This is a genomic window from Pseudomonas sp. Ag1 (assembly GCF_000278565.1).
Lineage (GTDB): Bacteria > Pseudomonadota > Gammaproteobacteria > Pseudomonadales > Pseudomonadaceae > Aquipseudomonas.
The window spans coordinates 1-46,569 of sequence record NZ_AKVH01000068.1; the positions used below are offsets into that span (position 1 = coordinate 1).

Sequence of the window (46,569 nt, forward strand, 5' to 3'; positions counted from 1 at the left end):
AAGCAGATCTGTTTTCGCTCTGGTCTTTGCTTTTGCTTTTAACACTCAAGCCGGCCGGGAGGCCGCTGTGCTCTTGATTTTGATCTGACTGCCCCATCCAGCCCGAAGCCGAACGCAGGCAGTGCGCAGCAGCCAACCTGCAACTACAGCCCCATCACCCGAGCCAGGGATTGGCCGCCAAATGCTCCCGCTCAAACGCCTTGATCTGCTCACTGCGCTGCAACGTCGTGCCAATAGCATCCAACCCCAACAACAACGCAGTCTTGCGCAACGTATCGATCTGGAACGCAATCACCTGCCCGTCCGCCAAAAGAATCTCCTGCGCCTCCAGGTCCACACTGATCTGCGCCTGCTCAGGCTGACTCACCATCTGCCCCAACCGCTGCAACACCGCCTCCTCCAGCGTGATCAACAACACCCCGTTACGCTGGCAGTTGTCATAGAAAATCCCCGCAAAGCTGCTGCCGATCAACGCGCGAATGCCCATCTGCTTCAGGCCCCACACCGCATGCTCCCGGCTGGAACCACAGCCGAAGTTCGGCCCCACTACCATAAAGCTCGCGCCCTGCCAGGCCGGCTGGTTCAGCACAAACTGCGGGTCAGGCTCACCCGAGGGCAAAAAGCGCAAATCAAAGAACAACCCGCGGTCCAGCCCGTTGCGGTCGATGCCCTTGAGAAACTGCTTGGGCATGATCACGTCGGTGTCGATATTGGCCGCCAGCATCGGCGCCGCCTTGCCGGTGATCCGAGTGAAGGGTTGCAAGCTCATGTGCGGTCTCCAAAGTGGCGAATATCCGTCAGCCGGCCAGTGATGGCCGCAGCGGCGACCATGGCCGGGCTCATCAGGTGCGTGCGGGCACCCGCGCCCTGGCGGCCTTCGAAATTGCGGTTGGTGCTGGAAGCGCAGCGGTCGCCCGGCTCCAGCACGTCGTCGTTCATCGCCAGGCACATCGAGCAGCCCGACTGGCGCCATTCAAACCCGGCGTCGATAAAGATCGCGGCAAGGCCTTCGGCTTCGGCCTGGTCACGCACTTCGGTGGAGCCCGGCACGATCATCGCCCGCACATGGTCGGCCACGTGCTTGCCGCGCACCACGCTGGCGGCGTCGCGCAGGTCTTCGATACGGGCGTTGGTGCAGGAGCCGATAAACGCGTGGCTGATCACAATGTCGCTCAACGGCATGCCGGCTTCCAGGCCCATGTAGTTCAAGGCGCGGCGCATGTCCTGGCGCAGGATCAGGTCGCTGATGTCTTGCGGGTCCGGCACGCGGGCGCCGATGGGGGCGGCCTGGTCGGGGCTGGTGCCCCAGGTGACCATCGGCTCAAGGGCGCTGGCATCCAGCTGCACTTCGAGGTCGAACACCGCGTCGGCATCCGAGTGCAGTTGGCGCCAGCCCACCAGGGCGCGTTCCCACAACTCGCCCGTCGGCGCGCGTGGCTTGCCCTTGAGGTAGGCGAAGACTTTTTCATCCGGCGCCATGAACGCTCCACGTGCGCCGGCTTCCACCGCCATGTTGCAAATGGTCATGCGCGCCTCGACGCTCAAGGCATCGATGGTCGACCCACAAAACTCAATGGCGTAGCCGGTGGCTCCCGAAGCGCCGATCTTGCCGATCAGCGCCATGATCACGTCCTTGGAGGTCAGCCCACGGGCCAGTTCGCCGTCCACGGTCACACGCAGGCTTTTCAGACGCTTGTAGACCAGGGTTTGCGAGGCCAGCAAATGCTCGATTTCCGAAGTGCCAATGCCAAAGCCGAACGCGCCCAAGGCACCGTAGGTGGTGGTGTGGCTGTCGCCGGCGGCGATCACCATGCCCGGCAGGATAAAACCCTGTTCCGGGGCGATCACATGTTCGATGCCCTGGCGCTTGTCGAGGATATCCAACAGCTCGATCCCGAAATCCCGGCAGTTTTCCGCCAGGTACGACACCTGGCGCGCGCCGCCCGCATCCGGCATGGTCGCGATGCGCTTGGGCGTGGTGGGGTTCACATGGTCGACCACCGCCAGCGCCGTACCGGGCCGCCACACACCACGGCCCGCCCCGCGCAAGCCGCTGAAAGCTTGCGGGCTGGTGTATTCATTGATCACCTGGCGGTCGATGTACAGCAGCACATGGCCCTGGTCATCCAGGCGGCACACCGTGTGGGAATCGATGTGTTTGTCGTAGAGGGTTCTGGCAGAAGTCATTATGGGGCTCGCTCAACGGTATGACCCCATCATAGGCAGCGCCCCCGCCCCATCAATCCCGCCTTGGTGATGGCTCGGAACATGTTTCGTGTTGCATGAATGCGTATCTGAAACATTTACTTTCATATCCGCCTTAGGGTTTTGTGTTTCTCATCCGTCTTAACTTAGATACAGCCGCTCGCGTCAGCAAAAGCTACGGGTGGCGTTTTCCGGGCCTTTACCGCCTCCCTCCGATCAAGACCCTCATTCACATGTCGAAGAAGTCACGCTCAAAACTCTGGTTTCTCGTGCACAGCTGGCTGGCATTGCCCATCTGGTTCTTTGTGCTGATCGTCTGCGTCACCGGCACCCTGGCGGTGGTCAGCCAGGAGATCGTCTGGCTGGCCAACCCGGACATCCGCGCCAGCAAGCCGTCGGACGATGCCGAACCGCTCACCTACGACCAGGTGATCGGCGCCATCAAGCGCGCCGAACCCCAGGTGATCGTCGAATCCCTGAGCCGCCCGGACGAATCGCACTTCGCCCTCAGCGCCGACCTCAGCTACCCCGACGGGCGCTCGCTGGAGGTCTACGTCAACCCATACACCGGGGTGATCCAGGGCATCAGCCCATCGTTCAACTTCCAGCAATTTACCCGTGCCCTGCATGGCTGGTGGCTGGTGCCTTTCACCAATGGCTACAGCTGGGGCTGGTACCTGGTCTCGCTGCTGGGCTTGCCGCTGCTGGCCTCGCTGGTCACCGGCCTCGTGGTCTACAAGCGTTTCTGGAAAGGTTTTTTCAGGCCGACCCTGCGCATTCGTCACGGTGCGCGGATTTTCTGGGGCGACTTCCACCGGTTGAGCGGCATCTGGTCGATCTGGTTTATCGCGGTGATTTCCATCACCGGCACCTGGTTCCTGATCCAGGCGATCCTGGGTGATAACCAGATCACCATTTCCAGCGAGCCGATCGTCCCGGCGATTGCCCGCGACAAAGTGCCGATGTCCGCCCCGGGCGTACCGGCGCCCATGATTCCCCTGGACGAGGCGATCAACATCGCCACCCAGCGCATTCCCGGGCTTGAGGCCAGCTTCGTGAGCCTGCCCAGCAACGCCTACAGCCACCTGCGCATCGGCGGGCGTGGCTGGTACCCGCTGATGTTCCAGACCGCGGAAATCAACCCGTACAACGGCGAAATCGCCGCCTCGCACCTGCTGTCCGACCGTTCGGCCCTGGAGTTCGTCACCGAATCCATGCGCCCGTTGCACACCGGGGACTTTGGCGGGATCTGGATCAAGCTGATCTGGGCCTTCTTCGGCCTGGTGCTGAGCATGATGGTCTTGAGCGGCTTGCTGATCTGGACCAAACGCACGGCCCTGGCCACCCTCAATGCGCTGAAACGCGAAGCCAAGGCAGCCCGTCAACCGGCGAAAACCCAGGCCTTGCAGGCTGAGACCACGGAGGCCACCCCATGAACAAGGCCATGACGGTTCAACCCCCCTCGCCCCTGCGGGCCTTCTGGCTCAAATGGCGCTTCCACATCAATATCCTGCTGTTGCTGGTGCCCCTGGGCTTCATGCCCAAGTACTTTGCCGACGCGGCACTGTTTCGCGGCGACAGCGGCCTGGGCGAACGGGAGATCGGCGAAGTACAGGTCGGCCCCTGGAGCCTGAAGCTCGCCGAGCTACGCAACGAGCCGCCGCGCCCGGACCCGGCAGGCCCGATGAAATCCTTCAACGCTGCCCTGTGTGCCACGTGCATCGACCAGGTCAAGGCGACCTACCTGCGTATCGGCAAGCCCCGCAGCCTGCGGGCGGCCGGGGTGATTTTCTTCGGCACCCCATACCGCATGGGCGCTGCGTTGCCGATCCCTGAGCGCACCCCGCTGGACGCCGAAGTGTGGATCACCATGGAAGGCTGGGACGGCGCCATGCACCAGGCCTCCATTCCCTTGAGCCAGGCATCGCCGGCCACCATCGACTGGCTGAAAAAACGAGGAGTTAAACCATGACTTTGCCGCAACTGGCCCGCACCGTTGGCGCGCTGATCCTCAGTGCCGGTTTCAGTACCGTCGCCCTCGCCCACAACCCGATGTGCGAATGCAAGGAAATCGCCGGCGAGCAGATCCAGTGCACCGGTGGTTTCTCCGATGGCAGCGGTGCCCCCGGCGTGACCCTGGACGTGATCGGCTACGACGAGACCATCCTAGTGCCCGGCAAGCTGGGAGAAGACTCGAAGCTGACCTTCAAGAAACCCTCCGCCGAGTTCTACGTGCTGTTTGATGCCGGCCCCGGCCACGTGGTGGAAATCGACCAAGCGGATATCCAGCCCCAATGAGCCGTACAACCCAAGTCGTGCGCCCGGCCGGCGCCGGGCACGAAACCCTGTATGTCCTGCTGTTGTGCCTGATCATCCTCGCCGTTGCCGGCACGGTGGTGGCCTTGCGCGGTGAAAACCAGGAGATCGCCGCCGTGCCCAGCCACCAACTGGACGCCCGCCGCGACCTCAGCGCCGCCGAGCAAGGCATCTACGCCGACCTGCGGGTGACCCTGGATGAAATCCACTTGCTGCAGGAGGAACACAGCGCTCTGCCGACGCCTGAACAGCTGGCCGAAGAGGGCTTCGCGCCCTTTGCCCAGGACGCCAGTTCGGTGAGCCGTGGCGACCACCGCTGGCAGTTGCTGGACGCGGCCTATCTGGGCCTGAGCCAGACGCCGGACCTCAGCGGTTCGCTGTTGATGCGCATCCGCGGCGCCGAGCCGGATATCTGGCTCAACCGCAGCGCCCACCTCACCGCCCCCACCGACCTCACTGACCAGGCGCTGATCAGCGCGGGCTGGCAGCAGGTAGTCGCGCAATTCGATGCCGGTGTCACCCGCCAGCATCGTCACTGAATTCACGTTGCAGCCGAGAGAAGACCATGTCTATTTCATCTCCATTATTACGTCTGGTGCTGGTCGGCCTGATCACCGTGCTGCTGGCCCCGTTCGCCAGTGCCGACCCGGCAAAACGCCTGCGCATCGGCATCACCCTGCACCCGTATTACAGCTACGTCGCCAATATCGTCGGCGACAAGGCTGAAGTTGTCCCGCTGATCCCGGCCGGTTTCAATCCCCATGCTTACGAACCCCGCGCCGAAGACATCAAACGCATCGGCACCCTTGATGTGATCGTGCTCAACGGCGTCGGCCATGACGATTTCGCCGACCGCATGATCGCCACCAGCGAGCGCCCGGACATCCCGGTGATCGAGGCCAACGCCAACGTGCCGCTGCTGGCCGCCACCGGCAACGCTGCGCGCGGTGCGGGCAAGGTGGTCAACCCGCACACCTTCCTGTCCATCAGCGCCTCGATTGCCCAGGTGAACAACATTGCCCGGGAACTGGGCAAGCTCGACCCGGACAACGCCAAGACCTACACCCAGAACGCCCGCGCCTACGGCAAGCGCCTGCGCCAGATGCGCGCCGACGCCCTGGCCAAGCTCACCAGCGCGCCCAACCCCGACCTGCGGGTGGCCACCGTGCACGCGGCATATGACTACCTGCTGCGGGAATTCGGCCTGGAAGTCACCGCCGTGGTGGAACCGGCCCACGGCATCGAGCCGAGCCCCAGCCAGTTGAAGAAGACCATCGACCAACTGCGGGAACTGGACGTGAAAGTGATCTTCTCGGAGATGGATTTCCCGTCCAGCTACGTCGACACCATCCAGCGTGAATCCGGGGTGAAGCTGTACCCGCTGTCGCATATTTCCTATGGCGACTACAGCGCGGAAAAATACGAAGTGGAAATGACCGGCAACCTCAACACCGTGGTGCGGGCGATTCAGGAGTCCGGGGCATGACGGCGGCTGAACACCTGAGTGTGGCCAGCATTGGCCCGACCCTCGACTTCGATAACGTCGCGCTGACCCTGGGCCGTACGGTGATCCTCGATGCAGTGAGTTTCCAGGTGCAGCCCGGCAGCATCCATGCGCTGGTGGGCCCCAACGGCGGCGGCAAAAGCTCGCTGATCAAGACCCTGCTGGGGCAAACGCCGCACCAGGGCCAGTTGAGCCTGCATTGGCCGGATGCACCCGGCACCATCGGCTACGTGCCCCAGGCGCTGGAGTTCGACCGGGGCTTGCCGATGACCGTCGACGACTTCATGGCCGCGATGTGCCAGCGGCGTCCGGCGTTTCTCGGGCTGTCCAAACATTACGCCGCCGCGATTGGCGACGCACTGGAACGGGTCGGCATGCAGGACAAGCGCAAGCGGCGCATGGGTGCCCTGTCTGGCGGTGAACGCCAGCGGGTGCTGCTGGCCCAGGGCTTGATCCCGACACCGCACTTGCTGGTGCTGGACGAACCGATGTCGGCGCTGGACGAAGCCGGGATCCAGGTGTTCGAGCGGCTGCTGAACGATTGGCGCCAGGCCGGGATCACCGTGCTGTGGATCGAACACGACCTGGAAGCCGTCGGCCGCCTGGCCGATCGCGTCACCGGCCTGAACCGCCGTGTGCTGTTCGACGCCACGCCGAAAGAGGCACTGACCCCGGACCGCCTGCTGACCCTGTTCTCCACCCACCCACGGAGCCCGGCCTTATGAGCTATGAAGCCTTTCGCCTGATGGTCCAGGGCTGGGCGTCTTCCGGGTATCTGCCGGAAGCGCTGGCCTATGGATTTGTAGTCAACGCCCTGCTCGCCGGCCTGCTGATCGGCCCGGTGCTGGGCGGTTTGGGCACCCTGGTGGTGGTCAAGCGCTTTGCGTTCTTTTCCGAAGCCGTGGGCCATGCCGCACTGACCGGCGTGGCCGTGGGCATTCTGCTGGGGGAACCCTACACCGGGCCTTACGGCAGCCTGTTCGGCTACTGCCTGTTGTTCGGGATCCTGCTCAACTACCTGCGCAACCGCACCGGCCTGGCGCCGGACACGCTGATCGGCGTATTCCTCTCGGTGTCCCTGGCCCTGGGCGCGAGCCTGCTGCTGATTCTGGCGGGCAAGATCAATGTGCACATTCTCGAAAACGTGCTGTTCGGCTCGGTGCTGACCGTCAACGGCAATGACCTGTTGGTGCTGGCGATTGTCGGCGCATTGGTGATGGCCCTGGCCCTGCCGCTGTACAACCGCATCATGCTCGCCAGCTTCAACCCGCAGTTGGCGGCGGTGCGCGGGGTGGCGGTGAAGACCCTGGACTACCTGTTCGTGATCCTGGTGACCCTGATCACCGTGGCGGCGGTCAAGGTCATCGGCGCGATCCTGGTGGGTGCGTTGCTGGTGATTCCGGCGGCCGCCGCACGCCTGTTGAGCCAGTCGCTCAAGGGCTTCTTCTGGATCTCGGTGGTGATCGCCACCGTCAGCACCCTGTGCGGGATCCTGCTGCCGATCATCTTCGACCTGCCGATTCCGTCCGGTGCCGCGATCATCCTGGTAGCCGGTATCGCCTTCGCCCTCGCCGCCATCGCCCGCGGCACGGTCCCCAGCCTGAAAGGGAATCTTGGATAATGCGCCCGATGTTTCGACCACTGCTTCTGGCCCTGGCCATTGCCACACCGGCATTCGCCGCCGACGGCGTCAAGCCACTACAGATCACCGCCAACCAAGGCGTTGGCCATGCTGCCTTGAACCAGGCCAAGGCGACAAAACCGGTGAAAGTCCTCGCCGCCTTGCCGATCACCTATGGCTTGGCGCAGGTGTTGCTCAAAGGCACTGATGTGCAGCTTGAGCGCGCGGCACCGGCCAACCTGCCCGGCTCGCGGCAAGTCGCCTATTTCACCGGGCGCGGTGCGCAGGCGCTGAACACCCTGGCGCTGGACGCCGATGCAGCCATCGGCCTGCGCTCGCTGTGGCCCGACGACCCGCTGTACCCGGTGGCCCGGCGCAGCAATATCCGCATCGTCGAAGTCGACGCCGCGCGCCCGGTGGACGGCGGCTTGCCGGGGATTGCCGTGCAGCCGGGCGCCACCGACGGCCTGAACAGCCAGCCGTGGCAAGCCAGCAACAACATGGGGCGCATGGCCGATGTGATGGCCGCCGACCTGAGCCGCCTGGCACCCAAGGCCAAGCCGCAGATCGAAGCCAACCTGGCCGCGCTCAAGCAACGCTTGCTCAAGCTCACCGCCGACAGCGAAGCGCGACTGGCCAAGGCCGATAACCTGACGGTGGCCAGCTTGAGCGATCACTTTGGTTATCTCGTCAGTGGCTTGAACCTGGAGCTGGTCAGCACCGATGCAAGAGCGGATACCGAGTGGACACCCGAGGCGTTGCAGCAACTGAGCGAAGGCTTGAAGGAGAATGAGGTGGCCGTGGTGCTGCATCACCGCAAGCCAAGCGATGCAGTGCAGGCGGCGGTCACGGCGGGCGGGGCGAAGTTGCTGGTGCTGGGCACCGATGGCGCCGACCCGGTGGCGGAACTGGAAGGCAATGTGGATCAGGTGATCAAGGCGCTGTAACGCGCCTCTCACCGGCGAAACACAGTAAATGTGGGAGCGGGCTTGCTCGCGAATGCGGTGTGACAGTCAACACATACGGTGACTGAAACAACGCCTTCGCGAGCAAGCCCGCTCCCGCATTTGAGTCGGTGTTATGCCCGAGGTCCGGGTCAGCCGGCAAGTGCCTGGCTATCCATCTTCTGGCGCAGGCTCAGCGGGCGCATGTCGGTCCACACTTCTTCGATGTAGGCCAGGCACTCTTTCTTCATCCCGCTCTTGCCCACGGTGCGCCAGCCTTCCGGCACGGCCTTGTAGTCGGGCCAGATGGAATATTGTTCTTCATGGTTGACCACTACCTGAAACAAGATGTCTTCGCGGTCGAATACTGAGGTCATTGCTGTTCTCCGTCGGGGTAAGGCTGGCTGCGCACCACGCACAGCTGATGTAAGAAGGAACGTGCCAGCCCGATAAAAAATTAGAGGCTGGTGACTGACGCCGCCAGGGCGCGACCAAAAATCTCGGCCACACGGTCGATTTCTGCGGCAGTAATCACCAGCGGCGGCAGGAAGCGCACGACGCTGCCGTGTCGCCCGCCCAGTTCGAGAATCAACCCGCGCTTGAGGCATTCACGCTGCACCAGCGGCGCCAGTTGGCGATGCACCGGCGGGTGGCCCTGGGCATCAGGCGCGCCGGCGGGGTCCACCAGTTCCACACCGAGCATCAGCCCACGGCCACGAATGTCTCCCAACTGCGGGAAGTCGCGCTGCAGGATGCGCAGGTGTTCGCCGAGGCGCTCGCCCATGGCGGCCGCGTGGGCGGGAATGTCGTGGTCCTTGAGGTAACGCATCACCGCCGAGCCGGCCGCCATGGCCATCTGATTGCCACGGAAGGTCCCGGCATGGGCGCCCGGCAACCAGGTGTCGAGCCAGTCGCGATACACCACCACCGCCAGCGGCAGGCTGCCGCCGATGGCCTTGGACAGCACGACGACGTCCGGGACAATGCCGGCATGTTCGAAGGCAAACATCTTGCCGGTGCGACCAAAGCCGCTCTGGATTTCGTCGACAATCAGCGCCACGCCAGCCTGCTCGGTAATGCGCCGCAGGCCGCGCAGCCAGTCGAGATCAGCCGGGATCACGCCGCCCTCGCCTTGCACCACCTCGACGATCACCGCCGCCGGCAGCAATACACCGGCCTCGGGATCGTTGAGCAGGTTTTCCAGATAATGCAGGTTGACCTTGACCCCTTCCGCGCCGCCCAGCCCGAACGGGCAACGGTAGTCGTACGGGAATGGCAGGAATTGCACGCCATTGCCGAGCAACGCGCCCAGTGGCTTCTTCGGCCCCAGGCTGCCCATCAGGCTCAGGGCGCCCTGGCTCATGCCGTGATAACCGCCCTGGAATGACAACACCGTGCTCCGCCCGGTGGCGGTGCGCACCAGTTTCAGCGCGGCTTCCACCGCATCGGTGCCGGTGGGACCGCAGAACTGGATCTTGGCTTCCCGCGCCAGCGCCGGCGGCAGCAGGCCGAACAGGTCCTGCACGAATTGGTCCTTGACCGGCGTGGTCAGGTCCAGGGTGTGCAACGGCAATTCATCGCTCAGCACCTGGCGAATGGCATCGATCACCACCGGGTGGTTGTGCCCCAGCGCCAGGGTGCCGGCACCGGCCAGGCAATCGATAAAGCTGCGGCCTTCGACGTCCTCGACATAGATCCCTCGGGCGCGCTTGAGCGCCAGGGGAATGCGCCGTGGGTAGCTGCGGGCATTGGATTCCTGCTGGCGCTGGCGGGCCAGCAGCGGGGTTTCATCGAACTGGTAAAGCGTTTCCGCAGGGACCGCCTGGGTCTCTTCGATACGGCTGGTAGCGACTGACATCTCTCGATCCCTCAATACGCTGATGATGGTGACCAAACTGCCCACCCGTTGGCGCCAGGCCCAAGGGCCGCGCACGGATTTCCTGTTCTGGAAACGCATCAGCGAAGGGAGGATTTACACCTGTGGTCGTTAAAAACAGCTTTAGCGGATTTACCCGGCCACCCCGGTGTATTTTTCATTCAACGCATACAGGATCGCGCAGGTCTGCGCATCCAGCCGCCCACTGTAGTCAGAGGGCCGAAAATGCATCTGGAACGCACGGACACGTTGCTGGAAACCCAGGCGATTTTTCGCCGGGGCATAACCGTAGCGCTGGAACGCCCGCTCCACCTCAACCTCTGGCGGCAGGCCGATGTCGAACCGACGTTGATAGGCCATCTTGGCCACCTCTTCATACCAGGCCCCCACGCCCGCCTCGAACAGGCAGCGCCATGGCAAGCGGGGGCCGGGGTCGCTCTTGCGCCAATAGGCAATGTCGGAATGCCCGAGGATGTCGGTAGGACCGATCGCCGGGTAACGCACCTGAATGTCACGAATCAAGGCGATCAACACGTCAATCTGCTCTGCGCCATACGCCGGGAAGGTCAACACACCGGCGTCATCCCGGGCCTGGTTGACGATTTCAATGCCGATGGAGCGGCTGTTGAGGTTATCGCGCCCGGCCCAGTGGCTGGTGCCGGCGTGCCAGGCGCGTTGCGCTTCGTCCACCAGGCGAAATACCCGCAACTCGTCATAGCCGGCGGCGCGGTAGCTGGCGTCATGGGGGTCGGCCAACAGGTAGTGGGCACTGAAACCGTCGCGGGTCAGTGCACGCAATGACGAGGCAAAGGGCGCGGCGGTGTAATGCACAATCACCTGGCGCACGGCCTGGCCATTGCGCTCATTGAAGTCGTTTGCGGGATACGTGGAATCGATAACCAACATAGGGGCTGTCCTTTTCAACACAGGCCGAGTCATTCAGCCGGTTCAAACACAAAAAAATGACCGCCATCCTGAAGCGTTGCGCTCGAGGATGGCGGTAGCTATGTGTGCTGTGAAAAGAAGGTTTCAGCGCCGCAACGGCATGCCCAGGTCGACGCGCATGCCATCGGCCTGGCTGTCGAATTTCAGGGAGCACGAGCAGCGCTGCACGATGGCCTGGACGATCGCCAACCCCAGGCCGCAACCCGGGCTGTTGCCGTTGCGCCAGAAGCGCTGGGTCAAGTGTTGCAAGTCTTCGCTGGAAATCGGCGCGCCATGGTCACGCACCCGGAACACCACATTGTCGCCAGCGCTGGACACACTCAGCTCCACCCGGGTATCGGCCGGGGTGTGGCGCAACGCGTTGTCCAGCAGGTTGCGAAGGGCCGCGACGGCCAGGCCCACCGGCATTTCCAAAGGTTTTTCGGACAAACCGTCTGCCAGGATCAGGTCAATACGCTGATTGTCGCCGCCGTTGGCATCCTGGATCGCCAGTTGCGCAACTTGCTCGGCACTCGATTGCAGGCCGTCATCAAACGACAGGCTGCCTTCGACCCGCGCCAGCAGCAGCAACTGCTCAAGGGTGCGGTGCAAGCGGTCGGCGCCCTCTTCAGCGTGGGCCAGGGACTGGTCACGGGCGGCGCCTTCGGTCATGCGCGCCACTTGCAGGTGGGTCTTGATCGCAGTCAACGGGCTGCGCAGTTCGTGGGCCGCGTCACCGGTCAAGCGGCGTTCGCGTTCGATGGTCTTGGCGATGCGTTGCAGCAACTGGTTCTGGGTGTCGAGCAGTGGCTTGAGTTCGCTGGGCAGCGGGCTGATCTGCAACGGTTCGAGGGAGTCGGCACTGCGGCGCATCAAGGCGTCACGCATGCGGTTGAGCGGCAACAGGCTCTGGCCGATCCCCAGCCACAACAGGCACAGGCAGCCCAACAATGCCACGCCCACCGGCACCGAGGCGGCCAGCAGGATCGACAGGTTCAACGCTTCACGCTCCACCTGCCGGTCGGCGGTGGTGATAAACAAATCGCCACGGGACAGGGTAAAGCTGCGCCAGCCCACGCCATCAATCATCTGGTCGCGAAAGCCGCTCTTGCGCGACTCCAGGCCCTGGTCCGGCGTGGTGTGGCTGCGGGCCAAAACCACGCCGCGCAAGGAACTGACCTGGCACGCCATACCGCCTGGCACGTTCAATTGTTCGGCGCTGAAGTGCGCGCCCTCCCCCGTGCTGGAAAGGCCGGGCATCTGCTCCATCAGGCCCGCCACCATGCGTGCCGACGCCACCAGGCGCTGGTCGAGGGAAAACATCATCTGGTTGCGCAGGTCGTTGAGCATCCACGCGGCGGCCAGGACCCAGATCAGCACGAAAGCTGCGCCGAGCTTGAAGGTCAGCCGCAGGCGCAGGCTCATCACGAAGCGTCCTCTCCACCGTCAGCCGGGCCCAGGCGATAGCCCAGGCCGCGCACGGTTTCGACGATGCCATTGCCGAGTTTGCGCCGCAGGTGGTGGATGTGCACGTTGAGGGCGTTGCTTTCCAGTTCATCGTTCAGGCCGTAGACGCTGTCCTTGAGCTGCTCGCTGGAGAGCACCCGGCCGCGGTTCTGCAACAGGGCCTGCAACAGCGCCTGCTCGCGGCGGGACAGGTCCACCGACTCACCGCCCAGCAACGTTTCGCGGCTGCTGGGGTTGTAGGTCAGGCGCCCGTGCTCGATCAGGTTGACGCTGCGGCCGGCTACCCGGCGCAACAGGGTGTGCAGGCGTGCGGCGAGTTCGCGCAGGTCGAAGGGTTTGAGCAGGTAGTCGTCGGCACCGGCCTGCAGGCCGTCGACGCGGTTGGTCACCGAATCCCGTGCGGTCAGGATCAGCACTGGAATCTCCAGGCCCTGGCTGCGCAGTTGCTGCAACAGCTTCAAGCCGTCTTCATCCGGCAGGCCGAGGTCGAGTACCATCACGTCGAATTCCGCCACCTTGAGCATCGCCCGGGCAGCCGCAGCCGTGCCGACGCGCTCGACCGTCAGGCCCTGGGCGCTGAGCCCGGCAACAATGCCGCTGGCGATCAGCTCGTCGTCTTCACAGACCAGTACGTGCATGGTGAACCCTTTGCAAAATGTGAGGGTGATTAAAAAGGCAGTGGATTAAGCGTGCATTATGCCGCCAACGCCAAGAATCCCGGATAATCGCTTCTTTCTAGGATAGCCCGGTTAATCATCGGTTAATCAACGCCACACATTGTGTGTCCCACTTGCTTCGAACTAAGGCTTGATCATGCGGCATCTGTTTATCTTCCTGCTGGTGTTGTTTGCTGGATTCACCCAGGCCGCGCCTGGCAACAATCCATTCGAGACCAAACCCGACTTCCTCCCGGTGGGCAAAGCCTTCACCTTTACCTCCGAGCGTCTGGCCTCCGGCGAAACCCAGTTGTATTGGCAGATTGCCGACGGTTACTACCTGTACCAGCAGCGCATGAAATTCGATGGCCTGGCCGAAAAGCCGACGTTGCCCCAGGGCGAAGCCCACAGCGACGAGTTCTTTGGCGAGCAGCAAGTCTATCGCCAGGGCCTGGAAGTGAAGATTCCCGCCGGCGCCACCGGCCAGGTCAAGCTCGGCTGGCAAGGCTGCGCCGATGCCGGCCTGTGCTACCCGCCGCAATCGATCACCGTGGACCTGGGCGGCAACCCTGCCGTCGCCGCCACCGGCCAGGCCCAGGACCAAAGCCTGGCCAGCGGCCTGCAACAACGCAGCCTGGGCTGGAGCCTGCTGGTGTTCTTCGGCCTGGGCCTGCTGCTGGCCTTCGCCCCGTGTTCCTTGCCGATGCTGCCGATCCTCGCCGGCCTTGTGGTCGGCAGCGGCGCCAGCCCACGGCGCGGCTTTGCCCTGGCCGCCAGCTACGTGGTGTGCATGGCGCTGGTGTATGCCGCGCTCGGTGTATTGGCTGCGCTGCTCGGCGGCAACCTCGCCGCCCTGCTGCAAACCCCGTGGATCCTCGGCAGCTTCGCTGCGTTGTTTGTGATTCTCGCCCTGCCGATGTTCGGCTTCTTTGAACTGCAACTGCCGGCCTTCCTGCGCGACCGCCTGGACAACGTCAGCCGTAACCAAAGCGGCGGCAGCCTGGTAGGTGCCGGCGTGCTCGGCGCCTTGTCCGGCTTGCTGGTGGGCCCGTGCATGACCGCGCCCCTGGCCGGCGCGCTGTTGTACATCGCCCAAAGCGGCAACGCCTTGCACGGCGGCTTGATCCTGTTTGCCATGGGCATCGGCATCGGCGTGCCGCTGTTGCTGCTGGTGACCGTGGGTAACCGCTTCCTGCCCAAGCCTGGCACCTGGATGAATATCCTCAAGGGCATCTTCGGCTTCCTGTTCCTCGCCACCGCCGTGCTGATGATTCGCCCGGTGGTCGGTGAAACCCTGTGGCTCGGCTTGTGGGGTGTGCTGGCGCTGGTCATGGCCTACTGCGGCTGGCGCCTGGCCCACGATTTCGGGCGTACCGCCATGCTGTTCGGTGCCGGTTCGCTGGTGCTGGGCCTCTGGGGCAGCGTATTGGTGATCGGCGCGGCCGGCGGCAGCGACGACCTGTGGCAACCGCTGAAGGTCTACAGCGGCTCGCGGGCAGCTGGCGCTCCCACCGCCCACGAAGCCTTCATGACCATCAACGACCCGGCCGTGCTGCAAAGCCAGCTCGACAGTGCCAAGGCCCAGGGCCAATGGGTACTGGTGGACTACTACGCCGACTGGTGCGTGTCGTGCAAGATCATGGAAAAACAGGTGTTCGGCAAACCCGAGGTACTGGACGCCCTCAAGGATGTGCGCCTGCTGCGCCTCGACGTCACCGCCGACAACGCCGCCAGCCGCGAGCTGCTGGGCCGCTACAAGGTCCCCGGCCCGCCGAGCTTCGTCTGGATCGGCCCCGACGGTGAAGAGCGCCGCGCCCAGCGCATCACCGGCGAAGTCGACGCCGCCGCCTTCCTGCAACGCTGGACCCAAGCCCGGGAAGCCCTCTGATGCTGACACTGACCATCGGCACCTTCGCCATCGCCCTGAATCACTTGCTGCTGATCACGGCGTTGATCCTCGCCACCCTGGTGGGCTGGCGGGTGGCCAAGCGCGGCGGCGAGAACCCCGAGTCGGTGCTGTTCACCCTGTTTCTGCTGGGCATGCTCGCCGCACGCATCAGCTTCGTGCTGATGTACTGGTCGTACTACCAGAATGACCCGCTGCAAATCGTCGACCTGCGCGACGGCGGTTTTCTCGCCTGGCCCGGCGTGATCGTGCTGATCATCGGCGCGCTGATCTACGGCTGGCGCCGCCCGCTGCTGCGCAAGCCACTGAGCGCCGGTGTGATCACCGGCCTGGCGTTCTGGGCCTTGACCAGCCTGTCCCTGACCCTCTACGAAAAAGGCACGCACCTGCCGGACATTGCCCTGCGCAACGCCAATGGCGAAACCGTGCAACTGGCCGACTACAAGGGCGGCCCGCTGGTGATCAACCTGTGGGCCACCTGGTGCCCGCCGTGCCGACGCGAAATGCCGGTACTGGAAAGTGCCCAGCGCCAGCGCCCGGACGTGACCTTCCTGTTCGTCAACCAGGCCGAAAGCATGCAAAGCGTCGCCACCTACCTGGCGACCCAGGGCCTGAACCTGGACAACGTGCTGTTCGACGCCAGCGGCCGCCTCGGCCAGGCCGTCGGCTCCATGGCCTTGCCGACGACCCTGTTCTACCAACCGGACGGCCGCCTGATCAACAGCCACCTGGGCGAGTTGTCCCAGGCCAGCCTGGCCCGCGCCATGGAACGCTTCGAGCCGACCCCCGCCAAACCGGCCTTGCCGGCCACCACAAGGAATTCGCCATGCTCCGCCTCCGCCACCTGCTGACACTCCTGCCCCTGACCCTGGCCGCCAGCCTGGTCCACGCCGAAGACTGGCCGGCGCCGATCAAGAACATCGAAGCCAAGGGGGCCAAGATCATCGGCAAGTTCGATGCGCCCAGCGGCCTCACAGGTTACGCGGCGCAATACCAGAACCGTGGCATGGCGCTGTACCTGACTGCCGATGGCAAAAGCGTGATTGCCGGCAACCTGTACGACGCCGATGGCAATGACCTGAGCACCGCGCCGCTGGAGAAACTGGTGTATGCGCCGATGGCCAAGGAAGTCTGGGCCAAGATGGAACACAGCAACTGGATCCAGGACGGCAACAAGGACGCGCCGCGCATCGTGTACCTGTTCAGCGACCCGAACTGCCCGTACTGCAATATGTTCTGGGAGCAGGCGCGGCCTTGGGTGAAGTCGGGCAAGGTACAGTTGCGGCACATCATGGTGGGGATTATCCGTGAAGACAGCCCGGGCAAGTCGGCCGCGCTGTTTGCCGCCAAGGACCCGCAACAGGCCTTGGAAGCCCATGAGTCGGCCGGTAAAGGCAGCAAGTTGCAGGCGCTGGAGAAGATCCCGGCGGATATCCAGGCCAAGCTTGATTCGAATATGAAGCTGATGGACGAACTGGAGTTGTCGGCCACGCCGGCAATTTTCTATCTGGATGACAAGGGTGGATTGCAGCAACAGCAAGGAGCGCCGTCGCCGGATAAGCTGGTGAAGATTCTCGGTCCGAAATAAGCAGACTGTTGGAAAAGGCCTCCCAAAAGCCGGAGGCCTGTATCCTTCAAGCGACCAATTCCAAGCAGATCAAACCTCCTCCACCACCAGTAACGTCACATCGAAGTCATTGCCGGGGTTCCCCATCTGACGATTATCAACGCTGAGCCTTGTCGTTGAAGTGGCAGTAAAGGTTCCTTGGAGCAACTGCCAAGACAACCCAGGAGAGGTGATCGAAGTAATATCGGCCCCGTTTGCCACCAACACCATAGAAGGCTTTGGAGGTGAGCCGCTATTGTCACGTATCCAAGCACTGAACCTGTAAATACGGCCTGACTGCAGTTGAGTGTAGAGTTTGAAAAGCTTTTCGCGCTGTGTAACGGGGTTACTGGTGTACGTATTCCCCCAATCAAACAAGTAATACCCCGACGCAGCTCCCGGCACTGCCCCGGTTTTAAGTACCAGGTCACCCTGAGATGCTGCTCCCGCCCCTCTTTGCCAGTTATTCCAGCCTTTCTGGTTCGGGTTAAAGTCAGTTACATCTTTCATAGGCTTGGTAAAAACCAAACTCAGTACTGGGAAGACGATCTCCTGACCCGGGCTGGGACTGCCATCCGGCGTGCAGCCGAATGTCACGACCAACGGTGTAAGGTTACGCAACTGCTCCAACTCGGAGCGCAGGAGAACCCGTCTCAGGCCGTTCTCAACATCCCCCTCGGTAATCAGTTCGGCCATTATCACCCTGATGACATAGGCGCTCCCATCTTCCCTTGTGCCGTCTACTTGTAGCCAACCTCTCTGCCCCGCCAGGATAAACCACCATTTTTCCACAGTAATATGGGCATCTCCCGCGAATGTCCGCAGGTCCAGAATACCGCTTTGGGTCGCAGGTGGCGTGGCCTCGGGCACTACCGGCACCGGCAGCCGCACCGGTACACTGATGCGCAAATTGAGCGTTTTGGAGGGTGCCCGCTTGCAGGCACTGGTGACGGTGTAGTTAATCTGGATCGTTTTACCGGCGCCTTGAATCACCGCTTCACGGGGGATTGGGAAATCCACATAACCCGGGTCGCCGTTGCCGGGCTCCGGCGCCAACGGCAAGCGGGTACCGTCCGACCGAATCCAGTCCAGGCTGATCATTTGCCCCGAGCTGATGTGTGCATACTCCACACGCACCGTCACACCGTCCCGACCGTTCCAAATCGTCAGGTCCTGGCCGACTGCCTCCAGCACCCTTGGTGCGTCGAGCACCAGCGCTTCCTGTTCAAGCTCCAAGTGCAACACCGGGAACCGTTCAGCGCTGGCCAGATCAACCTGGCCATTGAAGTTCACCGCAAAGTGCACGCTCAACCCACTGCAATCCGCCAGTTTTTGCAGCTCATGCCGCGACAGCACCGCACTGACGCCGTCGTGCAACCACTCCTCGGCCAGCGGCTCCCCCTCCAGCACATCAAAATGGTAAGGCGTGCCATCGTCCAATTCACCGGTGGCCCATAACCAGCAAGGCTGGCCCAAGGCACGATAAGGGAAAGGAATCACCAGGGCTTGTGCGTCACCGTGGAAGGTATTGAGGTCCAGTACATGGCCTGTGGCCTGGAGAACCTGCGGTGCAGGCAACTCGCTGACATTGAGAATTTGCACATGGCGTTCAGGCGATGGCCACGTCTGACCTTCCCGCTGGACCGTGTAATGGACCGTGACCTGTTCATTGAAATTGGCGCTGATAGCCGAGGGTGGCACGTGAAATTCCACAAACGCCTCATCGCCAGCATTTTTACATTCCAGCTGCGGGCTACCCGCCCCGGGCGTGCCCTCCCAATAGGCACACACCCAGTCGCATGGGCACATCTGCTCATAACTGACCCGGATGGTAGCCCCCTCCTGGGCATTGACCGGATTGAGTGCATAGTGTTCAGGCGAAATCAGCGTCGCTTCAACCAGCGTAGGTGCCACGAGATTCAAATGGGGTTCAGTGAGCACCGTCAATGTGGTACTCGGAAAAAGTCTGGATGCATCATCCTCCGGACCGTTAAAGGCCACGATAAATACCAGGGTCAGTTGACTGCCCTGTTTAAGCCCCCGCAGTTTGTCCAAGGGTAAAGCTCTGCGCCATCCCTCATGCACCTCGGCTTCTGTCACCTGCTCGTGATTGACCAGGCGAAGCGTAAAGGCGCTCCCGTCCGCCAGGGTGCCATGGAGGTCCAGCCAAACGAACTGAATCGGATCAATAAACACCCAAGGCGTCACATACACCTGCGGGTCTTGCCCACACAATACTGTAAGGTCCAACACCCCATCGACCGCCTGAGGCACGTCAGGATGGGGAAGATCGTTGAACGGCAATGTCACATAAATATCGCTCTCACTGCTGGAAAACTCCTCGCCATTATGGGTAACCACACAACGAAACAGCGCAAAGCGATTGATACGCAGCCCGACGTAATAGGGCGGGATATGAAAATCCACACACCCCTCTGTCACACCATGCAGGGGCTCAGGCGCATATTCTTCCCCTGGCAAGCTCTTCCAGAACACCCGAATGAGGTCATCCTCACTCATTCCTTCATAACAAACTCGAAGCGTTGCGCCGTCGATCGCATCAAGCGGATCCAGCCTTCGTCCCACAGCTTGAACCAATGTAACCTCAGGAACGATGGCGGTTGCAGATTTGGCAGGCATACCTAAACTCCTTTTCCATGAGAAGAGCGCCTCATGACGGACTGAAACCAGTCCGACTGGCGAGCCCTTATCAAATGCTGAAAAAGAAACCGAATCTACTGTCAGAATTCACAGTTCCAACCTCAAAAACCACGCCGCACGACGAGTGGCACGTCGTGGCACGAGTGATTTTCTATCTGGATGACAAGGGCGAACAGCAAGGAGCGCCGTCGCCGGATAAGCTGGTGAAGATTCTCGGTCCGAAATAATCAGCCCTAGCCTGAAAAGACAATGCCCGCATCGAAGCGGGCATTGTCTTTTCAGCGCGGATTAAATCCCCTCGACCAGGAAATCATCCATGTACCAATCGTTGCCGCTCGTAGCGCCTTCATGGCTATAGATTTCCAGCAGCACGGGAGCGATGGTTGGCGTAAAGGTGAAGCTCAGTGTGTGCCAGTTCAGGTCAACCAACTCTTCCACCGGTGTTTGTTGAATGGAGTCTTTGCGCAACGATAACTTGGGCGTCGCGAACGCAACGCTGTACCGTCGAATCCGTACGGAAAACCGATAAGTAAAACCGCTCTCCAAATCCAAGAAGCGCCGCTGCAGGATCGGGCCGAAACTGTTATTGGTGTATGTGAAATTCCTGACTGCGTAATCGGGCTTGCCGTCAGGTCCCGTCCCCATATATTCAATGCTGATATCCCTGGCATCGGGTGCGCCTGACCCTACGGTCCATAAACCCAAGGTCTGATCGTTGAAATCCGTCAGGTCTCTGTACTGCTTGCGCAACAGCAACATCAGCACAGGGAACACAATTGCTTCGCTCACATGGGAGCTGCCGTCCGCCGTAACCTTGAACACGATGTTCAATACGGACCTGTGGCGAAACTTTTCCAGTTCCTCACGAGGCAGAACGTGCGACAACCCATGGTTTGCCTGCTCTTGCGTGATCGGCTCATTGACCAGCAGCTTGAGGGTATGGGACGACCCGTCGAGCAAGGTTCCCGTACATTCCAGCCAGCCCTTTTGCCCCGCCAGGATGAACCACCAGGCTTGCAGCGTAATCTCGGCATCCCCGGTAAAGGTGCGCAAGTCCAGTGTCCCCTGGCCACCGGGCAATTGAGTGGCCTGCGGCACCTCTGGCGCAGGCAAGCGCTGCGGGACACTGATCTGTAGCTCCAGGTCAGCTGACGTGACGTGCTTGCATGCGCTCGCGACGCTGTAACTGACGGGCACTGTTTTGCCGCTTCCAGCGATTACAGCCTCGCGGGGAATGGTGAAGTCAACGTACTTCGGATCAGTGTTACCCGGCTTGGGTGGCAACGGCAGGCAACTACCGTCCGATTGTGTCCAACACACGCTGATCTCGTCATGAGCACTGATGTGGTCATATTCCACCCGTGCCGTCACGCCATCACGGCCATTCCATACCGTCAACTGCGAGCCCACGGCCTCCCGAATGGTCAAGGGTTTCAGGACCAGGTCTTCCTGATGAATATCCAGGTGCAGCACAGGAAACGGCTCGGCGCTGGCCCTGTCGGACCGGCCATCGAAGTTCACCGCAAAATGCACGTCAAAGCGGCTGCAATCGGCCAGCTTTTGCAGATCGCGGCGGGACAGCAGCGTACTGACGCCCTCCTGCAGCCATTGCTCGGAGAGCGGCTCGCCGTCCAGCACATCGAAGCGATAAGGCGCGCCATCTTCCCGCTCACCGGTTACCCACATCCAGCAGGGCTGCCCCAAGGCGCCGTAGGCATAGGCCGCCACCGTCAGTTGCGCGTCCCCCTGGAACGTATTGAGGTCCAGCGTACTGCCCGTGGCCTGTTCCACCTGCGGCTTGGGCAGGCCGGAGATATTCAGGATTTTTACCGGTCGCGGCAGCGCCGACCAGGTTTGCCCTTCCCGTCGGACGGTGTAGCGGACCGACACCTGCTTATTGAAATTGGCGCTGATGGCTGACGCCGGCACATTAAAATCAACAACGTCCCGATTGTCGGCCTGCTTGCACTCGAGTACCGGAGTACCTGCCCCGGCAGTCCCTTCCCAGAAGGCGCAAACCCAGTCGCAAGGGCACATATGCTCATAGCTGACCCGGATGGTCGCACCGTCCTGGGTATTGACCGGATTCAATACGAAATTTTCAGGTGTGATTTGCGTGGCTTCCACCACCGTGGGCGCTACGAGATCCAAATGAGGCTCGATGAGCAACGTCAACACCAAACCAGAAATCAGCCGATACACCGGCCTGGAATCCGCACGCGGCAAAAACTCAACGTAGAACGCAATATAAAGCTCACTGTCATGCTTGAGCGTGGCCAGCTCGGCACGGGACAACTTTCGGGTCCAGCCGTGGCGCACGTCCTCATCTGTTACCGGTGCATCTTCATAAGGGTAGAGACTGGCCTTGGACCCATCAGGGTAAATCCCCCCGATATAGACCTGAGCCACTTGAACCGGGTCGATGAACGGCCAGGCGTCGACATGCAGAACCGGGTCTTCACCGCACAAAAAGGACAGGTCCAGAACACCGCCTGAGGCTTGAAAGATCTGCAGTTGCGGCAAATTGGACGGCAACTTGATGAACACGTCGGCAACGGGGGAAGGATGTTCCTCGCCATCGCGGGTAACGACATAGGAAAACAGCGCGAAGTTATCAATGCGCAGCCCTACGTAATACGGGGGTACGTGGAACTCGACCGAGCCTGCTTCGACGCCATCCAGGGAGGCAATCGGCGCGTATTCCCCCGGTGTCGACTCCCAGCGCAACGCAATACTGTCGGTGCTGAGCATCCCTTCGTAGAACACCCGGACAGTAGCCCCCTCCAGCAACTGGAGCGGGTCAACCCGGGGCTCTCCCTCGGCTTCGACCAACTGTGGCTTGGGCAGGTCAAGGGTCAACGGTGATGACTTGGGCATGATAGAACTCCATTTCAACGAGTGATGGTGTTGCCCATCACACGCCGAAATGCCCCCCTTGCCTACTGTCAGAATTCACAGTTCGAACCTTAAAAACCGCGCCACCCGACGAGTGGCGCGTTGCGCTCCGAGTTAAAAACCCTCCAGCTCCGCCATCAAATCACTCAACCGATCCACCTTCTCGGCGCTGATCTCATTCGCCGCCAGCCCGTCGATATACCCCGCCAACGCCTCCACCGTGCTGCACTCGAACATCGCCCGCAACGGCACATCCCGCTGCAGCGTCTTCTGCACCCGCGAAGCTATCTGCGTGGCCAGCAACGAATGCCCGCCCAGTTCGAAGAAGTTGTCCTGCACGCCGACGCGCTCGACCTTGAGCACCTCGGCCCAGATCCCGGCCAGCGTCTGCTCCAGCTCATTGCGCGGCGCCAGATATTCCTGGCTGTGCAACTGGCCGATCTCCAGTGCCGGCAAGGCCTTGCGGTCCAGCTTGCCGTTGGCGTTCAGCGGCAACCGGTCGAGCCACAACCAATGCAACGGCACCATGTATTCCGGCAGCTCGGCCCGCAGGCGTTGCTTGATGCGATCGAGGCGCTCACCCGGGTTGAGCTGCGCATCCGCCGCCACCAGGTAGCCCACCAGATGCTTGCCGTTGACGCCCTCCTGCACGCCCACCGCCGCATCCCGCACTTCAGGCTGCTCATGCAGGCGCGCTTCGATTTCACCCAGCTCGATCCGGTAACCGCGAATCTTCACCTGATGGTCGATGCGCCCGACGTACTCCAACACACCGTCGCTGCGACGGCGGGCCAAATCCCCTGTTCGATACAACCGGTCCGCACCCAATGGATTCGGCACAAACGCTTGCGCCGTGCGCAGCGGATCGCTGACATAACCACGACCCACGCCGGTCCCGGCCACGCACAACTCGCCGACGGCGCCTTGGGGCACCAGTTCCAGCGCACCGTCCAGCAGGTACAACCGGTTATTGTCGGTCGGCGTACCAATCGGCAGATAAGTGCCACGGGTCGACGCCAGGTCGACGCGGAAGAACGCCACGTCGTCCGAACATTCCGCCGGGCCATACGCGTTGACCAGGCCAATCTGCGGATAACGCAGCAACCACTGGTGCGCCAGTTCCGGCGGCATCGCTTCACCCGTCGGCAGCATCCAGCGCAAGCCATCCAGGCTCATGCGGTCCTGGGCGAGCATGCCCTGGATCAGTGACGGCACGCTTTCCAGCACGGTAATGCCCTGGGCCTGGACGTGAGCGAGCAAGCCTTGCGGATCATGGGCAATGGTATTCGGCACAATGTCCACCCGCGCCCCGAACAGCGGCGCCGCGAGGAACTGCCACACCGAGATATCGAAACTTTGCGAGGCGGTCTGGGCGATCACATCGTGCTCAGTCAGTTGCAGATACGGCACCTTGCTCAACTGGTTATTGAGCATGCCGCGCTGTTCGACCATCACGCCCTTGGGCAGGCCAGTGGAGCCCGAGGTGTAGATCACGTAGGCCAGGTTATCCGGCGCACTGTAGATGCCCGGGTTCTGCTCTGAACCCACCAGCTCCTCCCACACCAGCAGCCTCGGTCGCGAGCCACAGGCAAACTCTTCCAGCAACAGATCCGCCTGTTCCCGACAAGCCTCGGTGCACACCAGCAACGGCGTACGACTGAGGTCGATGATCCGGCTCAAGCGCTGGGTCGGCAGCCCCGGATCCAGCGGCAAGTAACCCGCGCCGGCCTTGAAGCTGCCGATGATCATGCCCAGCAAATCCAGATTACGTTCAGCCAGCAACGCCACCGGTTGGTCCAGCCCGACACCCGCGGCAATCAGCGCATGACCCAGGCGGTTACTGCGCCGGTTCAGCTCAGAGTAGGTCCATTGCTGATCCAGGCAACTGGCGGCAATCCGCTGTGGATGCTCTGCCACCTGGGCTTCGAACAGCTCGATGTAACTGCGCTCCAGCGGATATTCATGCTCGCTCTGGTTGCAGCCGTCCACCAGGAACTCACGCTCCTGCTCGCCAATCAGCGGCAAGTCGGCCATGTCGCCATGGAAGCCCTGCACCAGCGCCAGCAGCAGCCGCTTGAATTCAGCGAGCATGCCTTGCACGGTGGTTTCATCGAAATAACGCTGGTCGTAGGACAGGTGCAAGCCCAGGTCATCGCCCGGGTAGCACACGGCCGTCAGCGGGAAGTTGGTGTGGGTGCGACCGGAATCCGAGGTGGCATTCAGGCTTTGCGCACGGTCCAGTACCGAGACTTCCACCGGGGCGTTCTCGAACACGAACAGGCTGTCGAACAGCGGCTGGCCTTTCGGCAGTTCGCTGTGCTCCTGGATGGTCACCAGCGGCAGGTACTCGTACTCGCGCAGTTGCATATTGCTGTCGAGCAGGCCGCTCAACCATTGGCGCACGCTGCACTGCTGATCGTCCTCCGGCAGCTTGACCCGCAAGGCGATACTGTTGATAAACAGCCCGACAGTGCGCTGCATCTCGGGCATTTCTACCGGGCGCCCGGCCACGGTGACGCCGAACAGCACGTCGCGATCGCCACTCAAGCGCCGCAGCACCAGGGCCCATGCCGCCTGGGCGAAGGTGTTCACCGTCAATTGATGAGCCTGGGCCAGCTCGCGCAATTGCGCGCCGTCGCGCACATCCAGGCGGGTGTAGCAGTCGCCTACCACCATGCCGCCGCTGTGGCCGGCATGCTCGCGCAGGAACGGCCGGTCGCTCGGAATCGGTGTGGTGCGTTCGAACCCTTGCAGGTTCTGCTGCCACCACTGGCGCGCCTCGGCGAGGTTCTGGCGTTGCAGCCAGGCGATGTAATCGCGGTAACGCGGTGGCGTCGCCAGTTGCGCTTCGCGACCTTCGCCGAGGGCCATGTAGATGTCGAAGAAATCGTTCATCAGCAGCGAGCGGCACCACGCATCGATCAGGATGTGGTGGTTGCTCATCATGAACCAGTAGCGGGCTTCGCCTACGCGGATCAGCCGCAGGTGGAAGGGCGCCTGGTTAAGCAGATCGAAACCGGCTTCACGCTCGCTTTTCAGCAACGCTTGCAGGCGCGGTTCCTGCTCGCTTTCCGGCTCCTGGCTCCAGTCGAGGTACTCGATCGGCGTGCTGCCGGGCTTGTGGATAACCTGCAACATGTCTTCGCCGACGTTCCAGCAGAACGAGGCGCGCAAGGCTTCATGACGGGCGATCACCGCCTGCCAGGCCTGGGCGAAACGCTCGGGGTCCAGGGCGCTGTTGATGCGGTAGCGGTCCTGCATGTAGTAGAGGCCGGTGCCCGGTTCCAGCAGGGTGTGCAGCAGCAAGCCTTCCTGCATCGGGGTCAGCGGGTACACGTCTTCGATGGCATTGGCCGGCACCGGCAGCGCATCGAGTTGCCCCTGGGTCAGGTGCGCCAGCGGGAAGTCCGACGGCGTAAGGCCGCCCGCGTCTGCCTTGAGGCAATGTTCGATCAGGCTTTGCAGTTCCGCCAGGTAAGCGTCCGCCAGTTCAGCGATGGTCTGGCTGTGGTGACGCTCGCGGCTGAAGGTCCAGCGCAGCACCAGCTCACCGCCGTACACCTGGCTGTCGACACTCAGCGCGTTGGGCAACGGCGCGTCCGGGTCGTGGGCGATCCCGGCGGACTCGTCCAGCGGGTGGAACAGTGCGTCGGCGCCAAAGCTCTGGTCGAACTGGCCGAGGTAGTTGAAGGTGATACTGGCGGTCGGCAACGCGGCCATGGTCTGGCGGCACAGGTCGTCGGCCAGGTAGCGCAGCACGCCATAACCCAACCCTTTGTGGGGCACGCCGCGCAGTTGCTCCTTGATCGCCTTGATCGAGGCGCCCTGCCCGGCGGCCTCTTCGATATGCAGCGGGGTCAGGCGCAGCGGGTAGGCGCTGGTGAACCAGCCGACGCTGCGGGTCAGGTCGATCTCGTCGAATAGCGGTTCGCGGCCGTGGCCTTCCAGCTGGATCAATGCGGATTCATGGCCACTCCAACGGCACAGCACACGGGCCAGGGCGGTCAGCAGCAAATCGTTGACCTGGGTGCGGTAGGCACTTGGCGCCTGCTGCAACAACTGGCGGGTGCGCTCGGCATCCAGGCGCACGCTGACGGTATCGGCGTCGCGATTGCGCAGCGAACCCTGTGGGCGATCCACCGGCAATTCAACGGCAGGGCCGGCCAACTGTTGCTGCCACACGTGCAGCTCCTCACGCAGGGATTCGCTGCCGGCATACGCCTGCAACCGCGCCGCCCAGTCGCGCAAGGCGCTGGTCTTGGCCGGCAGGTTGACCGGCTGGCCGTCGCTCAACTGGCGATACACGGTTTGCAAATCTTCGAGCAATACCCGCCAGGAAACGCCGTCCACCACCAGGTGATGGATCGCGATCAGCAGCCGGCGCTGGCCTTGCGGGCCGTCCACCAGTAACGCGCGCAACAACGGGCCATGGGCGAGGTTGAGGCTGCGCTGGGTGTCGGTGAACAGCGCGGCGCACTGCTCCATGTCCGCCACCTGGGCTTGCAACAGCAGGCCGCCTTCCGGCACAGCCAAGTGTTCGGCGTGCCATTGGGCGTCGCGCTGGGTGAAGCTCAGGCGCAGGGCGTCGTGATGTTCCAGCACCGCCAGCAACGCTTGCTCCAGGCGATGAGGTTCCAGGGCCTGAACCGGCTCCAGCAGCAATGCCTGGTTCCAGTGTTGGCGCTCCGGGATGTCGGTGTCGAAGAACCAGTGCTGGATCGGCGTCAGCCCGGACGCGCCGGTCAACACGCCTTGATCGGCGCTGACCTGCTCGCTGCGGGTCGCCACGGCGGCCAGGGTTTGCACGGTCTGGTGCTGGAACAAATCACGCGGGCTGAAATGAATCCCTGCCTGCCGGGCCCGGCTGACCACCTGGATCGACAGGATCGAGTCGCCGCCCAACTCGAAGAAGTTGTCGTCAAGGCCTACCTGTTGCACGTTCAGTACCGCGCACCAGATGGCCGCCAGGGTTTGCTCCAGCTCGTTGCGCGGCGCCACGTACTGTTGACGATTCGCCTCGGGGTCCGGCTGCGGCAAGGCGCGGCGGTCGAGTTTGCCGTTGGCGGTCAGCGGCATGCTGTCGAGAACGATCAGGTGCGCGGGCACCATGTAGTCCGGCAGCTGCGCTTTCAGATGCGCCTTGAGGGATTCACGCAGCGCGCCCTGCTCCTGGTCGCTGACCAGATAGGCCACCAACTGCTTGCCGCTCGGTGAGTCCAGCGCCAACACCACTGCTTCACGCACCGCCTCGTGTTCCAGCAGGCGGGTTTCAATTTCTCCCAGCTCGATGCGGAAACCGCGAATCTTCACTTGATGGTCGATACGACCGAGGTATTCCACCAGGCCATCGGCACGCTGGCGCACCAGGTCACCGGTGCGATACAGGCGACCGCCGTTCGTGGCAAACGGATCCGCGACAAACCGCTCCGCCGTCATCCCCGGACGCTGGTGATACCCCTGGGCCAGGCCGGCACCGCCGACGTACAACTCACCCGTCGCGCCTTGCGGCACCAGCGCCAGATCCGCATCCAGAATGTAGGCCACACGCGCGCCGATGATGCTGCCGATCGGCACGCTGCCGGCGCCCTCTTCCAGGGCTTCCGGGGCCAGGCTGGCCAACGGCATCACCACGGTTTCAGTCGGGCCATAGGCGTTGAAAAACAACGCCGGCTTGAATGCCGCGCGAATGCGCTGCAAGTGTTCGCCGGTCAGGGCCTCACCGCCGGTGATGCACATGCGCACCGCCAGGGTCTGGTCTTGCGTGGCCAGCCATTGCGCCAACTGGCTGCCATAGCTTGGGGTGAAGCCCAGGATATTGATGCGGTGCCGACGAATCAGCCCGCAGATTTCTTCCGCGTCCCACTGGCCCTGGGCCCGCAACACAACCTGGGCACCACTGAGCAACGGCACCAGCAGACGCTCGGTGGCAGCGTCAAAGTTGATGGAATAGAAGTGCAGCTCGCAGTCATCCGGGCGCATGCCGAAGCGCTCGATCACCGCCTGGCAATGCATGGCGATTTCGCCGTGGGACACCACCACGCCCTTGGGCTTGCCGGTGGAACCGGAGGTGTAGATCAAGTAGGCCTGATGTTGCGGCAGGCTGATGAAAGGCAACTCGCTTGCCGGGTAGTCCGCCAGGGTCGGCAGGTCATCTTCCAGGCACCAGCGGCCGACACTCTCAGGCAGTTCGCCCAATGCGTCGAACATCGCAGCATCGCTGAGCAACAGGCCGATGCCACTGTCTTCGATCATGTAGTGCAGGCGGTCCAGCGGGTATTCCGGGTCCAGCGGCACATAGGCGCCGCCGGCCTTGAGGATTGCCAGCAGGCCAACCACCATCTCCAGCGAACGCGGCAACGCCAGGCCGACCCGCACCTGCGGGCCCACGCCGCGCTCGCGGAGCATCCAGGCCAGGCGATTGGCGCGGCTGTCGAGTTCGCTGTAGCTCAGGGTCTGCCCGGCAAAGGTCAACGCCGGTGCATCGGCACGGGCCAGGGCCTGCTCGCTGAACAGGTGATGGATGCACTGGTCGAGGCGATGCTCGCCAGCCTCAATGCCAAGGCTGTCTTGCAGGGCGCGCTGTTCGCCAGCCTCCAGCAACGGCAACTCACTCAGGCGCTGTTGCGGATCGGCAAGCAAGGCTTCCAGCAGGTTTTGCCAATGCGCCGCCATGCGCGCAATACGCGGCTCGTCGAACAGGTCGGTGCTGTAGGTCAGGCAGCAACCCAGGCGATGATCGAGGTCAGTGACTTCCAGGTTGAGGTCGAACTTGGTGGCGCGGGCGTCGTTGGCCAGGTATTCGACGGTCATCCCGGCCAGGGTGCGGCTCTGCTGGAATTCCCAGCGCTGCACGTTGCACATCACCTGGAACAGCGGGTTGTACGCCGCGCTGCGGGTTGGTTGCAGGGCTTCCACCAGGTGGTCGAACGGCAGGTCCTGATGGGACTGGCCTTCGATCACGGTGTGGCGAACCTGGTCAAACAGTTCGCCGACACTCATCTGCCCGTTGAGCTGGCAACGCAGCACCTGGGTGTTGAGAAATGCGCCAATCAGCCCTTCGCTTTCCGGGCGAATCCGGTTGGCCACCGGTGCACCGATGCGCAGGTCGGTCTGGCCGCTGTAGCGGTAGAGCAATACCGCGAGGGTGGCGGTCATGGTCATGAACAGGGTCAGGCCACGCTCGGCGTTGAAGGCACGCACGCGGGCGGCGAGGTCATCGCTCAAATCGAAACGGTACAGCTCGCCCTGGTGACTTTGCACCGGCGGACGCGGCCGGTCGGCCGGCAGTTCCAGCAGCGGATGTTCGGTGCCCAGTTGCGCGGTCCAGTAATCCAGTTGGCGCTGGCGTTCGCCGGACTCCAGCCACTGGCGCTGCCACACGCTGTAGTCGAGGTACTGCACCGGCAGTGGCGCCAGTGGCGATTCGCGGTCGTCGATGAACGCTTCATACAGCGCGCTGAGTTCACGGGCAAAGATGTCCATGGCCCAGCCTTCGGTGACGATATGGTGCAGGGTCAGCACCAGGTAATGTTCCTGCTCGCCGGCCTTGACCAGGCAGGCGCGCAGCAATGGGCCGGTTTCCAGATTGAAAGGCGAGTGGGCTTCATGGTCGGCCAGTTGTTGCACTCGCCGTTGGCGCTCGGCCTCATTCAACGCAGAGAAGTCCTGCCAATCCATGCGCACGCCGGTTTGCGCCGCGACCTTCTGCTGCGCCACGCCATTGATGCTCGGGAAAGTCGTGCGCAGGGTTTCGTGACGCATGATCAAGGCCTGCAACGCCGCCTCGAAACGGCCCACGTCCAGCACCCCGCGAAAGCGCGCCATGCCACCGACGTTATACGCCGGGCTGTCGGGCTCCATCTGCCAGAGGAACCACATGCGCTGCTGGGAATAGGACAGTGGCACCGGCTGGCTGCGGTCGACCTTGCCGATGGCCAACTGTTGGTTACGTTGCCCGGAGGCCTGGATCAGCCGGACCTGCTCGGCGAAAGCCCCCAGCTCGCTGGCGTCGAACAGCGTGCGTAACGGCAGTTCGACGTCACAGGCCTGGCGGGTGCGGGAGATGATTTGCGTCGCCAGCAACGAATGGCCGCCAAGGGCGAAGAAGTCGTCCCGCAGGCCGATGCGTGGCAGCGCCAGGACTTCACGCCAGATCGCGGCGATTTGCTGTTCCAGCGCTGTTTCAGGTTCGACGTGCTCACGTACCTGCCACACCGGTTCCGGCAAGGCGCGGCGATCCAGTTTGCCGCTTGGGCTCAGGGGCATCGCGTCCAGGCGCATCAATTGCGCCGGGACCATGTACTCCGGCAGCTCGGCGGCCAGGGCGGTTTTTACGTCTTGTTCATCCAACGGTTCGCTGGCGGTGTAGTAACCGATCAACTGCGCACCGGCTGCGGTTTCCCGCACCAGCACCACCGCTTGGGCGATGCCGTCGAGAGCCAGCAGGCGGGCTTCGATTTCTTCAGGCTCGACACGGAAGCCACGCAGTTTGACCTGCTGATCCAGGCGCCCGAGGTATTCCAGTACCCCATCGGTGCTCCAGCGCACGCGGTCACCGGTGCGATACAGGCGTGCGCCCGCCTCACCCAACGGGTCGGCGACAAAGCGTTCGGCGGTCAGCCCCGCACGCCCGAGGTAACCCCGGGCCAGGCCGATGCCGCCGATGCACAACTCACCCGGCACACCCGCCGGCAGCGGCTTGAACTGATCATCCAGCACCCGGCAAATCACATTGCCCAGCGGCCGGCCAATCGGCGAACGCTCGCCGTCCTCGGCCTGGCAATGCCAGTGCGTCACGTTGATCGCGGTTTCGGTGGGGCCATACCGATTGTGCAACTGCACCGCCGGCAACTGCGCCAGCACCCGGTTGCGCAACTCGGCGGGCAGCGCTTCACCGCCGGAGAACAGGCGACGCAGGCTGGTGCATTCGGCAGCCAACGGTTCGTCGACAAACAGCTGCAACAGCGGCGGCACAAAGTGCAGCGTGGTCACGCCGTGCTCCTGCACCAACTGCGCGATGCGATGGGGATCGCGATGCTCGCCGGGGCCGGCCAGCACCAGGCGGCAACCGGTGATCAGCGGCCAGAAACACTCCCACACCGACACGTCGAAACTGATGGGCGCCTTTTGCATCAGCACATCGGTTTCATCCAATTGGTAGGTGGCTTGCATCCACTGCAAGCGCTCGGCCAGCGCGGCATGGGTGTTGCCCACGCCCTTGGGCTGGCCGGTGGAGCCGGAGGTGTAGATCACATAGGCGAGGTTGTCGCCATTGAGGTGCAAACCCGGCGCGTGGGTCGGCCAACTGTCGAGCTTGAGGCTGTCCATGGCGATGACGCACACGCCTTGCGCCGTGGGCAGTTGTTCCAGCAGTGAAGTCTGGGTCAGCAGCAGTTGCACGCCGCTGTCCTTGAGCATGTAGGCCAGGCGTTCGGCGGGATAATCCGGGTCCAGCGGCACATAGGCGCCGCCGGCCTTGATGATTGCCAGCAGGCCGATCAGCAGTTGCGGCGAACGCTCGGCGGCGATGGCCACGCACACGTCCGGGCCGACGCCCTTGTCCCGCAGGTAATGGGCCAGGCGGTTGGCCTGGGTGTGCAATTGCGCGAAGGTCAGGCTGCCGTCCTGCCACACCACTGCGCTGCGTTCCGAGACGTGTTGGTTGAGTTGTTCCGGCAGCCAGCGCTGCGCCGGTGTGCACGGCGCAGCGCTCCACTGCTGTTGTTGGCGCTGCTCGTCGGCGTGCAACAGCTTCAGGTCGCCGATGGCCTGTTGCGGCTGTTCGCAGATGGCTTGCAGCAGGTTGATGAAGTGCCCGGCCAGGCGCTCGATGGTGGCGGCGTCGAACAGCTCATCGGCGTAGTCGAAGGACAGGCTCAGGCGCCCGTTGCGGTCTTCTTCAGTGTGCAGTTGCAGGTCGAACTTGGCTTCGCGGCTGTGCCATGCCAGCTCGTCGGCAAGCAGGCCCGGCAAGCGGCGCAGGGCGCCGAGGTCACGTTGCTGGTGGTTGAACATCACCTGGAACAGGCCTTGTTCCCGAGCTTGGGGGAAGGCTTCCAGCAGTTGTTCGAAAGGCAGGTCCTGATGGGCCTGGGCGCCCAGCGCTGCGGTGCGGGTTGCCGTCAGCAACTCGGCGAAGGGCAGGCGCGCATCCAGTTCGGCGCGCAGTACGAGGGTGTTGATAAAGAACCCGATCAGGCCTTGGGTTTCCTGGCGCGGACGGTTGGCGTTGGGCACGCCGATGCGGATATCGCGCTGGCCGCTGTAGCGATAGAGCAGGCTCTGGAACGCCGCGAGCAACAGCATGAACGGCGTGGATTCGTGGCTTTGGGCAGTCTTGCGAATGGCTTCGCCGAGGCTCACGCTCACACGCACACTGTGACGCGAGGCACTGCGCAGGTGCTGCGCCGAACGCGGGTGATCGGTGGCCAGGCTCAGGGTTGGGTGCTCGTCGCCCAGTTGTTGTTTCCAGTAAGCCAGTTGCCGCTGGCCCTCGCCTTCGGCCAGCCACTGGCGCTGCCAACTTCCGTAGTCGGCGTATTGCAGGGCCAGCGCTGGCAGCTCCAGGGGTTGGCCCTGGGACGCAGCGGCGTACAGTCGCGAGAATTCGTCGATCAACACGTTCAGCGACCAGCCGTCCGCGATGATGTGGTGCAGGGTCACCAGCAGTTGGTGGTCTTCGTCATCCAGGCGTACCAGCGTTACCCACAGCAGCGGGCCTTTCTCCAGGTCGAACTGGGTGCGGGCTTCGTCTTCACGAATCTGCTTGGCGCGGGCTTCCCGCTCGGCGGCAGGCAAATCGCTGAGGTCGATGACTTGCAGGTCGAAATCAGCCTTGGCGTCGACCCGCTGTAAGGCTTGGCCATCGCGCTCGAAGAAGCGCGTGCGCAGGGCTTCGTGGCGCTGGATCAATTGCTGGAAGCTTGAGCGCACCGCGTCTTCATCCAGCTCGCCGCGCAACCGCAAGGCGCCGGGAATGGTGTAGGCGCTGCTGTGCGGGTCGAGTTGCCAGGTGATCCACAAGCGGTTTTGCGCGAGGGATTGCGGCAGGTCTTCCTGTCGCGACAACCCATGGATTGCGCCTTGGGCCACGCCGCCGTCCTGCTGCAATTGCCCGACGCTGGTGGCGAAGGCGGCCAGGGTGGGCGCTTCGAACAACAGGCGCAGGTTCAGTTCCAAGCCGAGGGTTTCCCGCAGCCGGGCGACGACCTGGGTGGCGCTGATGGAGTTGCCCCCCAGCAGGAAGAAGTGATCGTCGGCGGCGACCTGCGTCACCTGCAATTGCTCGCACCAGATCGCGGCAATCTGGTTTTGCAGTTCGGATTGCAGGACAGCATCGCCGACCGGCGCCTGCACGCCGGGGAACTGCGCATAACTGTCGAGGCTGCCGTCCGCCAGGCGTGTGCGGCAGGCCGAGCGCTGCACCTTGCCGCTGGACGTTTTCGGCAAGCCACCGGGGTTGAGCAGCACCACCACGCTCGGCGCTTCCTGGCAGGCTTCGGCCACCGCCTGGCGAATCGCCTTGATCAGTGCTTCCGGCGGCAGGATTTTCTGCACGCTGCGGCTGATTTCGGCGGCGATGCCAATGCCTTCCAGGCCCTGGTCATTCACCGCGAACGCGGCGACCCGGCCCTTGCGCACCACTTCCACTTCGCGCTCGATGGCTTGCTCGATGTCCTGGGGATACAGGTTGTGGCCCCGCACGATCAGCAGGTCTTTCAGCCGGCCGGTGATGAACACTTCACCTTCGCGAATAAACCCGAGGTCGCCGGTCCGCAGCCAGGTACGGCCTTCGTGCTGGACGAAAGTCTTGGCGGTGGCTTCAGGGTTGCGCCAGTAGCCGTGGGCGATGCTCGGGCCGGTGGCCCAGATTTCACCGACGGCATTGTCGGGGAGCGTCGCCAGGGTGGCGGGGTCGGCAATCAGCACCGCGTGCTCGGGCTGGCTGGTGCCGCAACTCATGATCGCCGCGCCCTGCCCGGGCTCGGCGCGATTGGCGGCCAGGGCCTGCTCGTCCAGGCGCAGGGCCGGGATGCCGTGGCCACGGGTGCCGCCGGCAACGAACAAGGTGGCCTCCGCCAAGCCGTAGGAGGCGAAGAAATTGTTCGGGGTAAAACCGCAGGCGGCGAACTTCTCGGCGAAGCGTTCGAGGGTGTCGAGGCGGATCGGCTCGGAGCCGGAATACGCGACGCGCCATTTGCTCAGGTCCAGGCGATCCAATGCCGATTCGCTGACTCGCTCGCTGCACAAGCGATAGGCGAAGTCCGGCCCGCCGCTGATGGTGCCGCCGTATTCGCTGATCGCTTCGAGCCAGCGCAATGGCCGGCCAAGGAAGTACGCCGGCGACATCAATACGCACGGCACACCGCTGAAGATCGGCTGCAGCAGCCCGCCGATCAGGCCCATGTCGTGGTAAAGCGGCAACCAACTGACGATCACATCGTCGGGGTTCAGGTCGATGCCGAAGCCGTGACGGATCAGCAATTCGTTGGCCACCAGGTTGCCGTGGGTCACTTGCACGCCCTTGGGCAACGCAGTGGAGCCGGAGGTGTATTGCAGGAAGGCGATGTCATCGTCCTGCAAGTTGGGCGCGACCCAATTGCCCGCGATTTCGGCATGGAGGCTGTCAACGCACAGCAACTGCGGCGCGCCTTCGAGTTGCGCCAGCGAATCACCGAGGCTGGACGTGGTCAGCAGCAACCGCGGCTCGGCATCTGCAATGATCGACAGCAGCCGCTCCTGATGATGACGGCGGGCGGACTCCGGCGGGTAGGCCGGCACCGCGATGACCCCGGCGTACAGACAACCAAAGAACGCCGCGACGTAATCCGGCCCGCTGGGGAACAGCAGCACCGCACGATCGCCCAGCCCGGCGTCGGCCTGCAAGGCGGCGGCAATGGTGCGGGCGCGCAGGTCGAGGTCGCGGTAACTGAGGACAACGCTCTGTTCGGCCGTCTCGGCAAGGAAGCGCAACGCCAGTCGATCCGGGGTTTGCGCGGCGCGGCGTTGAAGGGACTGAACCAGGGTGCGGGGAAGTTCGAAGGCGTCCATCATGGGGTTCCTGCCTGAAATCGGCTTACTGGGAAATCGGGGAATGTGTGGCCGGGGGGGCTTGTTCAGCCGGTTGCCCGAGCCATCTGCCGCGCGACGTCATTGCGCCAGCGGGCCAGGTGTTCGTCGGCGTAACGCCGCACACAGCGCAGTACGGAACTCTCGTGCTGCACCAGGAAGAAGTGGTGACCGTCGAACATGTCGAGGGAGAAACCGCTGGCGGTGTCTTGCTGCCAGTCCAGCAGTTGATCGGCGCGCACCGTGTCCTGCTTGCCGCCGAATACATGGATGGGCAGGCTCAGCGGCTCACGCTCGCCGTATTCGAAACTGCCGCACAGCAGGAAGTCGGCCCGCAGGATCGGCAGCATCAACTGCATCAGTTCGGCGTTGGCCAGCACGTCTTCGCCCGTGCCCTTGAGTTCTCGCAGGCGGGCGATCAGTTGTTCGTCGTTTTTCTCGATGGCGTATTCGCTGACATCGCGACAGGCCGGGCCGGCGGTACCCGAGGCAAACAGCGCCAATGGCGGCGGCGCGCCCCGTTCGCGCAGGGCATGGGCCAGTTCGAAGGCCAGCAGGCCGCCGAGGCTGTGGCCGAACAAGGCGTAGGGGCCGTCCAGCTCGGCGCGGATCTCATCAGCCAGTTGCCCGGCCAGGTTTTTGATATCGCGCTGCAACGGCTCGTCCATGCGCATGCCGCGCCCCGGCAACTCCAGCGGCCGCACCTGCAACCACTCCGGCAGCGCCCGCCGCCAGCGGCTGTAGACCATGGCGCTGGCGCCGGAGTAAGGCAGGCAAAACAGGCGTAATCGAGCCGGCGTGTTCATTTCAGACCACTCCCGCTCACACGATAAAAACCCATTTTGTCCTCCTCCAGGCGCTGATCCTTGGCCGGTTTGTTAACTGGCCTTTCACCCATGAGAACGGATGGCACCGGGAAATAATTAGTCAGCGAGACGCCGTTCACACCTCTCGATAAAGCATAAGATTAGTTCGTCTTCTCATTTGACAATCATTATCATTAAGCATAATTTGTTGCCCGATGTGTAGGAGGCCTCAGCAAGGACGCCCCCCCCCAACCTTCTCTTGCAACAAGGTGATTTCCATGACGGAACAAGTATCCACAGGCAGGTGCGACTCACCCCTACTCCAGGCCTTCGTCGACAATCGACTGATCCTGGTCAAGATCGCAGCGCGTATTACCGGCTGCCGATCCCGCGCCGAAGACGTGGTGCAAGACGCCTACTTCCGGTTGCAATCGGCCCCCACCATCACGTCATCGTTCAAGGCGCAGCTCAGTTACCTGTTCCAGATCGTGCGCAACCTGGCTATTGATCACTACCGCAAGCAGGCGCTGGAGCTGAAATATTCCGGCACGGAAGAGGAAGGCTTGAATGTGGTTATTCACGGCGCTTCACCTGAGACCTCGCACATCAACTTTTCGACGCTGGAGAACATTGCCGACGCCTTGACCGAGTTGCCTCAGCGCACGCGTTATGCGTTTGAGATGTACCGGCTGCACGGGGTGCCGCAGAAGGATATTGCCAAGGAGCTGGGGGTTTCACCGACGTTGGTGAACTTTATGATTCGCGATGCGCTGGTGCATTGCCGGAAGGTTTCCGGGACCCATAGCGACACGTTTGCGCGGCGGGCCTGACGCGCCACACATCCCATGTGGGAGCGGGCTTGCTCGCGAAAGCGGTGGATCAGTCACACATGCATTGACTGACACTGCGCTTTCGCGAGCAAGCCCGCTCCCACATTTGATCTTCGTGCACTCAGATTTTTTGCTCAGTCAAACCAACCCACACCGCTCAAAAAACCGCTCCCGCCCCAGAATCATCAACGCCGCCCGCTTATGAGGAAAATCAAACTCCTTCTCACAGTGGAAACACTGATTCTGCATATGCCCAATCATCTTCCCGTTATCCGCCCGAGGCTCAGCCACCACACGCTGCGTACGCGGATCATCGAGAAACAAGTAATGCACCAGCGCCGACAACCAACTCGCTACCTTGTGCGGACCACGGTGGTGCTCTTCGCCCACCAGCATATGAATCCCGCGATCGTAATCCGCCGCATCATAAAACGGCGCAATCCGATCCTCCTTCGCCCAATACGCCTCGAAATAAGCAAACGGCTCATCATCGAAACAGCCAATCAACGTCAACGCATGGGGATCCGCTTCCAGCTTGTCCAGATACTCCCGATGCTGTTCCAGGCTGCCAGTTTCCTGCCAGAAATTCGCCACCCGCGCACTGTTCTGCCAACGATTGAAGCGCGCCAGATCAACATCAATCTCCACCGTACGCAGTGAAATCCACGCCCCCAGCCGCGCATCAAACCGCCGATACACCTCGCCCCGCGGCTTCGGCGCACGGGCAGGATGACGCTTGCCGCCGCTGATGATCATCTGCTGCGGATAAGCCCCCGTGAGAGATTGCCCCAGCCACGGTTGCGGCAACTGCCAGAACAGCGTGCGCTCGCAATGAAACTGCCCGGCAACCCCGGTCGCCACCAGCAACCCACTGCGCAAGGCATCTTCCGGCGCATGCTCAAGACACCAGACCAGTCGCTGACGCCCGGGCTCCCTGGCAAACAGCCAATAACACGCCGCCCACAAGGCACGGGCAGCCGGCACACTGGCGGGCTCCTGCAAATGCACCTGCACCTCATCACCCCGCTCAAGGCGCAGGCGAATCAGCGGCTGGCCCTCAAGGGTGAGGCTCAGGCGGCTATCAGTTTCATCAGCATTCAGGGCGGGTCCCGCCGGCAAGGGCAGCACTGACAGGTCATTCAGATTGGACATGGGATGGGCTCACGAATCGTCGACAGTTCAACAAGTGACGTGAGCCGAGGGCAAAAATTTAGACGATCACGGTACCGGCATTACATCGATGCGGTAAGGCTCGAAGATCTTCAGCAACTGGCCGTTGTCCCTCAGCTGCTTGAGCAGCCCGGCGAACGCCGGCCCCGTGATCGGCGCCTTGGGCCGCAGCAACGCATAGTGGTGGTACACCTGGTCGATCCGCTCGGACACCAGGAACTGCCCCGCCGTATCGGCATTGCGCACCAGGAAATCACTGAGGTAGGAACGTGTCACCAGGGCGATGTCGGCCCGGCCCCGGGCGACCATCAGCAGGTTGCTGTCGTGGGAATAGGTCAAGGTGGCGTTGAAGTGCTCCGCCATGTACTTGGGGTCGGGGTTGAAGTTGGCGAACGCGTAGTGATAGCCGCTGAACACCGCCAGGCGCTTGCCGGTCAGGTCGGCGAAATACGATTGGTCGCGACCGGGCTCCTGCTGGGCCACGAAGATTTCCGCATCCTCCAGGCCCATGTCGACATCGGTGTGGGCAATATCCTGCCAGCCCCACTTGGGGTTTTCGAAGATCGCCATGTCCACCCGACCTTGCTGGAAGTCGCGAAAACGCCGGGGAATCGAGGTGGGTACCAGCACAAACTGGTAGTCGGTTTGCAGGGCGTTCAAGGCTTCCACCAGTTGCGGCAGCAACCCGGTGTCGGCGCCCTGCTCCGGGCGCACGGTGTATGGCGGGAAATGCGCAGCACCGACCCTCACCAGTTGGGCGGCCGAGGCAGGCATCAGCCACAGTGCGCCAAGTGCCCATATTGAGAGTCCTGCAGCCAATCGCCAAGGCGAAAACATCAAGGCACACACCGTCGAAAACTTTGATCCCGCTAAGCTAGGCGTTTTTGTCTATCGAGACAACTTTCTGCCACACAATTAATAGCTTGCGCGAAAGGGCTAGTCAGCTTTCAACACCATCAGCAAGGCTTCGTCGGCCAGTTGCTCGAGGGTCATGCTGCCCTGGGCGCGAAACCAGGTGGTGGTCCAGGACAAGGCGCCCGTCAGGAAACGCCGCGTGATAAACACATCGCCCTTGATGTAACCGGCGTTTTTCGCCTCCCCCAGCACCTGCAACCAGATCTCTTCGTAGATGTCGCGCAAGGCCAGCACCTGGGCCTGGCCCTCGGCCGACAGGGAACGCCATTCATACACCAGCACCGCCATGGCCTCGCCACTGCCGCCCATGATCGACTGCAATTCGCAACGAATCAGCGCCAGCACCCGCTCGCGCACGTTGCTCGCCTCGGCCAGGGAAGCGCGCATCAGGGCGGTGTTGTAGTGGATGGTTTCCTCCATCACCGCCCGCAGGATTTCGTCCTTGCTCTTGAAGTGATGAAAGATGCTGCCGGACTGGATCCCGACCGCGCCGGCCAGGTCACGCACGGTGGTGCGCTCAAAACCCTTGTTGCGAAACAGGTGGGCCGCGGTTTGCAGCAGCTTGCCACGGGCACTGTCGGGGTCGGTCAATTGGCCGGCTTCGACCATGGTGCGCATCACCCGCAGGGCTTTTTGCTCATCCATGCTGCTCTCCTTAACTTCTGGTTACGTCTTGGGCGGCAATTTAGGCCGTGGCAGCCAACCAAGCAAGCGCTTGGGGCAAAGTTATGACCAGAGTTTACAAACCAAGCGCTTGCTTGGTAGTGTTGGTATCAGCAAACCAGAGGAAGGACGCCCCATGAACAAGACGGTACGCATCGGCTGCGCCAGCGCCTTCTGGGGCGACACCTGCACCGCCGCCGCGCAGTTGGTGCACGGCGGCACGCTGGATTACCTGGTGTTCGACTACCTGGCGGAAGTCACCCTGTCGATCCTCGCCGGAGCGCGAATGAAAGATCCCCAGGCCGGCTATGCCACGGATTTCGTCGAGGTGCTGACGCCGCTGCTGGCGGATATCCAGCGCCAGGGCATCCGCGTGATCAGCAACGCCGGCGGGATCAACCCCCAGGCCTGCGCCGCCGCGTTGCAGGCGGCCTGCGACCAGGCCCGAATCCCGTTGAAGATCGCCGTACTGCTGGGGGATGACCTGCAACCGCAGTTCAAGCAACTGCACGGCGTCACCGACATGTTCAGCGGCGCGCCCTTGCCGCCGATGTGCGTATCCACCAACGCCTACCTCGGCGCGCCCGGTATCGTGCAGGCGTTGAAGCTGGGCGCCGATATCGTCATCACCGGCCGTGTGGTCGACAGCGCAGTGGTCAGCGCAGCGCTGGTGCATGAATTCGACTGGTCCTGGCAGGACTACGACCGCCTGGCCCAGGCGGCATTGGCCGGGCATATCATCGAATGCGGCGCGCAGTGCACCGGCGGCAACTTCACCGATTGGCGGGAGGTACCGGACTACGAACACATCGGTTTCCCGATTGTGGAGGTCAGTGCCGACGGCCAGTTCACCGTCAGCAAGGTCGAGGGCACCGGCGGACTGATCAGCGAACTGAGCGTCGCCGAGCAACTGCTGTATGAAATCGGCGACCCGCGCGCCTACCTGTTGCCCGACGTGATCTGCGACTTCAGCCAGGTCAAGCTCCGGCAACAAGGCAAAAACCGCGTGCACCTGCACGGCGCCAAAGGCCTGCCGCCCACCGACCAATACAAGGTCAGCGCCACCTACCCGGATGGTTTTCGCTGCACCGCCAGTTGCCTGATCGCCGGGATCGACGCGGTGGCCAAGGCCGAACGGGTCAGCCAGGCGATCATCAACAAGACCTCAGAGCTGTTCAGTCAGCGCGGCTGGGCGCCCTACACCGACATCAACATCGAACTGCTGGGCAGCGAAGCCACCTACGGCCCCCATGCCCAACGCCAGGACTGCCGCGAAGTGGTGGTGAAACTGGCGGTGCGTCACCCCAGCAAACAGGCGCTGGTGCTGTTCGCCCGGGAGATTGCCCAGGCGGCCACCGGCATGGCGCCGGGGCTCACCGGAATCGTCGGCGGGCGACCTACGGTGTACCCGCTGATTCGGTTGTTTTCATTCCTGATCGATAAAAGCGCCTGCCAATTGCACGTCGACTTCCTTGGCGAACGGCATGCCTGCGAATTGCCCGTCGCCAAACCGCTGAACACCTCGATCGCATTGATCGACCCGCCCAAACCCCAAGGCCGCGCCGACGCCAACGTGCCGCTGGTCAAGCTGGCCGTGGCCCGCTCCGGCGACAAGGGCAACCACAGCAACATCGGGGTGATCGCCCGCGAGCCCGACTACCTGCCGTGGATCGCCGAGGCACTGACGCCCGAAGTGATCGTCGACTGGATGAGCCACGTGCTCGACCCGATCCACGGCCGCGTCGAGCGCTGGTATTTGCCCGGTAGCCACAGCCTGAACTTCCTGCTGGAAAACGCCCTGGGTGGCGGCGGGATTGCCAGCCTGCGCATCGATCCCCAAGGCAAGGCCTTCGCCCAACAGTTGCTGGAAATCCCGATTGCCGTGCCGCAGCACATTGCCGATCAATTCACTTAAAGGACCCGCGCCGTGGCCTTCGACTCGATCTTCAAAGCCGACCTGTTCCAGGGGCAGACCATCATCGTTACCGGCGGCGGCAGTGGCATTGGCCGTTGCACCGCCCACGAGCTGGCAGCCCTCGGCGCCCATGTGATTCTGGTGGGGCGCAAGCCGGAAAAACTGCAAACGGTGGCGGCGGAGATCAGTGAGGACGGCGGTCGCGCCAGCTGGCAGGCCTGCGATATTCGTGATGAAGAAGCGGTCAAGGCACTGGTCGGCCAGGTCCTGCAGGAGCACGGCCCGATTCATGGCCTGGTGAACAACGCCGGCGGCCAGTACCCCTCGCCGCTCGCGTCGATCAACCAGAAGGGCTTTGAAACCGTGTTGCGCACCAACCTGGTGGGCGGTTTCCTGATGGCCCGGGAAGTGTTCAACCAGAGCATGAGCAAGCACGGCGGGTCCATCGTCAACATGCTCGCCGACATGTGGGGCGGCATGCCCGGCATGGGCCACTCCGGTGCGGCACGTTCGGGCATGGACAACCTCACCAAGACCGCCGCCGTTGAATGGGGTTACGCCGGGGTGCGGGTCAACGCCGTGGCGCCGGGCTGGATTGCCTCCAGCGGCATGGACACCTACGAAGGCGCATTCAAGGCGGTGATCCCGACCTTGCGCGAGCATGTTCCGCTCAAGCGCATCGGCACCGAATCGGAAGTCAGCGCGGCGATTGTGTTCTTGCTCAGCCCCGCCGCCGCGTTCGTCAGCGGCAGCACCTTGCGTATCGACGGCGCCGCCAGCCTGGGCAGCCGCGCCTGGCCGCTGCACAAGGCGCAACCGCCGAGCGTGTCCTTTAATGGTTTCCACCGGGCTTACTTGCCGGACGTGCTCAAGGAGGAGAAATAAGCCATGCCGGTGATCGACTCGCAACTCGACGCCCACAGCCCGCAATTCGCGCAGAACCGCGAAGCGATGCTCACGGGCGTCAATCAATTGCGCCAGCTGGAGCAAAACCTGCTGGGCAAGGCCGCCGAAGCCAAGGCCAGGTTCGACAAGCGCGGGCAACTGCTGCCACGGGAACGCCTGAATTTATTGCTCGACCCCGGCGCGCCGTTCCTCGAACTGGCGAGCCTAGCCGGCTACAAACTGCACGATGACAAGGACGGCAGCGCCGCTGGCGGCGGGTTGATCGCCGGCATCGGCTACGTCAGCGGCGTGCGCATGCTGGTGGTGGCCAACAACAGCGCGATCAAGGGCGGGACCATTTCCCCCTCTGGCCTGAAAAAATCCCTGCGCCTGCAACAGATCGCCATGGAAAACAAACTGCCGGTGGTGACGCTGGCAGAAAGCGGCGGCGCCAACCTCAACTACGCCGCCGAGATTTTCGTCGAAGGCGCCCGCAGCTTCGCCAACCAGGCGCGGATGTCGGCCATGGGCTTGCCGCAGATCACCGTGGTGCATGGCTCGGCCACGGCGGGCGGCGCTTATCAGCCGGGTCTTTCGGATTACGTGGTGGTGGTGCGTGGCAAGGCCAAGCTGTTCCTGGCCGGCCCGCCGCTGCTCAAGGCCGCCACCGGCGAAGTCGCCACCGATGAAGAACTGGGCGGCGCCGAGATGCATGCGCAAACCGCCGGCACCGCTGAATACCTGGCGGAAAACGACGCTGACGGCGTGCGCATCGTGCGTGAGATTGTCAGCCTGTTGCCGTGGGATGACCGCTTGCCGCCTGTGCCAAAGCGCGCTTACAGCGAGCCGCTGTACCCGATTGACGAGCTGTTGGGGCTGATCCCCGACGATCCGAAAAAGCCCTACGACGTGCGCGAAATCCTCGCGCGGTTGGCGGACGCTTCCAACTTCCTCGAATTCAAGGGCGAGTTCGACCCGCACACCGTCTGCGGCCACCTGCATATCCAGGGCCGCGCCTGTGGCTTTATCGGCAACAACGGGCCGATCACCCCGAAGGGTGCGAGCAAGGCCGCGCAATTTATCCAGCTGTGCGACCAGAGCCAGACACCGCTGCTGTTCTTCCACAACACCACCGGCTTCATGGTGGGCACCGAGTCGGAACAGCAAGGCGTGATCAAGCACGGCGCGAAGATGATCCAGGCGGTGGCCAATGCCCGGGTGCCGAAACTGACCATCGTCGTCGGCGGCTCCTATGGTGCCGGCAACTATGCGATGTGCGGCCGTGGGCTCGACCCGCGTTTTATCTTCGCCTGGCCCAACAGTCGCACCGCCGTGATGGGCGGCGCCCAGGCGGGCAAGGTGCTGCGGATCGTCACCGAAGCCAAGCAACTGAAAGACGGCCTGGTGCCCGACCCCAAGGTGCTCGACATGCTCGAACAGGTCACCGCACAGAAACTCGACAGCCAGTCCACCGCCCTTTATGGCAGCGCGAACCTGTGGGACGACGGGCTGATTGATCCACGTGATACACGAACCTTGCTCGGGTTTCTGCTGGACATCTGCCACGAGGCCGAGGTGCGGCAACTACAGCCCAACAGCTTTGGTGCAGCGCGGTTTTGATGATCGTTCCCACGCCCCGCGTGGGAATGCAGCCCGGGACGCCCCGCGTCCCCATAGGGAGAACAATAAAAATGATCTTCACCCAGGAACACGAAGCACTGCGTCGCACCGTCCGTGGCTTTGTCGAGCGCGAGATCAACCCGCATGTGGATGAGTGGGAAAAGGCCGGACGCTTTCCGATCCACGAGATCTTCCGCAAGGCCGGCGACCTCGGTTTGCTGGGTATTTCCAAGCCGGAAAAATTCGGTGGCATGGGCCTCGACTACAGCTACTCGATCGTCGCCGCCGAAGAGTTCGGCAGCATTCGCTGCGGCGGCATCCCGATGTCCATCGGCGTGCAGACCGACATGTGCACCCCGGCCCTCGCCCGCTTCGGCTCCGATGAATTGCGCGAAGAATTCCTGCGCCCGGCCATCAGCGGTGAACAGGTGGGCTGCATCGGCGTTTCGGAAACCGGCGCCGGCTCCGACGTGGCCGGGCTGAAAACCCATGCCCGCAAGGACGGCACTGACTACGTGATCAACGGCAGCAAGATGTGGATCACCAACTCACCGAGCGCCGACTTCATCTGCCTGCTGGCCAACACCTCCGACGACAAGCCGCACATCAACAAGTCGCTGATCATGGTGCCGATGAACACCCCCGGCATCAGCGTCAGCCCGCCCCTGGAAAAGCTCGGCATGCACAGCTCGGAAACCGCCCAGGTGTTTTTCGACGACGTGCGCATCCCCCAGCGCAACCGCATCGGCCATGAAGGTGCGGGATTCATGATGCAGATGCTGCAGTTCCAGGAAGAGCGGCTGTTCGGCGCGGCCAATATGGTCAAGGGCCTGGAGTACTGCATCGACAGCACCATCGATTACTGCAAGGAACGCAAGACCTTCGGCAAGGCGCTGATCGACAACCAGGTGATCCACTTCCGCCTGGCCGAACTGTCCACCGAAATCGAATGCCTGCGGGCGCTGGTGTACCAGGCCACCGAGCAGTACATCAAGGGCCAGGACGTGACGCGCCTGGCCTCCATGGCCAAGCTCAAGGCCGGCCGCCTGGGCCGGGAAGTCAGCGACAGTTGCCTGCAATATTGGGGCGGCATGGGGTTCATGTGGGACAACCCGGTGGCCCGGGCTTATCGCGATGTGCGGCTGGTGTCGATTGGTGGTGGGGCGGACGAGATCATGCTGGGGATCATCTGCAAATTGATGGGCACCCTGCCGGGGAAGAAGTCGTGAACACGTTGTTGCTGGAACCGCATAACGGGGTGCTGCATGTGACCCTCAATCGGCCGGACAGCCGCAATGCCATGAGCCTGGAAATGGTCAACGAACTGCGTGCGGTACTGGCCGATGTGGCTGGGGACAAGAGCGTGCGGGCGTTGGTTATCAGCGGCGCGGGTGGGCATTTTTCGGCCGGTGGCGATGTGAAGGACATGGCTCGCGCGGGAGCCGCGGGAGGCTTGCAGGCGTTGAACCGGGCGTTCGGCACGCTGTTGCAGGAAGTGGAGGCGCTGCCGCAGGTGGTGATTGTGGTGCTTGAGGGTGCCGTGTTGGGCGGCGGGTTTGGGTTGGTGTGTGTCAGTGATGTGGCGATTGCGGATCATCAGGCGCAGTTTGGGTTGCCGGAGACCGGCCTTGGGTTGTTGCCGGCGCAGATTGCCCCGTTCGTGGTGAAGCGTATCGGGCTGACCCAGGCGCGGCGGCTGGCTTTGACGGCGGCGCGGTTTGATGGGGTTGAGGCGCTGCGGTTGGGGTTGGTGCATTTTGTGGAGCACGATCCGCAGGCGTTGGCGGAGCGGCTGGATGAGGTGTTGGGGCAGGTTTTGCGGTGTGCTCCGGGGGCTAATGCGCGGACCAAGGCGTTGCTGCTGGCCAGTGGTGAGCAGGTTTTGGGGCCGTTGTTGGACCAGGCTGCCGAGTGGTTTGCCGAGGCGGTTTGTGGTGAGGAAGGGGTTGAGGGGACTCAGGCGTTTGTGCAGAAGCGCAGGCCGGGGTGGGCGCGATGAATCGGGGGCATATCCGTTATTTTTGTAATGGCGACTATGGGTTCCGCTCTTACAGCGGGTCACTTTTGAAAAGCGCAAAAGTAACCAAAACGCTCTTGCCCCACCACTCGGCACCTC

31 protein-coding genes and 1 pseudogene are annotated in these 46,569 nt (G+C 62.8%); 18 read left to right on the plus strand and 14 right to left on the minus strand.

The annotated features are described in order from the left end of the window. Positions 1-154 precede the first annotated feature (154 nt). Both leuD and leuC read right to left on the minus strand, forming a co-directional pair. The gene (gene leuD / locus A462_RS27950) at positions 155-769 is read right to left on the minus strand and encodes a 3-isopropylmalate dehydratase small subunit (protein WP_003208984.1); all 615 of its coding nucleotides are present in this window, start codon (positions 767-769) and stop codon (positions 155-157) included. Then, positions 766-2,187, minus strand: coding sequence for a 3-isopropylmalate dehydratase large subunit (gene leuC, locus A462_RS27945; RefSeq protein WP_008431657.1), 1,422 nt, complete (start codon positions 2,185-2,187; stop codon positions 766-768). Before leuC ends, leuD begins: the two co-directional genes overlap by 4 nt. Positions 2,188-2,438: 251 nt before the next feature. Here leuC and A462_RS27940 point away from each other — a divergent pair, with 251 nt between their 5' ends. From A462_RS27940 to A462_RS27905, 8 genes are read left to right on the plus strand one after another with little or no spacing between them, the layout of a single operon-like run. Further along, positions 2,439-3,641 (plus strand): PepSY-associated TM helix domain-containing protein, encoded by a 1,203-nt coding sequence (locus A462_RS27940; RefSeq protein ID WP_008431658.1) that lies wholly within the window; start codon positions 2,439-2,441, stop codon positions 3,639-3,641. Next, positions 3,638-4,177: a hypothetical protein gene (locus tag A462_RS27935; RefSeq protein WP_008431660.1), complete on the plus strand. Its 540-nt coding sequence runs from the start codon at positions 3,638-3,640 to the stop codon at positions 4,175-4,177. The genes A462_RS27940 and A462_RS27935 overlap by 4 nt, the downstream gene beginning before the upstream one ends. Further along, positions 4,174-4,503 (plus strand): hypothetical protein, encoded by a 330-nt coding sequence (locus A462_RS27930; protein WP_003208992.1) that lies wholly within the window; start codon positions 4,174-4,176, stop codon positions 4,501-4,503. Before A462_RS27935 ends, A462_RS27930 begins: the two co-directional genes overlap by 4 nt. Then, positions 4,500-5,060, plus strand: coding sequence for a DUF6162 family protein (locus tag A462_RS27925; RefSeq protein WP_008431663.1), 561 nt, complete (start codon positions 4,500-4,502; stop codon positions 5,058-5,060). The genes A462_RS27930 and A462_RS27925 overlap by 4 nt, the downstream gene beginning before the upstream one ends. A 26-nt stretch (positions 5,061-5,086) precedes the next feature. Then, on the plus strand, positions 5,087-6,007 hold the full coding sequence (locus A462_RS27920) for a metal ABC transporter substrate-binding protein (RefSeq protein ID WP_023659272.1): 921 nt from the start codon (positions 5,087-5,089) through the stop codon (positions 6,005-6,007). After that, positions 6,004-6,750: a metal ABC transporter ATP-binding protein gene (locus A462_RS27915; RefSeq protein WP_008431666.1), complete on the plus strand. Its 747-nt coding sequence runs from the start codon at positions 6,004-6,006 to the stop codon at positions 6,748-6,750. Before A462_RS27920 ends, A462_RS27915 begins: the two co-directional genes overlap by 4 nt. Continuing rightward, complete coding sequence (locus A462_RS27910) at positions 6,747-7,646, plus strand: metal ABC transporter permease (RefSeq protein WP_003208998.1); 900 nt, start codon at positions 6,747-6,749, stop codon at positions 7,644-7,646. The genes A462_RS27915 and A462_RS27910 overlap by 4 nt, the downstream gene beginning before the upstream one ends. Further along, positions 7,646-8,593 carry a metal ABC transporter solute-binding protein, Zn/Mn family gene (locus tag A462_RS27905; protein WP_008431669.1) on the plus strand — a complete coding sequence of 316 codons (948 nt, stop codon included), beginning with the start codon at positions 7,646-7,648 and terminating at the stop codon, positions 8,591-8,593. The genes A462_RS27910 and A462_RS27905 overlap by 1 nt, the downstream gene beginning before the upstream one ends. A 149-nt stretch (positions 8,594-8,742) precedes the next feature. Here the strand turns inward: A462_RS27905 and A462_RS27900 are convergent, their stop codons facing one another. From A462_RS27900 to A462_RS27880, 5 genes are all read right to left on the minus strand, one after another. Continuing rightward, positions 8,743-8,967, minus strand: a complete 225-nt coding sequence (locus A462_RS27900; protein ID WP_003209001.1) for an MbtH family protein — start codon at positions 8,965-8,967, stop codon at positions 8,743-8,745. Positions 8,968-9,047: 80 nt separating this feature from the next. Continuing rightward, positions 9,048-10,448 carry an aspartate aminotransferase family protein gene (locus tag A462_RS27895; protein WP_003209003.1) on the minus strand — a complete coding sequence of 467 codons (1,401 nt, stop codon included), beginning with the start codon at positions 10,446-10,448 and terminating at the stop codon, positions 9,048-9,050. A 150-nt stretch (positions 10,449-10,598) separates the two neighbouring features. Further along, positions 10,599-11,372 (minus strand): N-acetylmuramoyl-L-alanine amidase, encoded by a 774-nt coding sequence (locus A462_RS27890; RefSeq protein WP_003209007.1) that lies wholly within the window; start codon positions 11,370-11,372, stop codon positions 10,599-10,601. 123 nt (positions 11,373-11,495) lie between these two features. Next, entirely contained in the window at positions 11,496-12,815 is a 1,320-nt protein-coding gene (locus A462_RS27885) for an ATP-binding protein (protein ID WP_008431673.1), read from the minus strand. Then, the gene (locus A462_RS27880) at positions 12,815-13,495 is read right to left on the minus strand and encodes a response regulator (RefSeq protein WP_003209011.1); all 681 of its coding nucleotides are present in this window, start codon (positions 13,493-13,495) and stop codon (positions 12,815-12,817) included. Before A462_RS27880 ends, A462_RS27885 begins: the two co-directional genes overlap by 1 nt. A 175-nt stretch (positions 13,496-13,670) precedes the next feature. Here A462_RS27880 and dsbD point away from each other — a divergent pair, with 175 nt between their 5' ends. From dsbD to dsbG, 3 genes are read left to right on the plus strand one after another with little or no spacing between them, the layout of a single operon-like run. Then, entirely contained in the window at positions 13,671-15,401 is a 1,731-nt protein-coding gene (dsbD, locus tag A462_RS27875) for a protein-disulfide reductase DsbD (protein WP_008431674.1), read from the plus strand. Further along, positions 15,401-16,270 carry a TlpA disulfide reductase family protein gene (locus A462_RS27870; RefSeq protein ID WP_008431675.1) on the plus strand — a complete coding sequence of 290 codons (870 nt, stop codon included), beginning with the start codon at positions 15,401-15,403 and terminating at the stop codon, positions 16,268-16,270. Before dsbD ends, A462_RS27870 begins: the two co-directional genes overlap by 1 nt. Continuing rightward, positions 16,246-17,007: a thiol:disulfide interchange protein DsbG gene (dsbG, locus tag A462_RS27865; protein WP_003209017.1), complete on the plus strand. Its 762-nt coding sequence runs from the start codon at positions 16,246-16,248 to the stop codon at positions 17,005-17,007. The genes A462_RS27870 and dsbG overlap by 25 nt, the downstream gene beginning before the upstream one ends. Before the next feature lie 69 nt (positions 17,008-17,076). Here the strand turns inward: dsbG and A462_RS27860 are convergent, their stop codons facing one another. Next, positions 17,077-19,665: a hypothetical protein gene (locus A462_RS27860; RefSeq protein WP_008431676.1), complete on the minus strand. Its 2,589-nt coding sequence runs from the start codon at positions 19,663-19,665 to the stop codon at positions 17,077-17,079. Between the two features lie 167 nt (positions 19,666-19,832). On the opposite strand from A462_RS27860, the pseudogene A462_RS34165 reads away from it, so the two are divergent. Beyond that, positions 19,833-19,913: pseudogene (locus A462_RS34165) on the plus strand (thiol:disulfide interchange protein DsbG); the annotation flags it as partial. Positions 19,914-19,974: 61 nt separating this feature from the next. Here A462_RS34165 and A462_RS27855 read toward each other — a convergent pair. The 3 genes from A462_RS27855 to A462_RS27845 all read right to left on the minus strand — a co-directional run bounded on the left by A462_RS27855 (position 19,975) and on the right by A462_RS27845 (position 36,455). After that, positions 19,975-22,563 carry a hypothetical protein gene (locus A462_RS27855; RefSeq protein WP_008431677.1) on the minus strand — a complete coding sequence of 863 codons (2,589 nt, stop codon included), beginning with the start codon at positions 22,561-22,563 and terminating at the stop codon, positions 19,975-19,977. Between the two features lie 132 nt (positions 22,564-22,695). Further along, on the minus strand, positions 22,696-35,634 hold the full coding sequence (locus tag A462_RS27850; protein WP_008431678.1) for a non-ribosomal peptide synthetase: 12,939 nt from the start codon (positions 35,632-35,634) through the stop codon (positions 22,696-22,698). Between the two features lie 62 nt (positions 35,635-35,696). Continuing rightward, positions 35,697-36,455, minus strand: coding sequence for a thioesterase II family protein (locus tag A462_RS27845; protein WP_008431679.1), 759 nt, complete (start codon positions 36,453-36,455; stop codon positions 35,697-35,699). A 278-nt stretch (positions 36,456-36,733) separates the two neighbouring features. Here A462_RS27845 and A462_RS27840 point away from each other — a divergent pair, with 278 nt between their 5' ends. Further along, positions 36,734-37,285 carry an RNA polymerase factor sigma-70 gene (locus A462_RS27840; RefSeq protein WP_003209024.1) on the plus strand — a complete coding sequence of 184 codons (552 nt, stop codon included), beginning with the start codon at positions 36,734-36,736 and terminating at the stop codon, positions 37,283-37,285. 138 nt (positions 37,286-37,423) lie between these two features. Here A462_RS27840 and A462_RS27835 read toward each other — a convergent pair whose 3' ends face one another. The 3 genes from A462_RS27835 to A462_RS27825 all read right to left on the minus strand — a co-directional run bounded on the left by A462_RS27835 (position 37,424) and on the right by A462_RS27825 (position 40,015). Next, positions 37,424-38,437 carry a GNAT family N-acetyltransferase gene (locus A462_RS27835; RefSeq protein ID WP_008431680.1) on the minus strand — a complete coding sequence of 338 codons (1,014 nt, stop codon included), beginning with the start codon at positions 38,435-38,437 and terminating at the stop codon, positions 37,424-37,426. Positions 38,438-38,503: 66 nt separating this feature from the next. Beyond that, positions 38,504-39,292: a substrate-binding periplasmic protein gene (locus A462_RS27830; protein WP_083853176.1), complete on the minus strand. Its 789-nt coding sequence runs from the start codon at positions 39,290-39,292 to the stop codon at positions 38,504-38,506. Between the two features lie 99 nt (positions 39,293-39,391). Then, positions 39,392-40,015 (minus strand): TetR/AcrR family transcriptional regulator, encoded by a 624-nt coding sequence (locus A462_RS27825; RefSeq protein WP_008431685.1) that lies wholly within the window; start codon positions 40,013-40,015, stop codon positions 39,392-39,394. 154 nt (positions 40,016-40,169) lie between these two features. Between A462_RS27825 and A462_RS27820 the strand changes: the two genes are divergently transcribed. The 5 genes from A462_RS27820 to A462_RS27800 all read left to right on the plus strand — a co-directional run bounded on the left by A462_RS27820 (position 40,170) and on the right by A462_RS27800 (position 46,452). Continuing rightward, a complete protein-coding gene (locus tag A462_RS27820) occupies positions 40,170-41,948 on the plus strand; it encodes an acyclic terpene utilization AtuA family protein (protein WP_008431687.1) in 1,779 nt (592 codons plus the stop codon). Positions 41,949-41,960: 12 nt separating this feature from the next. Continuing rightward, a complete protein-coding gene (locus A462_RS27815) occupies positions 41,961-42,833 on the plus strand; it encodes an SDR family oxidoreductase (protein ID WP_008431689.1) in 873 nt (290 codons plus the stop codon). A gap of 3 nt (positions 42,834-42,836) precedes the next feature. Further along, positions 42,837-44,453, plus strand: a complete 1,617-nt coding sequence (gene atuC / locus A462_RS27810; protein ID WP_008431693.1) for a geranyl-CoA carboxylase subunit beta — start codon at positions 42,837-42,839, stop codon at positions 44,451-44,453. Positions 44,454-44,524: 71 nt separating this feature from the next. Then, the gene (gene atuD / locus A462_RS27805) at positions 44,525-45,682 is read left to right on the plus strand and encodes a citronellyl-CoA dehydrogenase (protein ID WP_003209038.1); all 1,158 of its coding nucleotides are present in this window, start codon (positions 44,525-44,527) and stop codon (positions 45,680-45,682) included. Further along, positions 45,679-46,452 (plus strand): enoyl-CoA hydratase/isomerase family protein, encoded by a 774-nt coding sequence (locus A462_RS27800; protein ID WP_008431696.1) that lies wholly within the window; start codon positions 45,679-45,681, stop codon positions 46,450-46,452. Before atuD ends, A462_RS27800 begins: the two co-directional genes overlap by 4 nt. The last annotated feature ends 117 nt before the right edge of the window (positions 46,453-46,569 follow it).

Coding starts and splice junctions, on each gene's coding strand:
- atuD (WP_003209038.1), top strand. CDS start 44,525: ATGATCTTCACCCAGGAACACGAAGCACTGCGTCGCACCGTCCGTGGC.
- A462_RS27915 (WP_008431666.1), top strand. CDS start 6,004: ATGACGGCGGCTGAACACCTGAGTGTGGCCAGCATTGGCCCGACCCTC.
- leuC (WP_008431657.1), bottom strand. CDS start 2,187: ATGACTTCTGCCAGAACCCTCTACGACAAACACATCGATTCCCACACG.
- A462_RS27940 (WP_008431658.1), top strand. CDS start 2,439: ATGTCGAAGAAGTCACGCTCAAAACTCTGGTTTCTCGTGCACAGCTGG.
- A462_RS27825 (WP_008431685.1), bottom strand. CDS start 40,015: ATGGATGAGCAAAAAGCCCTGCGGGTGATGCGCACCATGGTCGAAGCC.
- A462_RS27930 (WP_003208992.1), top strand. CDS start 4,174: ATGACTTTGCCGCAACTGGCCCGCACCGTTGGCGCGCTGATCCTCAGT.
- A462_RS27890 (WP_003209007.1), bottom strand. CDS start 11,372: ATGTTGGTTATCGATTCCACGTATCCCGCAAACGACTTCAATGAGCGC.
- A462_RS27855 (WP_008431677.1), bottom strand. CDS start 22,563: ATGCCCAAGTCATCACCGTTGACCCTTGACCTGCCCAAGCCACAGTTG.
- A462_RS27900 (WP_003209001.1), bottom strand. CDS start 8,967: ATGACCTCAGTATTCGACCGCGAAGACATCTTGTTTCAGGTAGTGGTC.
- A462_RS27850 (WP_008431678.1), bottom strand. CDS start 35,634: ATGATGGACGCCTTCGAACTTCCCCGCACCCTGGTTCAGTCCCTTCAA.
- dsbD (WP_008431674.1), top strand. CDS start 13,671: ATGCGGCATCTGTTTATCTTCCTGCTGGTGTTGTTTGCTGGATTCACC.
- A462_RS27845 (WP_008431679.1), bottom strand. CDS start 36,455: ATGAACACGCCGGCTCGATTACGCCTGTTTTGCCTGCCTTACTCCGGC.
- atuC (WP_008431693.1), top strand. CDS start 42,837: ATGCCGGTGATCGACTCGCAACTCGACGCCCACAGCCCGCAATTCGCG.
- A462_RS27830 (WP_083853176.1), bottom strand. CDS start 39,292: ATGTTTTCGCCTTGGCGATTGGCTGCAGGACTCTCAATATGGGCACTT.
- A462_RS27910 (WP_003208998.1), top strand. CDS start 6,747: ATGAGCTATGAAGCCTTTCGCCTGATGGTCCAGGGCTGGGCGTCTTCC.
- A462_RS27820 (WP_008431687.1), top strand. CDS start 40,170: ATGAACAAGACGGTACGCATCGGCTGCGCCAGCGCCTTCTGGGGCGAC.
- A462_RS27840 (WP_003209024.1), top strand. CDS start 36,734: ATGACGGAACAAGTATCCACAGGCAGGTGCGACTCACCCCTACTCCAG.
- A462_RS27870 (WP_008431675.1), top strand. CDS start 15,401: ATGCTGACACTGACCATCGGCACCTTCGCCATCGCCCTGAATCACTTG.
- A462_RS27925 (WP_008431663.1), top strand. CDS start 4,500: ATGAGCCGTACAACCCAAGTCGTGCGCCCGGCCGGCGCCGGGCACGAA.
- A462_RS27920 (WP_023659272.1), top strand. CDS start 5,087: ATGTCTATTTCATCTCCATTATTACGTCTGGTGCTGGTCGGCCTGATC.
- A462_RS27905 (WP_008431669.1), top strand. CDS start 7,646: ATGCGCCCGATGTTTCGACCACTGCTTCTGGCCCTGGCCATTGCCACA.
- leuD (WP_003208984.1), bottom strand. CDS start 769: ATGAGCTTGCAACCCTTCACTCGGATCACCGGCAAGGCGGCGCCGATG.
- A462_RS27885 (WP_008431673.1), bottom strand. CDS start 12,815: ATGAGCCTGCGCCTGCGGCTGACCTTCAAGCTCGGCGCAGCTTTCGTG.
- A462_RS27860 (WP_008431676.1), bottom strand. CDS start 19,665: ATGCCTGCCAAATCTGCAACCGCCATCGTTCCTGAGGTTACATTGGTT.
- A462_RS27880 (WP_003209011.1), bottom strand. CDS start 13,495: ATGCACGTACTGGTCTGTGAAGACGACGAGCTGATCGCCAGCGGCATT.
- A462_RS27935 (WP_008431660.1), top strand. CDS start 3,638: ATGAACAAGGCCATGACGGTTCAACCCCCCTCGCCCCTGCGGGCCTTC.
- A462_RS27835 (WP_008431680.1), bottom strand. CDS start 38,437: ATGTCCAATCTGAATGACCTGTCAGTGCTGCCCTTGCCGGCGGGACCC.
- A462_RS27895 (WP_003209003.1), bottom strand. CDS start 10,448: ATGTCAGTCGCTACCAGCCGTATCGAAGAGACCCAGGCGGTCCCTGCG.
- dsbG (WP_003209017.1), top strand. CDS start 16,246: ATGCTCCGCCTCCGCCACCTGCTGACACTCCTGCCCCTGACCCTGGCC.